Annotated in this window: 48 protein-coding genes and 1 pseudogene (1 of these 49 running past the window's edge); 13 read left to right on the top strand and 36 right to left on the bottom strand. The window is 40.7% G+C overall.

Annotated features, from left to right (window positions below):
• On the bottom strand, positions 1 to 143 hold the 5' end (the start) of the coding sequence (locus LQ216_RS05745) for a hypothetical protein (RefSeq protein ID WP_230127631.1). Its footprint begins 178 nt before the window's first position; the window shows 143 of its 321 coding nt (coding positions 1–143); the start codon lies at positions 141 to 143; its stop codon lies beyond the left edge, outside the window.
• 444 nt (positions 144 to 587) lie between these two features.
• On the opposite strand from LQ216_RS05745, the gene rluF reads away from it, so the two are divergent.
• Positions 588 to 1,295: a 23S rRNA pseudouridine(2604) synthase RluF gene (gene rluF, locus LQ216_RS05740; RefSeq protein ID WP_230128232.1), complete on the top strand. Its 708-nt coding sequence runs from the start codon at positions 588 to 590 to the stop codon at positions 1,293 to 1,295.
• Between the two features lie 191 nt (positions 1,296 to 1,486).
• Here the strand turns inward: rluF and LQ216_RS05735 are convergent, their stop codons facing one another.
• Complete coding sequence (locus tag LQ216_RS05735; RefSeq protein WP_230127628.1) at positions 1,487 to 2,332, bottom strand: abortive infection family protein; 846 nt, start codon at positions 2,330 to 2,332, stop codon at positions 1,487 to 1,489.
• A gap of 143 nt (positions 2,333 to 2,475) precedes the next feature.
• Between LQ216_RS05735 and LQ216_RS20470 the strand changes: the two are divergent.
• A pseudogene (locus LQ216_RS20470) lies at positions 2,476 to 2,568 on the top strand (hypothetical protein); the annotation flags it as partial.
• Between the two features lie 242 nt (positions 2,569 to 2,810).
• Here LQ216_RS20470 and LQ216_RS05730 read toward each other — a convergent pair.
• Genes LQ216_RS05730 through LQ216_RS05715 form a run of 4 tightly spaced genes read right to left on the bottom strand, consistent with a single transcriptional unit; the run spans position 2,811 to position 12,018 of the window.
• Positions 2,811 to 5,528, bottom strand: coding sequence for a phospholipase D-like domain-containing anti-phage protein (locus LQ216_RS05730; protein WP_230127625.1), 2,718 nt, complete (start codon positions 5,526 to 5,528; stop codon positions 2,811 to 2,813).
• Between the two features lie 3 nt (positions 5,529 to 5,531).
• Positions 5,532 to 8,363, bottom strand: coding sequence for an anti-phage-associated DUF1156 domain-containing protein (locus LQ216_RS05725; RefSeq protein ID WP_230127622.1), 2,832 nt, complete (start codon positions 8,361 to 8,363; stop codon positions 5,532 to 5,534).
• On the bottom strand, positions 8,363 to 8,953 hold the full coding sequence (locus LQ216_RS05720; protein WP_230127619.1) for an anti-phage-associated DUF3780 domain-containing protein: 591 nt from the start codon (positions 8,951 to 8,953) through the stop codon (positions 8,363 to 8,365). The genes LQ216_RS05725 and LQ216_RS05720 overlap by 1 nt, the downstream gene beginning before the upstream one ends.
• Positions 8,950 to 12,018 (bottom strand): anti-phage-associated DUF499 domain-containing protein, encoded by a 3,069-nt coding sequence (locus LQ216_RS05715; protein ID WP_230127616.1) that lies wholly within the window; start codon positions 12,016 to 12,018, stop codon positions 8,950 to 8,952. Before LQ216_RS05715 ends, LQ216_RS05720 begins: the two co-directional genes overlap by 4 nt.
• A gap of 596 nt (positions 12,019 to 12,614) precedes the next feature.
• Here LQ216_RS05715 and LQ216_RS05710 point away from each other — a divergent pair.
• Both LQ216_RS05710 and LQ216_RS05705 read left to right on the top strand, forming a co-directional pair.
• On the top strand, positions 12,615 to 13,367 hold the full coding sequence (locus LQ216_RS05710; RefSeq protein WP_230127613.1) for a hypothetical protein: 753 nt from the start codon (positions 12,615 to 12,617) through the stop codon (positions 13,365 to 13,367).
• Positions 13,368 to 13,403: 36 nt separating this feature from the next.
• The gene (locus LQ216_RS05705; RefSeq protein WP_230127610.1) at positions 13,404 to 14,612 is read left to right on the top strand and encodes an XRE family transcriptional regulator; all 1,209 of its coding nucleotides are present in this window, start codon (positions 13,404 to 13,406) and stop codon (positions 14,610 to 14,612) included.
• Positions 14,613 to 14,698: 86 nt separating this feature from the next.
• Here the strand turns inward: LQ216_RS05705 and rlmH are convergent, their stop codons facing one another.
• From rlmH to LQ216_RS05610, 19 genes are all read right to left on the bottom strand, one after another.
• A complete protein-coding gene (gene rlmH / locus LQ216_RS05700) occupies positions 14,699 to 15,178 on the bottom strand; it encodes a 23S rRNA (pseudouridine(1915)-N(3))-methyltransferase RlmH (protein ID WP_230127608.1) in 480 nt (159 codons plus the stop codon).
• Positions 15,179 to 15,283: 105 nt separating this feature from the next.
• Complete coding sequence (locus LQ216_RS05695; RefSeq protein WP_230127605.1) at positions 15,284 to 15,442, bottom strand: CxxH/CxxC protein; 159 nt, start codon at positions 15,440 to 15,442, stop codon at positions 15,284 to 15,286.
• A gap of 151 nt (positions 15,443 to 15,593) precedes the next feature.
• Positions 15,594 to 16,823, bottom strand: coding sequence for a trypsin-like peptidase domain-containing protein (locus LQ216_RS05690; RefSeq protein WP_230127602.1), 1,230 nt, complete (start codon positions 16,821 to 16,823; stop codon positions 15,594 to 15,596).
• Between the two features lie 205 nt (positions 16,824 to 17,028).
• Positions 17,029 to 17,823, bottom strand: coding sequence for an MBL fold metallo-hydrolase (locus LQ216_RS05685; RefSeq protein WP_230127600.1), 795 nt, complete (start codon positions 17,821 to 17,823; stop codon positions 17,029 to 17,031).
• Positions 17,824 to 17,828: 5 nt separating this feature from the next.
• A complete protein-coding gene (yycI, locus tag LQ216_RS05680; RefSeq protein ID WP_230127597.1) occupies positions 17,829 to 18,629 on the bottom strand; it encodes a two-component system regulatory protein YycI in 801 nt (266 codons plus the stop codon).
• Positions 18,616 to 19,935 carry a two-component system activity regulator YycH gene (gene yycH / locus LQ216_RS05675; RefSeq protein WP_230127594.1) on the bottom strand — a complete coding sequence of 440 codons (1,320 nt, stop codon included), beginning with the start codon at positions 19,933 to 19,935 and terminating at the stop codon, positions 18,616 to 18,618. Before yycH ends, yycI begins: the two co-directional genes overlap by 14 nt.
• Entirely contained in the window at positions 19,932 to 21,779 is a 1,848-nt protein-coding gene (gene walK, locus LQ216_RS05670; RefSeq protein ID WP_230127591.1) for a cell wall metabolism sensor histidine kinase WalK, read from the bottom strand. Before walK ends, yycH begins: the two co-directional genes overlap by 4 nt.
• Before the next feature lie 5 nt (positions 21,780 to 21,784).
• Positions 21,785 to 22,489, bottom strand: coding sequence for a response regulator YycF (yycF, locus tag LQ216_RS05665; protein ID WP_230127588.1), 705 nt, complete (start codon positions 22,487 to 22,489; stop codon positions 21,785 to 21,787).
• Positions 22,490 to 23,150: 661 nt separating this feature from the next.
• Positions 23,151 to 24,443 carry an adenylosuccinate synthase gene (locus LQ216_RS05660; protein ID WP_230127585.1) on the bottom strand — a complete coding sequence of 431 codons (1,293 nt, stop codon included), beginning with the start codon at positions 24,441 to 24,443 and terminating at the stop codon, positions 23,151 to 23,153.
• A 267-nt stretch (positions 24,444 to 24,710) separates the two neighbouring features.
• Positions 24,711 to 26,078, bottom strand: coding sequence for a replicative DNA helicase (gene dnaB / locus LQ216_RS05655; RefSeq protein WP_230127582.1), 1,368 nt, complete (start codon positions 26,076 to 26,078; stop codon positions 24,711 to 24,713).
• A 192-nt stretch (positions 26,079 to 26,270) separates the two neighbouring features.
• Positions 26,271 to 26,720 carry a 50S ribosomal protein L9 gene (gene rplI / locus LQ216_RS05650; RefSeq protein WP_230127580.1) on the bottom strand — a complete coding sequence of 150 codons (450 nt, stop codon included), beginning with the start codon at positions 26,718 to 26,720 and terminating at the stop codon, positions 26,271 to 26,273.
• Positions 26,717 to 28,687, bottom strand: a complete 1,971-nt coding sequence (locus LQ216_RS05645) for a DHH family phosphoesterase (RefSeq protein ID WP_230127577.1) — start codon at positions 28,685 to 28,687, stop codon at positions 26,717 to 26,719. The genes rplI and LQ216_RS05645 overlap by 4 nt, the downstream gene beginning before the upstream one ends.
• A gap of 56 nt (positions 28,688 to 28,743) precedes the next feature.
• On the bottom strand, positions 28,744 to 29,688 hold the full coding sequence (locus LQ216_RS05640; protein WP_230127574.1) for a YybS family protein: 945 nt from the start codon (positions 29,686 to 29,688) through the stop codon (positions 28,744 to 28,746).
• Positions 29,689 to 30,195: 507 nt separating this feature from the next.
• On the bottom strand, positions 30,196 to 30,435 hold the full coding sequence (gene rpsR / locus LQ216_RS05635; protein WP_230127571.1) for a 30S ribosomal protein S18: 240 nt from the start codon (positions 30,433 to 30,435) through the stop codon (positions 30,196 to 30,198).
• Between the two features lie 41 nt (positions 30,436 to 30,476).
• On the bottom strand, positions 30,477 to 30,983 hold the full coding sequence (gene ssb, locus LQ216_RS05630) for a single-stranded DNA-binding protein (RefSeq protein WP_230127569.1): 507 nt from the start codon (positions 30,981 to 30,983) through the stop codon (positions 30,477 to 30,479).
• A 59-nt stretch (positions 30,984 to 31,042) separates the two neighbouring features.
• On the bottom strand, positions 31,043 to 31,330 hold the full coding sequence (gene rpsF, locus LQ216_RS05625; RefSeq protein ID WP_230127566.1) for a 30S ribosomal protein S6: 288 nt from the start codon (positions 31,328 to 31,330) through the stop codon (positions 31,043 to 31,045).
• 175 nt (positions 31,331 to 31,505) lie between these two features.
• Positions 31,506 to 32,606, bottom strand: a complete 1,101-nt coding sequence (gene ychF / locus LQ216_RS05620; RefSeq protein ID WP_230127563.1) for a redox-regulated ATPase YchF — start codon at positions 32,604 to 32,606, stop codon at positions 31,506 to 31,508.
• A 635-nt stretch (positions 32,607 to 33,241) separates the two neighbouring features.
• Entirely contained in the window at positions 33,242 to 33,439 is a 198-nt protein-coding gene (locus LQ216_RS05615; protein ID WP_230127561.1) for a DUF951 domain-containing protein, read from the bottom strand.
• 15 nt (positions 33,440 to 33,454) lie between these two features.
• Complete coding sequence (locus tag LQ216_RS05610; protein WP_230127558.1) at positions 33,455 to 34,342, bottom strand: mechanosensitive ion channel family protein; 888 nt, start codon at positions 34,340 to 34,342, stop codon at positions 33,455 to 33,457.
• A 234-nt stretch (positions 34,343 to 34,576) separates the two neighbouring features.
• Between LQ216_RS05610 and yyaC the strand changes: the two genes are divergently transcribed.
• Complete coding sequence (yyaC, locus tag LQ216_RS05605; protein WP_230127555.1) at positions 34,577 to 35,200, top strand: spore protease YyaC; 624 nt, start codon at positions 34,577 to 34,579, stop codon at positions 35,198 to 35,200.
• Positions 35,201 to 35,210: 10 nt separating this feature from the next.
• Here yyaC and LQ216_RS05600 read toward each other — a convergent pair whose 3' ends face one another.
• The 11 genes from LQ216_RS05600 to rpmH all read right to left on the bottom strand — a co-directional run bounded on the left by LQ216_RS05600 (position 35,211) and on the right by rpmH (position 45,332).
• Positions 35,211 to 35,924 carry a DUF554 domain-containing protein gene (locus LQ216_RS05600; RefSeq protein WP_230127553.1) on the bottom strand — a complete coding sequence of 238 codons (714 nt, stop codon included), beginning with the start codon at positions 35,922 to 35,924 and terminating at the stop codon, positions 35,211 to 35,213.
• 59 nt (positions 35,925 to 35,983) lie between these two features.
• Positions 35,984 to 36,844, bottom strand: a complete 861-nt coding sequence (locus LQ216_RS05595; RefSeq protein WP_230127550.1) for a ParB/RepB/Spo0J family partition protein — start codon at positions 36,842 to 36,844, stop codon at positions 35,984 to 35,986.
• Entirely contained in the window at positions 36,837 to 37,598 is a 762-nt protein-coding gene (locus LQ216_RS05590) for an AAA family ATPase (protein WP_117306987.1), read from the bottom strand. The genes LQ216_RS05595 and LQ216_RS05590 overlap by 8 nt, the downstream gene beginning before the upstream one ends.
• 177 nt (positions 37,599 to 37,775) lie before the next feature.
• Positions 37,776 to 38,639 (bottom strand): nucleoid occlusion protein, encoded by an 864-nt coding sequence (gene noc / locus LQ216_RS05585; protein WP_230127547.1) that lies wholly within the window; start codon positions 38,637 to 38,639, stop codon positions 37,776 to 37,778.
• 164 nt (positions 38,640 to 38,803) lie between these two features.
• On the bottom strand, positions 38,804 to 39,526 hold the full coding sequence (gene rsmG, locus LQ216_RS05580; protein ID WP_230127544.1) for a 16S rRNA (guanine(527)-N(7))-methyltransferase RsmG: 723 nt from the start codon (positions 39,524 to 39,526) through the stop codon (positions 38,804 to 38,806).
• 51 nt (positions 39,527 to 39,577) lie between these two features.
• The gene (gene mnmG / locus LQ216_RS05575; RefSeq protein WP_230127541.1) at positions 39,578 to 41,458 is read right to left on the bottom strand and encodes a tRNA uridine-5-carboxymethylaminomethyl(34) synthesis enzyme MnmG; all 1,881 of its coding nucleotides are present in this window, start codon (positions 41,456 to 41,458) and stop codon (positions 39,578 to 39,580) included.
• Between the two features lie 18 nt (positions 41,459 to 41,476).
• Positions 41,477 to 42,862, bottom strand: a complete 1,386-nt coding sequence (gene mnmE, locus LQ216_RS05570; RefSeq protein ID WP_230127538.1) for a tRNA uridine-5-carboxymethylaminomethyl(34) synthesis GTPase MnmE — start codon at positions 42,860 to 42,862, stop codon at positions 41,477 to 41,479.
• 362 nt (positions 42,863 to 43,224) lie between these two features.
• Positions 43,225 to 43,845, bottom strand: a complete 621-nt coding sequence (jag, locus tag LQ216_RS05565) for an RNA-binding cell elongation regulator Jag/EloR (RefSeq protein ID WP_230127535.1) — start codon at positions 43,843 to 43,845, stop codon at positions 43,225 to 43,227.
• Positions 43,842 to 44,627, bottom strand: a complete 786-nt coding sequence (gene spoIIIJ, locus LQ216_RS05560) for a YidC family membrane integrase SpoIIIJ (protein WP_230127533.1) — start codon at positions 44,625 to 44,627, stop codon at positions 43,842 to 43,844. Before spoIIIJ ends, jag begins: the two co-directional genes overlap by 4 nt.
• Positions 44,628 to 44,737: 110 nt before the next feature.
• On the bottom strand, positions 44,738 to 45,106 hold the full coding sequence (gene rnpA / locus LQ216_RS05555; protein WP_230127530.1) for a ribonuclease P protein component: 369 nt from the start codon (positions 45,104 to 45,106) through the stop codon (positions 44,738 to 44,740).
• A 91-nt stretch (positions 45,107 to 45,197) separates the two neighbouring features.
• Positions 45,198 to 45,332 carry a 50S ribosomal protein L34 gene (gene rpmH / locus LQ216_RS05550; RefSeq protein ID WP_230127528.1) on the bottom strand — a complete coding sequence of 45 codons (135 nt, stop codon included), beginning with the start codon at positions 45,330 to 45,332 and terminating at the stop codon, positions 45,198 to 45,200.
• A 963-nt stretch (positions 45,333 to 46,295) separates the two neighbouring features.
• On the opposite strand from rpmH, the gene dnaA reads away from it, so the two are divergent.
• From dnaA to LQ216_RS05510, 8 genes are all read left to right on the top strand, one after another.
• The gene (gene dnaA, locus LQ216_RS05545; RefSeq protein ID WP_230127525.1) at positions 46,296 to 47,645 is read left to right on the top strand and encodes a chromosomal replication initiator protein DnaA; all 1,350 of its coding nucleotides are present in this window, start codon (positions 46,296 to 46,298) and stop codon (positions 47,643 to 47,645) included.
• Between the two features lie 201 nt (positions 47,646 to 47,846).
• The gene (gene dnaN, locus LQ216_RS05540; RefSeq protein ID WP_230127523.1) at positions 47,847 to 48,983 is read left to right on the top strand and encodes a DNA polymerase III subunit beta; all 1,137 of its coding nucleotides are present in this window, start codon (positions 47,847 to 47,849) and stop codon (positions 48,981 to 48,983) included.
• A 386-nt stretch (positions 48,984 to 49,369) separates the two neighbouring features.
• The gene (yaaA, locus tag LQ216_RS05535; protein WP_230127521.1) at positions 49,370 to 49,582 is read left to right on the top strand and encodes a S4 domain-containing protein YaaA; all 213 of its coding nucleotides are present in this window, start codon (positions 49,370 to 49,372) and stop codon (positions 49,580 to 49,582) included.
• Between the two features lie 18 nt (positions 49,583 to 49,600).
• Positions 49,601 to 50,719: a DNA replication/repair protein RecF gene (recF, locus tag LQ216_RS05530; protein ID WP_230127519.1), complete on the top strand. Its 1,119-nt coding sequence runs from the start codon at positions 49,601 to 49,603 to the stop codon at positions 50,717 to 50,719.
• A 12-nt stretch (positions 50,720 to 50,731) separates the two neighbouring features.
• Positions 50,732 to 50,983, top strand: a complete 252-nt coding sequence (remB, locus tag LQ216_RS05525; RefSeq protein WP_117306971.1) for an extracellular matrix regulator RemB — start codon at positions 50,732 to 50,734, stop codon at positions 50,981 to 50,983.
• 180 nt (positions 50,984 to 51,163) lie between these two features.
• Positions 51,164 to 53,089, top strand: coding sequence for a DNA topoisomerase (ATP-hydrolyzing) subunit B (gene gyrB, locus LQ216_RS05520; RefSeq protein WP_230127517.1), 1,926 nt, complete (start codon positions 51,164 to 51,166; stop codon positions 53,087 to 53,089).
• Between the two features lie 82 nt (positions 53,090 to 53,171).
• Positions 53,172 to 55,760, top strand: a complete 2,589-nt coding sequence (gyrA, locus tag LQ216_RS05515; RefSeq protein ID WP_230127515.1) for a DNA gyrase subunit A — start codon at positions 53,172 to 53,174, stop codon at positions 55,758 to 55,760.
• Between the two features lie 412 nt (positions 55,761 to 56,172).
• On the top strand, positions 56,173 to 57,258 hold the full coding sequence (locus LQ216_RS05510; protein WP_354958504.1) for an HD-GYP domain-containing protein: 1,086 nt from the start codon (positions 56,173 to 56,175) through the stop codon (positions 57,256 to 57,258).
• Positions 57,259 to 57,671: the final 413 nt, after the last annotated feature.

The following is a 57,671-nucleotide window of genomic DNA, read 5'->3' as shown; positions in this document are numbered from 1 at the left end:
GCTGACGTTTTAATTGTCATCTGACCCATCGCTCTTCCTGCAAACAATCCTTTCATCGCACTTTTTCCGCCTGTTCTTTCTATGACCATTTTACTCTCATCAACCATAACTGTAGTTCCCGATTTTAATTCAAACGTCTTCATCCATTTAGCCCCCTATAACAATTTAACTTTTTCCACATTCTTTTTTTGTTATTTTCCCAAAAGCTTTGGTTTATTGCATATTACTTCTGTGTTAATTGTACCCCAACCCTGTCTCCATGGCTCATTTACTTATGATAAGGCTCACCGTTACTAATTTAAATGAGGTCTTGATAAGTCTTAAAAATCTAGAACGCATTCATTCCAATCTATTCTACATTTTTGCAATTTACTGACTCCCTTGGGATAAGTGATTTCAGAGATATTGCCAGCAAGTATTTATATATTGTATTGTAAGAGAAGTAGTAATTAAAAACAGACGTCTGCCCCTATCACGTCATATTTTTTACGTGTTAAAGAGGCTGATAACAATCATCTTCATCTTTGTTGCTTAAAAACAAAGTGTTAATTGGATTGTCTTAAATATTCTATAAGGGTGGGATTTACCTGCGAATTAATAAATATATTAGCGAGTCTGGAAAAACATCTAGGCGCGGAGCAGATAAACTAATTAGTGATGGAAGAGTAACGATAAACGGTTCCATTGCAAAAATAGGTAGCCAGGTAAAGCCCGGGGATGATGTGCGAGTAAGTGGAGACCCTATTAGGGTTGCAAGAAACAATGTTTATATCGCCTTAAATAAACCCGTGGGCATTACTAGCACGACGGAAAAAAAGGTAAAAGGTAATATTATTGATTTAGTCAATCACCCATTGCGTATTCATCATATTGGGCGACTTGATAAAGATTCAGAAGGTTTGATTCTCCTTACGAATGATGGAGATATTGTAAACGAAATTTTGCGTGCCGAAAATAAGCATGAAAAAGAATATATCGTTTCAGTAGATAAACCAATCACACCTTCATTCTTGAAGCAGATGGCAGAAGGAGTAAAAATTCTTGATACAAAAACGCTTCCTTGTGAAGTTATACAGCTATCAAAGTTTGTTTTTCAAATCACATTGACCCAAGGTTTAAATCGTCAAATTCGCCGTATGTGTACAGCGCTTGGATACGAAGTTTATAGACTTCAGCGAACTCGAATCATGAATATTCATTTGAACAATCTACCCGTTGGACAATGGAGAGACTTAACAAAGAAAGAACGCAATCGACTATTCGCAGATCTAAACTACGAACCAAAGGAATGGTAAAAGTAGGATGAGTCAAAACATATAAACTGTTTTGGTTCATTCTTATTTTTATTTAGGATTCTGAGTGGCACAGTGCAGCTCAAAACTTTTTAATAAACTTTTACTTTTAGAATTTTCGTTAGTTACCTCATTTACTTATGATAAGGTTCACCGTGACAAATCAAACGGTAAACCTTTAACATATTAATCTTTTAGAATGGCAAGTCATCCCAATCGATATTCGCTGATTTATCATCATTTTTATCATTTGCATCCATATTCCTTCTTCGTTCTAGTGAATCTATGAACGCTATTGTACTTGTTACATTTTTAAAAATAAGCATACTCTCATCATAATTTAAAACCTTGTTATCATGTGCAAAGCTTTGATTATTTCTAACGCCATTGAAGGCATCCAAAATAGAAATAGAAGATTTTAGAATTCTTTCAGTCATTTCTGATTCAAATAGATCATTACTTCTTAAAAATTTTACATATTCACCAAAAATACTTTGTAAAGGTTTATCTCTGTCAGATTCAATTCCATACTTATCACACAGATTCCGAATAAATTTCACTGCATATGTATGTAGTCTATCTAAAGCTACCTGTGGTTGATTTTGTTCTATATTATCTCTAATTGTATTAGTTAGAAGTTCAAAGTCGGAATCATCAGAAGCTGGTTGTAAAATATCCTCTAAATGTTCAGAAACCGAACTTTGTTTTAACCTTTCTGCTATTTGTAAACAATCTTTAAATAAAACCTGCTCTTTCTGATCTAAGATTATTTCTCTAAGCTGATTATTCAAGTTCCAATATTCTAATAAGGCAGAAGTAAGTTTTGAAACAATGTAATTTGTTTCTATAATCCAAAAGGCTCGAAGTCTGTTTGCTTTAGAATCACCTTTAAATGCGTACTTATCCTCATAGATATCTCTATTAACATGCTCAAGAATAAAATCTTGAAATGTCCGATTTGAAAAATCGAGAACATAACCGCCGCCCATTCCTAGTATATTTTCTAGTTTTATTCTATCTATTCCAGTTAGTTCTGACACAACTTTTCACCTTCTTTAACTTTTAATCTAATTTTACTACAAACCGTTCCATATATTGTTTCCTATCTGCATTACAAAACCAAAAAAACACCTCCAACCCAATAAAAAAATAGTTTGGATAGGCTACACTTAACTGGCTTAACAGTGGAGAAATAAAAGGATTTAGAGTCGGGAGATCTTGCAGAATTCCCCGAACATCGATAGAAGAATTTGTAATTAGGAATTGTAAAAGCTAGAACCCACTTAGTTCTAAGTGGGTTCTTTTTTGTGATCCTCTATGTTCCTGCCTCTCATGAGGATTGCCTATCAGCATAGGCATCATTTCTATAATATATATATTATTAATCTAATATTACTTTTATCAATTTGCATTTGTAAGATTCTTAGTAAGCCAACCCAAAAACATGCCATCTTTCAATCTCATAAGGTATCCCTCAACCCCATCGCCGAAGCATAGGATGTGCGGGTGAGGTTCTTATTACCAAGGCTCGCTAAGTTTTCTTACAATGTCACTACGAGATAAAACAGACGCACATCGTTCCCATAATTGTGCTTCAGGATCTATGGTCCCACGATACTTCACAGTAAAAGCATCCTGAGCCTTTTTCCTTTCGTGAATGTATTCATTCATTCGGTCTTTAAGCTCTACTTCGTCATTTATCCAATCGTCATCAATTGTGTCAGGGAGGCTGCCGAAAATGTCATAGGTGCCACGCAGGCGTTCTGACAATACGTTGTACACTTTCTCATCTTGAGTTTCACTGTAGACAAGATTGAGCATATCAACAAACTTACGAGATTGGCCAAACCGTTTAATTCTACCCAATCGCTGTTCAAGCCGGGACGGGTTCCAAGGGAGGTCAATGTTAATCAAGGTGCCTAAGGTTTGAAGGTTCAACCCTTCGCAAGCTGCATCAGTTGCTACTACAAGCCTAATCTCACGGGTTCTAACAGAAGCTTTGATAACTTCACGTTCAACATTATTAAACTGCATATCTCGAAAAAGCCCACTTTTTCCAACACCAGCGTAAACTGCCACAACTTCACCTTTAATAGATTTAGCCAGTTCCTTGGCAATCCATTCGGCAGTGTCATAATATTGGCTGAAAATAATACAGCCGTGCTCAAGCCACGTTTTCCCATCAGTCCTAAATTCAGTTAAGAACCACTTCAATGTATTAAGTTTAGAATCTACCGCTTCAGGTCGTGAAAGCTGTCTTTCTATTTCTTTGAGGCAGGTGACTTCTGCGGAAGTCATTTCAGAAAGTATGTGTTCTACTTCTTCAATGCGGTCCTCATCCTCGTTTGAAATAGAGTGCTTTAGCATCTTCTGTGCAGTTTTTAAACCGGATGCGAAACTTGAACAAATACGCTGTAGCATTAACGATTTCATAAAACCGCCAGCTTTGGTTCTAGATTGAAGTAGCTGGCTAAACTCTTCTGCTTTTTCATACGCAACCTGAAAGGGTGTATTGGTTGGAATCCCCAAGCCAACAAAACGAGACTGATACTGGGCAAGGTTTCGGCTTAGCGGGTGTGTATTAACCCCCACTTTTTCTAACAGACCATCGTCTTCAAGCTGCTTTCTCTTTCTTAAAACCGTATGGCGTAAGACCGGATTATTTTCTTTGAAGAATTTCAGATCCAGACATTGAGAAAGCCACATGTTCTTAATCATGTAGTCCAAGTCTTCAAACCGATGTCCGCAAAAGAAAGACTGGGAGTCAATTGACAAATAATCACGAATCTGTTGGACAATATGATGTTCATTTGCCGGTGGTAGTGGATTGCTTAACCATCGCCATGCCTCTTGCTCGGAAGTGATTTGACTTTTTCCAGTCACAAGTGGAATGGCTTGCTCATGATCTCGCCAAGGTGATAATGAATCCCCAAGAACAAACTCTGCCCCGCTATTTAGGATTCCTAAGAGGTCCCAAAGTTCCCTGACGTCCGTCTGGATGGGAGTCGCAGTACCCAATATTATATGCCGAGTACGCTTTCCAATTTGCTGCATAAATGCAAGAAGATTGTTTGGTCCAGATGCTTTATTACCAAGTCCGCCTCTTAATCGTGCTTTGTGCGCCTCATCCAGGATGACTGTTCCATATCGTTTTTTAAGGAGCATTCCTGCTTCTTTGATAAATTCAGATTTATCCCGCTGGTGCATAATCAATCCAGTTGAAATAATGGCAATTTTGTATGGACACTTTTTTATAGAGGTTGCGTCTCCACGTGGTGATAAAATCTGACCTTCTACACCAATCCACACCTTTTTTTGAGAAGACCATACAGCTACGGGAATCCCCAGCTTATCCATCATCTCAATTTGCCATTGAATTGTTAACGTGGACGGAGCAAGGATAAGAACCGGTCCATCTTCAAGAAGAGCGCTCACTAGAGCGCTGGTCGCCATTGATAATGTTTTACCAACCCCGACCTCGTCGGCCAAGAGTAAGCGGGCTTTGCCATAGGTTTCCCGGTGTTCTAGAAACATGGTTACAAAGGAACGTTGCCATGGCTGCAATTGTTCTCCTCCCCGGTAAATTGGAGATTCCGCCATGGCTGCAGCTGGAACCTCTTCAGGTTTCAATACTTCTACCGTGACCTCCCTACGATTAGCCACACGACTAATCTCTGCCAAAATGGCTTCCGGTAGAGGGATACCATCGTTCCACAAGGCCCAGAACTCATTCTCTACCCAATCAGCGCTTTCCTCATCGTCATCCTGCCATATAAGTTCATAGTTGTGGGAAAAAGCACTTTTCGACTCGTTAACAGATCCAATAAACGACTTCCGGCCGCCATCTGGATAGTGTATAGATCCAGCCTTGCCGTGTAGAAACAGGCGCTCCCTTGGTACAACGCGAATTTCCACATTTCCAGACTGTAATAACTGATCTAGGAGCTGATAACGTTCCTTTTTTAAGAGCGCTTCTGCTTCTATATCCACTTCATTCCAGCGTTCCTTAAGGGCTGAATTCCTACCAGTGGCCACATGAAAGTCTGCCAAATCCAGTTCCGAATTACAAATAATCTTTACTTCAGGAATTTTAGAGATTTCCTCTCCAACCAACTCAAATATAGAACTTCTGAAATAGCCCGCAATACGGAAATACTTTGAAGCACCTTTCAGAGTTTTAGCCAAAAACTCAGTATCCAATCTTTCTGTTCGAGAAGAAAAACGCTTTAACGTCATACCTTATAACCTCTGATTTCTTATGGATTCCGCGAGTACGCGTGCGCAGCTCGCTTCCTCGTCAGGTTTAAAGTTGTTCGTGCCTAAAGTACCACCCCGTTTTTCTGCAAGGTATTCCGCCATTTTGGCCAACAATGATTTGTTGGGTAGATAGTTGGGGCAGTTTTCCATCAAGTGCAGCAACACATCATCCACTTCCACCCCTTTGGAGAGTTCAAAGAGAGCGTAGAGTAAGGCTCGCAGAGGTGTCCCCGTAATTTCAGATTCTCCGGACATCATTGCACCTTTGAACTCAATAGATAGCTTTAATCGTGCAGAATTGGCTTTGGAACTGTTGCTCATCAACTGGTCATAGTGATAGACTTTAAAGGCTTTGGCAAAGTTCTGGTAGTTATCTAGTGTCTTGGCACCCTGATGCTCCATCTCAGCCATTTTAAGGTAAAATCGTTCTACAGCCTGCAGTTTCTGCCAATCTCCTTTTTCAAATCCCACAGGGACTAGAAACTGGACGGCGGTCTGGACTGCAAATTCGATGAGTTCATCAACGAAGGTCTTTTTACCTTTTTGGCGAGGGGCTTCTGCCTCTGTCACCATGTCCTTACCGTCAATGCGGGAGTAGGCTGTCAAGACTTTCAGCGCAGCTGCATAGCCCGCCATTTGCAAGTCAGCATCAGTGTAGAGCCCTTCGGAACCTTGAGCTCGTACACTTTTATCAAGTCCCATCAACGATTCCACCTGTTCTTTCACTGCTTCTTCTATTTCCCAACCCAAATCATCACGGAATGTTTCTAGCTCCTGGCGTCGCTTGCGGAGAATTAAGATAATGGTTCCCTTAACATTTGCTCCCTGACGCAAAGCTGAATCAGTTTCCGTTACCACATACCAAGCCGCCGTCACTTGCAAGCCGCTCGCCCAGATAATATTTGCCATGTCTGCCCAGATAGCCCCACTTTGATGGGTAAACATCAATACCTGAATTCCGTTTTCTGGCATTTTTTGAGTCATCTTACGGTAGGCGGCCACCATGCCTTGGCGGAAGCCCTCATCCTCACCTTTAATAGATAAAGAACGACGACTGTCCCAGGTCCAGTGCGCAAATTCCTTAGGAGGATTCTTTCGCAGCCAAGCAATAAAGAACTCGGTGATTTCTTCATATTTTACAGCATCACCATAAGGCGGGTCAGTTACGTAGATATCGTTAGTAACTTCAAGATCTTGTGCAGGGTGATTGTTTACAGTAACAATAGATGAAAGAGGGTAATTTTGATATTTTTGATTAAACTGCCCTGTTGAATTTGCCATACTTCTCGTAGCATAATTATAGAGTGTATTTAATGCTTGATTATCGAACACATTAATTACACAACCACCTCCACCACCGACAGGGTTCCATCTACAAAGCCTGCTGTTATATTGGGTGAGTTGTAGGAACCCAAAAGCAGTATGAGCATCAATTCTTTTAGAGAGTAGCCCTAACGTCAGAAGTTGCCTTGGATTAAATAGATGATGCCAGTGCGTCCAGCCGCGTTCGCGAATTGGTTGGTCAGTGTTATATCCTTTTTCAATAACCATATCCGGGATATATCCCTTTTCCTGCCACTCGTATAAATGTCTTCTCACATAATCGATAACTTTTTCTTCTCGTCTCAGATCTTCTTTGGTTACGGGACGGAATTCATAATCAAATTGTGTTCCCTTTGGTTTCCTTCTCATCCATTGAACACAATAGAGACGTTCCTGAAAGATATCATCAGGACTTGGCGTGAAATCGGTTTTACTCCACAATCGTAAACGGTTCTTATTTTCTTTGCCGTCTTTGTAATCGCCCCGGATCGTCTTAATATTCACACGATATTGAGTTATTCCATCTGGAGAGTGAACTACTTCCCCTCCTTGAATAGTACCGGTCTTGTAATTTTCTAACTCCGCATCACTTTTTGCATAAACAACGTCAATATCATACATCATTAATTCTGTATTTGGTCTTAAGGTGAGATATACTTTGAATCCTTTTGATATGATTTGTGTTGGCAATAATGGTACTTTCCAGCCCGTTTCTGGACATTTTATTTCTACACAATAAAGATAAACTTTCGCAGTCCAACCTTCTCCGTCTGTTTCTATTTCAAGTTGATTAACATCACTAAGTACGTTATCAATTATTTTTTTCTGTTTTAAATCGATTTCTGATTGAATTTTCTTCTCTGCTCCAACTACATTTACCCCTCCCCAGGTAAGCATAGAGGCAATAGGATTCAAGTCAGTTGCATAAACGTCACAGCCTAACCGAGCAGCTTCAAAAGGAATTTGACCAGAGCCAGAAAAGGTATCTGCCACTTTTGGGCGACGGCCGAACCGGGCAATACCCATCTGTTCAACCAACTCTGGGAATGAAGTAGCGGATGTTCCCAGATGAGTGTTCACCTTAGACCATATATGGGAGTAAAGTGAGTTATTCATCTCCTCAGGACGTTTGGCATTTCTCACCTGCTCATTGTATGGAAGAACCAGAAATTCACCCACGGAACCTCTTTTTGAGACAGGCAGTTTCTCTTCAATCCTCTTCTGCATAGACTGAGGGTCCATTGCCATCAGGAGTTCAAAGATTTCCAAATCTCTAAGCCGATCCTCTGTAACAGGGAGCAATGTTCCTAGTATACAGGCTTTATTAAGTATAAGTGGTTTTCTCCCTTTCCAATAGCTGCCCATTGTAGCAAGCGTTTTTGCAGCACTTGGCATCTGTTCTTTAAAACTTTCAGCTGATAATTTCTGAACCGGGAACAGATATTCAATCAGTGCCGGTTTGTCTTTCCATTCAAAAGGTGCTAGTGACATCAGATATCCCCTTTTTCTATAAAATCAAATAGAGACGGTGCCTCTTGTTGTTCTTGTTTCTTATTTTTTGTCTTGGTGTTTTTCTTAAGTTCCAGCTTTATGTTAGTTCCGTCAGACAAGGCACAGTAGAGTGCCTTACGCCAGCCTCGATCGGACTGATTGTCAAGCCCGGCCTCCGATGCAGTTTTACTGTAAAGCCACCAGCGCTCTTCGGGCCGCAATGCCAGCCACTTTTGGCTTATTACAAGGCATTCTTCAGGGGAGGCATGCTCCGCTGCCCAGCCTAGGACGCATAATTCTCTTCCGAGAAATCGGTCCAGTTTTACTTTTCCGGTTGTCCAACTGCCAGTGCTTTGCTTATTCTTTTTCAACCGTTCATTAAAATCTCGTCTGGCGTCATCTCGAATCTTAGTCCAAAGTTCACGAGCCAAAACTAGTCTACATTCAACCGTTTCACGGCGAGCTTCATCGCCGTCAAAACCGAAATCTTCAAAAATACCGATAGCATCCCGTGGAGATGCTGGAATTTCCACGTAATAATGATGTATACCGAATTCTGTTGGCGCTCCAAAATCTGTAGTTCTACTCATTTTTGTTCTACCTCTCCATTGCCTATTTCAATACCGAGTTGCTTGGAAAATTGCTCTAAATCATAACCGGTAGGTGTAAAGGCTTTTTTAAATGTCATAATAACAGGTGCATCCGGATTAAGGAGAGTTTGGAGATTTTTCAACTCCTTTTCAATAAACTCAGCACTGATTTTTATTTCACCAAGGGAAAGATTGATTGCCTTTGGTGCAGATCCCACCATCAACATAACCTGCTCAAATTCTATGTTTTTCTCCTTAGCGACCTTCAACCCTTCATACGTTTTCGTGGAACTATCCAAACGTTTAGGTGACTGGCTGACTAAAATAGCTGGCGCTTCTTTAATAATGGGAACTTCCGTGGAGCCTGACTTGGCAAAGGTAAAGTTCCGCTTATCTTCAATACCGTCAGACTCGGCAAAGACATAAACAGTCGTTTCTTCATATCCTAATTGAATGGGGCCTGTATAATCTATTCCGTTTCGGGCTTCTGACCCATCCAAGGTATACTTAATAGAACCTCTCGGTGCGACAAACAACTCTACTGTTCGGGAAGCTTCGTTAAATCTATTTCGCAGTGTCAGACGATTTTCCCATGTTTTAGGAGCGCCAGTCAGGTTTTTCCCAGTAGGATCCACGGCCAGGAACTGAACACGAAGCGCTTTGGTTACCAATGTATTTTCTTTCATTACCGGGCTACTTTCGGAAACATCACCGTCTTCTGCATAGTAGATTCGTGGACTTTTACCTGCATTCACTACATCAATTTTCAAACGCACTGTACCTGAATCATCTGGAGAAGTGTCTTCGCTAAAAATGACTTCAGTTGTTTTGGTTTTAGGTGTTTTCGTGATGTATCCATTCCCCAAATCTTCCCATACACCACGCTGGTACGCTTCAATAGCGAGCTGGTCAAATCCTCTGTTTGGAAGCCATGGCATCTGAGTCTTCTGCTTCATTTTGTCCATCAAGTCAGTCTTCCGCACCTCCTCCAGAGGACCGAAAAGCAACGATTCTGCTCTGGCGCGAAGGGCATCGAAGTTTTCAGTAACCTGGGTATACAATTTAATAGGATCAGAAGTTAGCGTTTTCACAACCTGCCGTTCACCATTGTAAGGTTCATTTGATGGATACGTACTGTCGAGTGCTTTCGGTCGAAGCACATCTTCTCCTCGATTGTTTCCCGGAAAGAGAAGTTTATCGAAGACAGAAAGAACGGTGATTTGAAAATCCTGTTCATATTGAGCTTTCTTTTCATCTAGTTCTTTTCGCTGCGGGTGTGAATCTAAAATTTCAATATCCGCTTTTGTTACTGCATAGACATGGCGAGCGGCTTTTTCGATACTGGCAATAGATGACTTGTCTCCAGTCAAAACCAGTACATTATTTTTGTTAACCATTTCCTTAAAAAATTTGGAAACTACACCAGGTGGGGTCTTCCCGTCTGGACTGATAACCAGAAGTGCTCGTCCAGTCTTAAGAACAGCCTTTGCTTCATCCATTTCAGGGAGAGGTAACACTTTTTCATACGCTTCTTTGGTTACTGGTTTGTACATTTCTTCAAGTCGATGACGTATTAGTTCATCCACCTTGTTTTGTGGTGCTTTATCCGCATACCCTTGGAGCTTTTTCGTTAAATTTTCCTGACGACTAAAATAGTTACGTCCTTCCTGTGTCTGATGTAAATACCAGGCGGACTTTTGAAATTCACTGAATGCAGCCCTGTAATCACTTCCTTGGCGAATAGGGTCAATCAAGCATTCAAACATTTCACTTTCAGTAAGTCCTCTTACAGAATTGACAGCAGTTGAAAGACTGGCTGTCAACAAAAGGGTTCCAACCTGTCTTGCATAATCATTCCCTCTATCGATGTCAATAACCTGCGCATGAGCGCTGTAAGTTGAATCCCAGAGGTCTCTTGCAATTACATCTCGCATTTCGGAGATTTCGGTCAACTTTTCACGAACATCGTGGAGGGAAAGATCAAAATGCTGAGCACCAATCAAATACACATCTTCTTTGCTTTCCCATACTGATTTCAAAAGACGTGAAACTAATTCCATTAAACCACGTGTTTGTTTGAACTTTTCATTATTCTTAAAAAGGGCAATAATACTCTTGAAGCTTGGATGGAAGGGATAGGTTGATTCAATATCGTTAGACAAAGCCTCAGCGCTTCTTTCAACTGTTTTTGCCCTTGCTGCTTCTGCAAGCCTTGACGCATAGACTGAGGCAAGTTCTGCTATCTCTTTTTTATCTGGCAAAGAAAGAAAGAGACGTTTGCGAAGTATTTCATAGATTTCATTAGATTCTAGATTAACCGGAGTGATAGAAACTTCCGCACGCCCCAGCTCCTGTGTAGCATCATCAAGTGCACGTTGGATAAGTTTCCCACCAGTATCGTAGGCTGCCTCCAAGTCAGACACAACAATACAGACATTTTTCTTTTTTTGAGCTGCAGTCAGCATATTGGAAAATGCTCTGGTAATTACGTCTGCAATCGTTCCATGCCCTAAAACCTGAGTGCTGTAATAATGAAAATATGGTGGCATCTCATCCAAGAGGATTAGAATAGGTTCTTCACCATCAAATAGATTTACCCATGACTGTTCATCCGGAGCCTTTGCACCGGATTCCCAATATTCTCTGAAGACACTCTCTTTCCCTAATTGACGAGCAATTTCTCCCCAGAAATAAGTGTGAGGGTTGTTACGTCCATTAAAAGCAGCTATCTTTGCCGTATCAAAATTTGACTGATATGGCATGGAACCTATTTGTATCTCTCTAAGGGTCGAATCTTTTGCCAGTAGTCCAAATCCCACCATCAAGTGAGTTTTACCTCCACCCATAGCTTGTTTAAGATGGAATACGGTATCGTTTGACTTTCCGGCGAGACGAGCCATACCTTTAGAAAGAAGAGTCTTCATTCCATCTGTTATAAAAGTTTTCTTAAAGTATTCTTGCCCATTGGTTTCATGAATAATCTGGTCTAGTTGTTCAATCTGATCACCAACATTTATATCAAGGGCCTTAGGTTGTAATTGACATGCCGATTTGATTGTTTTCATTCTATGTTCCTCCCCTTTTCATACCCCAGCAAATAAGTGGAGATTTTATTTTTCCACTTTTATATTTATATAGTATATTTTATCGCTTTGAAGTGGTATTGCATAGCGTTGCTCTTGTATTCGTTGGATTTTTTCTGGAAATCGTTCATTTTCGACTCTTTCTCTTTGTTTTAGCCTTTGGTTATATGCTGATTAGATTTCATTTTGAGCTTTCTTTTATAAGTCGAGGAATATAATGTTCTGCACCTGTTTGTGTTTCATTGTAATCCTTTAAAGAATGATTTATCTTCCGTTTTTCCAATAAGAATGGAGGATAGTGTCGAATTTTAATAGTGCTTAAGATTCATAAAAACAATTCCAAAATAAGCTTCTCTTTTTTCTCTTTTATTGACCTAATTTGACTACTATTTTTACCTATTATAGATTGACACGATAAGTGTAATAAGAATAATATATATAATTCAACCCTATACTATAATAATCACACAAATATTTCATGAAACTTTAAAGAAAAAAGAAAAAATCATTCCCCGCCGCCCCATTATCGTTTAAAATAGATTTAGATGTTTAATTCATGAATTGGAGTGATGGTGGAGATGGATCAATACAAATTTAGTTCAGAACACAACAAAATGATTGTCGAGGCTATAGTTGAAGGTTATCGCGAATATATTGAGCATCGAAAAGACCGAAGAGATAAGATGAAAATTAGCTCTGCCTTTGCATGGACTAAAGGGAATTTTATTGAAAGCAAAGTGGCAGAAGAGTGTATTGACCACGGTTTCACATACAAGAAGTCTAAAGCAGGACTTACATGGGACTATCTCCAATTTATCCATGGAGATTCTAAAATTCTCTTTCTGATAAAAAATGCTGCATATTTTAACGAAGAGTGCTTCTCGCAGGCAATACTACCTACTAATGGCGGTAGGAGCGGGCGCCGTCGAACTTACCTTCATGAATTATCTAAAATTAATAAAGACGTATTATTTTCTTCCCATCATCGACAATCAGAAGAAATGTCTTCTGAACACTTTGAACAACTTTCGTTTCTAGTTCCAGAAAAGCAAGTAAAAGAAGAACTAGACCACTTCAAATCATCTTATAATGAATTTCATATCCTCACGTATGCTCTTGATGAGGCATATCAGATATCTGAAATTATACATTATCTACCGAACCCAGAAGATAATGTAGCTTACCAAGTGGAAAATCTCTCAAGTTTTATTTCTGGAGCAGATTTGACAGAAGAGGATCGGGAAGTAATTGCACCAGAAGCAAATGATGATCTCTTGGATCCAGCAGCATTCGACATTGGAATCCTTGAAGAAGAACAACAAAATGAATAAATGAGAAATAATTGATTTAGTTAAGGAGGGAGCGGCATGTTTATTGGTGAAAATCTAACCAATCTTCGTATCATGCATGGATATTCGAGAAAACAGCTCTCTGATATGATAGGCGTAACAGAACAGGCAGTTTGGCAATACGAAAACAATTACACATCACCAAAAATGCAAGTTATTAACGAATTAAAACAGATATTCAATGTGAAAAATAAGTATTTTTACACTAATGACATTCTGAAGAAAAAGATGAAACCAGACAATGTCAATGTAATGAACATCGCTTACCGTTCAAAGGTTGTGAATGTCATCTCAAAAACACAGGCGGAAGCCAAGCATTTAGAATATTTAGATACGTTCGTTGACTATTTAACGGCTAAAGTAAGATATCCCACTATGAAAATTATTCAGTTAAGAGATGAAGTAATTAAATACTTAAATACTTCAGATGACAGTAGATTGGTTCAAATTAATAAAGTAGCTGAACTAGCTCGAACAAAACTTGGTTTTAGGAATGACACCAACGAGGATTTGATGTTTCTCGTTGAGAAAAGTGGAGTGTTTGTTTTCGAAAAGGCAATCGGTGAAGAAATTGATGCATATAGCTTATGGACCATTAATGAACGTCCTTATGTCATATTAGGAAATATGAAGCGTTCAGCTGTTCGAAGAAACTTTGATATTGCACATGAGCTAGGTCATTTACTACTTCACTACCGTCTTGAATTCACTAGTCTGGATCGTAAGGAGCATAAAATCATAGAAAATGAGGCAAATATTTTTGCAGGTACATTCCTATTGCCTGAGGATGAGTTCAAAAATGACATGAAAGACATGCTCTATATTACTAATCCAGATGCTTACATCGATCTAAAAAAGAAATGGAGTGCCTCGCTACAAGTATTAGGATACAGGGCAGCCAAACTGGGAATTATTGAACCAAAAAATCATCGGAACTTTTATGCTGCACTTCATCGAAAGGGTTATTTAAAAAAAGAACCTCTAGATGACTTAATACCTCTGCAGAAACCGATGAAGGTAAAATCAATAATTGATTTAGTTTCAAAAAAAGGGCTTTTAGATATTCGTCACATGATTGAAAACGATTGGAAAGTAGATGTTTCCTTTTTTCATCGGATGACAGGAATTGATCCAAACTTCTTTAGTAAATATTTAATTAGTAAACAAGATTTCGGACTTGAGAATGTTACAGATTTACCGATACGTATTTCTGGAAAAGATAAGTAAGTCTAATGAAAAAAAGAAAGGTAAACTTCGACTTCGTTGTTTACCTTTCTTTTTAATAATTCTATTATTTTTATTAGAGTTTACCGTTATTTATGGTACGGTTCCCCCCGATTAATCCGAAACGCCCGATAAACCTGCTCAACCAATATCAGCCGCATAAGCTGGTGTGGAAAGGTCATTCTTGAAAAAGAAAGAGCTTCGTCCGCCCGATGCATCACTGCTTCGCTCAACCCCAAAGATCCTCCGATCACAAACGTCACTTTGCTCTTTCCATAAGTAGCAAGCTTGTCGAGGTTGTCTGCAAGTTCCTCAGAGGATTTCATTTTCCCTTCTATCGCCAATGCTATAGCATAGGCATCCGGGCTGATCCTGCTTAGGATCCGCTCTCCTTCTTTCTCTTTAATTTGCTGCATTTCTACTTCACTTAAGGTTTCAGGTGCTTTTTCATCGGGTAATTCAATTATGTCGAATTTTGCGTATGAAGATAACCGTTTTACATATTCGTCGATTCCTTGCTTCAAATATTTCTCTTTTAGCTTTCCTATCGTTACAATTGTGATATTCATTCTTAACCCTCACTTTACACACAGGTTACAAACAGTTTACAAACACGTTATCCACAGCACTTATCCACATGTCCACAATTTCTATCCACATATTGTAGGCGAATATTAGTTCCCTACTACATATATTGCCATATTTCGACAATATTCACAGCTTGTTGATAATTGTTTTTCTTCTGGAACTTTATCTAAAACCGGGTAAGTTTCATGCTCGTCTACGATTACATCCAGTGCTAATTCCACGTGTTCCTGACAACAGTAAATCATCTATATTCTCCTTTTTTCTTTTGCATAATACGTTTTCATCTACTACGATTTCCACAGCAATCAGTTTTTCTTTCGTTTTTCCTTGTCACTATGTATCGTAACAAAAAAACAGGAAAAAGAAAAAGCAGGAAGCTAAGCCTCCTGCCCATTTCTACATCGTCTCTGCTGTTAATTTGAGCGTTGCATTCTGTTTTTTCCCGTTTCTATAATAGGTAATTTTAACATTGTCGCCGACTTTCTTTTCGGTATACAAAAACTTCCTTAAGGCCACAACATCCTTAATCGTTTCTCCATCCATTTCGACAATCACATCAAATTCCTTTAATCCCGCTTTTGATGCCGGAGAAGTAGGCTCTACACCTGTGATGGCCACACCTGATGTCACATTTTTAGGCAGCTTTAATGTATTTTGCTGATGGTACTGAGAAATTTCCTCCACCGAACCGAGGTTAACTCCCATATAAGGCCGTCTTACTTCTCCGTACCGCTCAATATCGTTAATAATCGGAATCACAGAGTCAATGGGAATTGAGAGACCGATTCCTTCTACGGCTTCCTGGGCAATTTTCATCGAGTTGATACCAATCACCTGGCCGCTAAGATTGACTAAGGCGCCACCGCTGTTTCCTGGGTTGATGGCTGCATCTGTTTGGAGGACTTCTGCATTCCAGTCAATTTCTCCATCCTGGTTTATATCAATCTCGATTGTACGCTCTAAACCAGAGATAATTCCCTGCGTAATCGATCCTGAAAATTGCAATCCTAACGGGTTACCGATTGCAATTACCGGCTCACCTAGTTTAAGGGCGTCTGAATCACCGAATTCCGCTACCGTTTTTACTTTGTCGCTATTAACCTCAATGACGGCTAAGTCTGTCCACCGATCGCTTCCTCTTATTTCAGCCGGTATCTTTGTCCCATCGTTTAATGTGACTTCAATTTCGTTTGCCCCTTCAATAACATGGCTATTGGTAACGATCCAAGCTTTTCCGCCCTCTTTTTTATAGACTACCCCCGACCCGGTACCCGCTTCGCCATCTTCACTTTGACCCTGGCCTTGCCCTTGACCCCAAAACCCGGACTGCTGAATATTTGTAACGCCGACAACAGCATCACTGGCTTTATCAACCGCTTCTGTTACGGCCGTATCGACATCCAAGGAAACATTCTGTATGGTCCCGTTTGTTGACGAATTGCCTCCTGAAGAATTCTCTGTAATTGTAGATTGATCCGTACCAGTACCGATTCCCAGTCTTGGAAATGCTACCATAACCAGGAGAGCTCCGATAATAACCCCGGCTAATGCGGTAAGAAAGTAGCCCTTACGGCTCCCCTTGTTGCGTTGGTTTCTATCTGGATAATCTTGATCATAATATCCCATTTATGCTCAACCCTCTCTGTTTATATCATAATTATTGCAACCACTAGTGTTTGTTTATACCCTTAATTATACTCATCCTACTTAAAAATCCTAAAAAAAAGTACTTTTTCTGGATATTAAGTCATTTCATGAGAGTGTATCCGTGAAATGCGGTTTTGTTTAAAAAAATGAAAAAAGAATGAAAAAGCCGATGCTTTTTCATTCTTTATAATGCTACTAGTCCAGTAGGTTTCTTAGGGTCGGTATCATATAACGAAAATTGCTCGCCAATCAGAATCCCTTTAGTTTGCAGCGTTTGTTCAACCGACATTCTTGCCAGGTCCTTCATATTGTTATCGAGGCTCAAATGCGCAAGGTAGATTCGCTTCGTTTTATCTCCCGCGACTTCACTCATTGCGATGGCTGCGTCTTCGTTTGAAACGTGACCCATATCGCTCAGAATTCGCCGTTTTACGCTCCAAGGATATCTCCCCATCCGAAGCATGCTGACGTCATGGTTACTCTCAAAGATGTAGGCATCGGCATTTGAAATGATTCCTTTCATCCGGTCGCTGACATAGCCCGTATCCGTAATTAGGACAAGCTTCTTGCCACCCTGATGAAACACATAGAACATCGGCTCAGCCGCGTCATGTGATACCCCAAAAGATTCAATATCAAGGCTGCCAAAGGTCGATACCTGCTCCATATTGAATACAAACTTTTGATCTAGTGAAATCTCTCCGATGGATCGTTCCATAGCCTGCCAGGTTTTTTCATTCGCATAGATTGGAAGCTTATGCTTTCTAGCAATGATTCCGAGGCCTTTAATATGATCACTGTGTTCATGGGTGACGAGAATCCCTGACAGCTTGGACATATCCCGTCCGATGCCGCTGAATAGTGCTTCCATTTGCTTGCCGCTCAAGCCTGCGTCCACGAGAAATGCCTGATCCTCCGTTTCTACATAAAAGGCATTTCCCGTACTCCCGCTGGCGAGAACACTAAAATGCATGGTCATGCAACTCACTCCAGTAATATTTTTTCTTCTGTATTCAATTCGATGACTTCCCCATCAAATGCTTTTACAAACATATCCTTGCCGTTTACTTTCACCCACCAAGTCGGCGTCAGTAAATAGGAAGCTGATGATGATTTCAGCAAGTTATAATATCCAAGCTCTACGTCATCTTTTGATATTTCGCTTTTTTCGGGTAAATGCCCTTTATTGAACAAGTTGGCGATTGCCTGGTTGGCAGAAATCACCGACTCTTTTTTATTCATCGGTTTAATATCTTCCAAGTAAGTTTGTTCATAAGAAACGATTTCTCGATTTTCATTCAACCGCAATGTTAATTTTGCATTCGTATTATTATAAAAGGTTTTGTTACCGAAGCTTTGATAATAAATGATTGAATTGCTGGATTCTTCATAAGACCAGAACTTATAACGTTCTCCTTGATAAATATTCTCTTTCAGAAATTCAGCCAATTCACCCGGTTTAAACTCTTCATTTACAATAATCGACTTTTCAAACGTTCCAACGAGCGTGGTTTCATCGTTGATGGACACCTGCTGGTTTTCCAGTTTCTTACTATCATCCTTTGAAAATTCTTTTCTTTTTGCTATTAGAATATTTTCTTGTTTTTCTTCATTTGGTAAGGAAGGAAATTTGATTCCATCCTCTTTCATTTGTTCTTCTACAGATGCTTCAGTAATAGGATCTATCTGTGTAGAATCCTTCTTATCTAAGAATTGATAGAGCAGAAAGATATCCAACACTAGAAACACCATGATAAATATTGTTTTCGTCCTACTCCAATCCACTCTTTTCGCCCCCCGGTTCATTAAGTGGCACAACAGTCCAAGTACCGCCATATCGGTAATACCAGGCAGGCTCCAAATGGATAACAGGCTCGGTCGGATCTTTGGATAATTTATATCCAACCCTTACCTCTTCCACATCAGCCAACTCGAAATTTCTCGTTAACCGTTCTATAACCTGCTGTCCGGAAAGAAGGGTTACTTTATTTTGATTGTTAGGAAAGGGAGGAGAAATCAATGTAAAATAAGGGCGCTCGTATCGATAAATTTCTTCATTGCCCCATTCATGTTTTATTTCAGACATACCCTGCCCATTAAAAACAGGATACCTGCCAATACCGTCAATATCGTCAATATATAAGCGAAATGAAACCATCCGCTCTGCTTCGCTTATATCGGCATATTGATAATAATCATCCCATCCAGGCTGGCTGTTTATAAAATTAAGGCTATTTCGAATCAGACTGCCGGTAGTGCCATCCATATCACTTCGTTGGCCTGGATTTACAAATTCAACAACCGAAGAATCCTTAAATACAGTCAGTAGACTTGAACCATCGGTATATTCGTTTCCAACACTGACATTTTCTCGCTTTACTTTATCGGGGTCATTAAATAGTTCATTTTTGAAATCCTTATTAATATCGAGATAGTCAATATAATAGGTGAGCGGATTTAATTGGACAGAGTTTTTCGGCAGAAAAAGCGTGCGGCTTGAACTGACCTCTTTTGAAATATATTCAGGGTATTCATGCGCCCCTGAAGCAAAATTCTGAGTGAAGTTATTAATTTGAGCGGTTTGAACTTGTGCTTGAAATATCTTTTTATTTTTATAGTTAATAAAATAAACCTCGGTTTCATTGCTCCCCATATTTTCCGTGTTAAACACAATCCGGTCAAAGTACACCTTCGGAAGCTCCTGGTCATCTATCTTCAATTCCGATTTATATAAGTCAAGCGGGACAGTACTTGGAAAAATCATTTCCGCATTCCCGTTCGCATGGATAAAAGATGTAAATTCCTTCGCGAGATGTGATGCATCTTTAAAATTGTAAAAATCCCAAGTGAAAAGCTCATCTTGAATTCGTTTTATTTCACTTTTATCCTGTGTCTGAAAATGTTGACCCTCGTGATGAAAAAGCACCTGACCTGGTTTGATTACATTTGCAAGTTCTTGTACATCACTCTCAACATAATCACTTTCACTTTTCTTTAAATCTGGCTGATACGTCCAGATATTCCAAGTTAAGATTACACTTGCGACGACTAAAAATGTCAGAATGATATTTTTCGCGACTTCAAAATTCATGACCACTCATCCTCTTGTTCTTGCTCATAAGGAAGTGTAAAGAAAATAGTCGTCCCTTTTCCTTCCTTGCTTTCAGCCCAGATTTTCCCTTCGTGTGCGACCACCATCTCCTTGGCAATCGCCAGACCAAGGCCCGTGCCCCCTAAATTTCTCGTGCGCGCCTTGTCCACACGATAAAATCTTTCAAAGACTTTATCGATCGTGCTTTTGGGGATTCCCACTCCCTGATCACTGATGCTGATTACGATTCTTTCCGACTCTTCTTTAATACGAAATGTAATTTGTCCTCCCTCGGGAGAATATTTAATCGCGTTTGAAATGATATTATAAAGCACCTGGGTTATTTTATCTTCATCAATATCGACTAAAATGGATTTGGAAGGAATGTCGCGTTTAAAAGTGATATGCTCCGTTATTGTCATTTCGAATCTATCGATAATTTGGTTGAAGAACTTGGTGAAGTTCACCCATCCTTTAGAAAGTAAATAATCTTTATTGTCCATTTTAGATAATTGCAGCAAGTCATTCACTAGCCGTATCATCCGCTCGGTTTCATTTTGGGTCACATTTAAGAACGAAGGCGCTAGCGTTTCATCCTTCCATGCTCCATCAGCCAATGCTTCCAAATAGCTTCGCATTGTCGTCAGCGGTGTTCTCAATTCGTGGGAAACATTTGCCACGAACTCCCGGCGCTCTTCATCAATTTTCTCCTGTTCTGTGATATCATGCAGGACTGTTATCAGACCATTGATAAACCCTGTCTCCTTTTGAATGACAGAAAAATTGGCCCGTAATATATATGGCTCTTTTTTCGTACTGTAATCAAGGATAACTGATTCTCTTTCTTCAAGAAGGTCATCATAGCTATATTTCCCCTCTAATCCAAGCAGGTCAATAATGGGTTGCGATAATACTGTTTCACGTGAAACATCCAATAATTTAGCAGCGGGTTCATTGATCAAAATGACTTTTCCCCTGCGGTCTGTTGCAATCACTCCATCAGTCATGTAGGCAAGAACCGAAGATAGCTTGCGTCTTTCACCTTCAGTCGTCGACTGTGCTTCCTGCAAATCCTTAGTCAGATTATTGAATGTATAGGCCAGCTGTCCGATTTCATCATTACCGTATATTTTTACTTTTCTCGAATAATTCCCTTTGGCAAGTGCCAAGGCTTGCTTACGCATATCAGACATGGGCCGGGTAATCGTTTGGGCCAGAAGAATGCCGAGAATTGCCGTAATGCCCAGCGCGATTGCCGTTCCTGTGATGAAAATTCGATTGATTTGCTCCATCAATTCATACACATTTTCCATTTCAGCAATGGAATACACGATACCGATTACTTTATTACCTTGATCCTTGATCGGTGTCGCCAGAATCCATATGCGCTCCCCTGTTGCTTTGTCGTGCGTCGTCACTTCCTGCTGGATCCCCAATACATGGGCTTGCTTTACTAATCTCTCGGTTATTTTCTTCCCGACAATATCCTGATTATCATTATCCGAGGTCGCAATTATCTTTCTGCTACTGTCAATGACGCTTACCTCAGAGATATTATTATCGGACGAGTTATCTTCAAGAATCATCCGGATGTCATCCCCGAGAGTAGAGTTCTCGACATCTGTTGAATCATCATTTTCCATATGATTTGTCATTTCTTCACTAAGACTGTAAGTAAGAAGGTCAATATTTCCTAAAATCGATTTTTGGAAGTTTTCAACCAATTTTTCTTCAAGTTTGTCTACAAAATATACACCGATGATCTGCATCGCTACCAAGATAAGCAACACATAGATGAGAACAAATTTTATGTGTATAGAACGGAAAAAACCAACCTTTTTCATGTATCTTACTCCTGTTCAGGGTTGCGGAGGTAATAACCTACCCCTCTTCTAGTTACAATCCAGCCGGGATGGCTTGGATTATCCTCAATTTTTTCACGAAGACGACGCACCGTAACATCGACTGTCCTCACATCACCAAAATAATCATATCCCCATACAGTTTGCAACAAATGCTCACGAGTCATAACCTGGCCGATATGCTTAGATAAATAATGCAGCAATTCAAACTCCCGATGGGTCAATTCAATCGTAACGCCTCTTTTTGAGACTACATAGGCATCAGGATGAATCACGAGTGTACCGATTGCAATTTCCTTCATTTCTTCTGGTTCAGGTGTGGCAACCACCTGCTGTCGGCGCAGATTAGCCTTGACCCGTGCAATGATTTCCCGTGTGCTAAAAGGCTTAGTCACGTAATCATCCGCACCAAGCTCAAGCCCCAGCACTTTATCTATTTCAGAGTCCTTTGCAGTAAGCATGATAATCGGAATATCGTGCTTCTTTCGAACTTCACGGCAGACTTCCATCCCATCGCGTCCAGGTAGCATGATGTCCAGCAAAATAAGATCAGGCTGAATCTCTTCAACTATTCTGATAGCTTCATTGCCATCATAAGCACACGTAACCTCAAAGCCTTCTTTTTTCAAGTTGAACTGTAATATATCTGCAATTGGTTTTTCGTCATCTACAACAAGTATCTTCTTTTCCATGGATTGTTCTCCTTCATTAATAATCTGCTATCCTTCAGTTAAGATAGCTTAAAACGCCCATATTGTGGAGGTGATTTTGCTTAATTTCAAAATAGAACATTATCTTTACGACAAAGACATATGTTCTCTATTCTACTTTATCATTTTATGACTATTAATTCACCTCTTAGATTAAATCGTGTGTATAGAATATTTACCATATTAAGAGATATAGAGTTACTAAAGGGTTCTTCACCAAAAGAAGTGGTTTAAGCTTTTGATTATCCGTTGATTTCCACTCCAGGCGCTCGCTTTCCGCGGGCAGTCCGGGAGCCTCCTGGCATAGGGCACGCCTCCGGGACTTACACAGGATGTGTTGGCGTCGACGTAAGACATAAGGACGTGGCAGATCTTAGTCGACGTTCCGTTAACTGGCCTGCTTTTCCCGCAGGACGTTGAATCATCATCCATGAATAGGCACCGCACGAGAAAATGCGTATGCATTTTCGAGAAGTCTCGCATATCCTCGCCAATCAACTTTGTTGCACAATTAACTGAGATATTACGTTAATCAATATTAAACCACCAGTTATGGTGAAGAGCCTACTAAAGGAGTCATTATTAATGTTTTTCCATGTTGAAGGCATGAGAAAAGGAACTGCCAATAAGCAGTTCCTTCATTTTAAACTTGACGCCAAGGGCTTCTGACTACGTTTGTTTGCGTACGATCAGGACCTACCGAGAAGATTGACAATGGAATCTCTGTTAGCTGGGAGACCCGCTCCAGGTAGTGGCGTGCATTTTCAGGCAGTTCGCCGAGCGATTTGCAGCCTGTTATATCCTCAGTCCAGCCTGCCAGTTCTTCATAAACAGGTTCACATTCAGCAAGCACCTTTAAGCTTGCCGGGAACTCCTCAATGATTTCCCCTCGATATTTATAGGCTACACAGATTTTGAGTGTTTCAATCCCTGTCAGTACATCAATTGAATTTAAAGATAAATCAGTGATTCCGCTCACGCGTCGTGCATGGCGTACTACGACAGAGTCAAACCAGCCGACACGTCGCGCACGCCCGGTAGTTGTTCCGTACTCACGGCCGACCTCGCGAATCTGATGGCCGATTTCATTATCTAACTCGGTCGGGAAAGGACCGTCACCTACACGGGTTGTATACGCCTTGCAAACCCCGACTACATGATTGATTTTTGTCGGTCCTACGCCTGAACCAATCGTAACCCCGCCTGCTACAGGGTTGGATGAGGTAACAAATGGATATGTTCCCTGGTCGATATCAAGCATAACGCCTTGTGCTCCCTCAAATAAAACACGACGGCCTTCGTCGAGCGCATCGTTTAAGACGACAGAAGTATCGCACACATACTTTTTCACAAGCTGTCCGTACTCAAAATATTCGTCCAGAATATCCTCCAGCTTAAATCCTTCAGTCTCATAGAAACGCTCCAGAAGGCGGTTCTTTTCTTGCAGGTTATGGGCCAGCTTTTCTTCAAAAATTTCACGGTCCAGAAGATCCGCTATCCGGATTCCGTTTCTTGCTGCTTTATCCATATAAGCAGGGCCGATTCCTTTTTTGGTTGTACCAATTTTATTCGCGCCTTTGCGTTCTTCCTCCACTTCGTCAAGCCTTAAATGATAGGGAAGGATGACATGGGCTCTATTACTGATTCGGAGATTATCCGTCTTCACACCGTGACTGTGCAGATACTCCAATTCTTCCACCAATGCTTTTGGATCTACAACCATGCCGTTTCCTATCACGCAAATTTTATCGCTATAAAAAATTCCTGATGGAATAAGATGCAGTTTATACGTTTCGCCATCAAATTTTATCGTGTGGCCTGCATTATTGCCCCCCTGATAACGGGCAATCGCTTCCGCATTTTCTGATAAAAAGTCAGTAATCTTCCCTTTTCCTTCGTCTCCCCATTGTGTCCCCACTACTACCACTGATGACATCTTAGAGCACCTCCACAGATTCACGTAATACCGGCAACATAATCGCCCGGTTCTTATCAAACAAACTAATTTTATCAGCAATCCATGAAAAAAGTCAATGAAAAACCGAACATTATATATATGTATTTAGTAATTTGTTCGTGGTTTTAATTGCCTAGTTATTTATTATGACCCAATTTATGAAAAAGCTGCATTTCTATTATCCTACAGACATAATGACTTCCATACATAAAAAACCACCCTTTCAAAGAAAGGATGGCAGTTTCATCAAGCACCAGGCGGCATGGATGATGAATCATCAAAGCGCCGTTCAAGATTAACGAACTTATTATATTCCTTAACAAACGCAAGCGATACCGTGCCAACGGGACCATTACGCTGCTTGGCAATAATAATTTCAATAATATTTTGATTTTCGGTTTCTTTATCATAGTAATCATCACGATACAGGAAAGCAACAATATCAGCATCCTGCTCGATACTTCCTGATTCACGGATATCGGACATCATCGGGCGTTTATCCTGTCTTTGTTCAACACCACGTGATAGCTGGGAAAGGGCAATAACCGGAACCTGCAGCTCCCGTGCGAGCGCTTTTAAGGAACGCGAGATTTCGGAAACCTCCTGCTGGCGGTTCTCACCTGATTGTCCGTTCCCTTGGATCAGCTGAAGGTAATCGATCAGAATCATTCCGAGACCCTGTTCTTGCTTCAAACGACGGCACTTGGAGCGTATCTCACCGATACGGACTCCCGGAGTATCATCAATATAAATACCGGCATTCGAGAGGCTTCCCATCGCCATCGTCAGCTTGCGCCAATCTTCATCAGTCAGCGAGCCGGTACGAAGGTTCTGGGCGTTGATATTGCCCTCTGCGCAAAGCATACGCATGACAAGCTGCTCAGCACCCATCTCCAAACTGAAGATGGCTACATTTTCTTCTGTCTTTGTCGCCACATTTTGGGCAATGTTCAAAGCGAAAGCTGTTTTACCGACAGAAGGACGGGCTCCGACAATGATCAAATCGTTGCGCTGAAAACCCGCAGTCATTCGGTCAAGCTCGGCAAAACCTGTTGGTATTCCCGTAATATCATCTTTTCGGTTCGTAAGCACTTCGATATTATCATACGTTTTAACTAATACGTCTTTGATATTCTGGAAAGCCCCTGCATTTTTTCGCTGGGCTACTTCCATAATATTTTTCTCAGCTTCCCCAAGTAAGCTCTCTACTTCATCTTCTCTACTGTATCCTTCTTGGGCTATATTGGTAGCCGTGCGGATTAGCCTGCGCAAAAGTGATTTTTCTTCAACGATGCGGGCGTAGTATTCAATATTGGCAGCAGTAGGAACCGATCCTGCCAGTTCACTTAAATAAGATATACCGCCGACTTCTTCAAGGTTTTTGGAGGCAGCTAGATCTTCTGTTACCGTAATTAAGTCGACCGCTTTTCCGCTATCGTTCAGCTTGATCATCACATTGAAGATCTTTTGGTGCGAACTTCGGTAAAAATCCTCTGGAATCAGGATTTCAGAAGTAAGTGTAAGCGAAGAAGGCTCTAAAAAGATCGCCCCTAATACAGCCTGTTCCGCTTCCACATTTTGCGGCGGAATCCGGTCTTGGAATAATTCATTCATACCCTGTAACCTCCTTTTCTCAGAAGGGCTCTATCTTCATGTAAAACTAGTAAACAATTTTATAATAAAGCTTATTTGAGTTTTCCATAGATGGATACCTACAAGAAAAAAATGTGATGGGACAAAATGCCCGATCACATTTTTCTCTCCTTCTATTCTATCTGCTTTCCTACCGAGAAGAAAGGACTAAAATTAGTTAATTTCTTTTACATGTACGGTTAAGATCGCTGTTACTTCCGGGTGTAATTTCACAGGAACTTTTGTATGGCCGAGTGCGCGGATGCCTTCATTAAGATCCATCTTACGCTTATCAATCTTAATAGTATGTTTCTTGTTCAGCTCATCTGCAATTTGTTTGGTTGTGATGGAACCAAACAGACGGCCCCCTTCGCCTGCTTTAGCCTGAAGCTCGACCGTCAGCTGTTCTACTTTTTCCTTTAAGTCCTTAGCCTGCTGCAGCTCTTGGGCCGCAAGACTTTGCTCTTTATTTTTCTGAGCTTCCAGTGCTTTCGTGTTGGCATTGGACGCTTCTACCGCCAAGCCTTGTTTTAGAAGGAAGTTATGTGCATAGCCGTCTGCTACGTTTTTAATTTCGCCTTTTTTTCCTTTACCTTTAACATCTTTCAAAAAAATTACCTTCATTCGGTTTGTCCTCCTTCTAAAAATTCATCTATTGCTTTTTTCAATTGCTCTTCCGCTTCATCGATGGACATATAAAGCTGAGTGGCCGCATTTGTTAAGTGTCCCCCACCGTCAAGGGTTTCCATAATAATCTGGACATTGATATCGCCAAGCGAGCGGGCGCTAATACTAACCATTTCTTCATTACGTTTGGATATGACAAAGGAAGCAGACACCTCATCCATCGTCAACAAGGTATCGGCCGCTTGAGCGATTAGTACCTGTCCATGAAACTCGTTCGGTTTGCCCTTTGCGATCGCAATCCCATCTTTGTAAAAAGAAACGGTCTCAATTAATTTCGAACGTTCAATATACGTATCAACATCATCTTTGAGAAATTTTTGTACTAGAATCGTATCTGCTCCGTGAGACTTTAAATAAGAAGCCGCATCAAAAGTCCTTGAACCCGTCCTGAGCGTAAAGCTCTTTGTATCAACGATGATGCCCGCCAAAAGCGCGGTCGACTCGAGCATATCTATTTTGCCCCGCTTCGGTTGATATTCCAGGAGTTCGGTGACGAGTTCGGCTGTTGAGGAAGCGTAAGGCTCCATATAAACAAGAAGCGCATTGTTAATAAACTCTTCGCCTCGTCTATGGTGATCGATGACAACTACTTTATCGATACGGTTTAATAGACGCTCTTCAATAAGCATCGACGGTTTATGCGTATCGACAATGACGAGAAGGGTCTCATCTGTAATCATTTCATACGCATCTTCCGGTGGAATGAACTGGGTGAATAGCTCCGGCTTGGTTTTTATTTCGTCCATTAACCGGCGTACCCCGGTATCAATCTCTTGTTCATTTATGACAATATAGGCTTCTCGCTCGTTCATTTGGGCTACTTTAGCTATCCCGATAGCAGAGCCTATCGCGTCCATATCCGGTTGTTTATGTCCCATGATAATCACTTTATCACTGTCAACGACGATATCCTTCAAAGCATGCGAAATAACACGAGCACGCACTCTTGTCCGTTTTTCCATTGGATTGGTTTTCCCGCCGAAAAATTTCACTTTACCGTTTGTTAATTTGATGGCAACCTGATCTCCACCACGTCCTAAAGCTAGATCAAGGCTTGATTGTGCAAGCGTTCCTAATTCCGGAAGCGAAGAAACTCCTGAACCGACCCCGATACTTAATGTGAGCGGTACATTCTGTTTCACTGTCGCCTCCCTGATTTCATCAAGAATCGTGAATTTCCCTCTTTCAAGCTGCTGAAGGATACTTTCATTGAAGACGGCAATAAACCGGTCAGACGAAGTACGTTTTAAAAATACCCCGTTATCCTTGGCCCATTGATCCAGCAGTGAAGTAACCAAGCTGTTCAGACTACTTTTCAGCTGATCGTCCATGCCCTGAGTGAGATCATCATAGTTATCAAGAAAAATGAACGCCATCGCTGTCCGTTCATCCTCATACAATTTTTCAATTTCAACCTGTTCGGTCACATCGAAGAAATATAACAATCGTTCTTCTCTTTTATGGATCACTTTAAATTTCCGCTCATAAAGCGTGATCGTATCCGATTCCAATTCCTGTTTAATTAACGGAACAATGGATTCAGCTACGTCATATAACGACCTTCCAGCCAATGAATCCTCATTGAAGCAAGAAGCTAAATAGGGATTTGTCCATTCAATATGATAATCATCGTTGATGAGCATAATACCAATCGGCATCTCGAGCAAGGCTTCCTCGCCTACTTTTTTGAGGCGGTAAGACAATGTCGAGATATACTCTTCCGTTTCACGCTTATTGCGAAGGTCAATTCGTAAAATCATATAAAATAGTCCGGATAGAAGCACAAGTCCTATTAGCGCGATCCACCAGGAATAATAAGCAACAACACCTAAAAGCAACACTGTTGCAGCCAGCAATCCATAGAACGGATACTTAATAGACTGCCTTTGTAAAAAAGATGGCATATTTTCAGCTCCTAAAAGCATGATGTTAAAACGATATATTATTTAAAAACGTACATTCATTCTTTCTTTTTTTGAAGAATTTCCCTAAGAGGAAATCCTAAATCGATAATACCTAAAATACGAATAAAGGTTTGAAATAAAGGGAGGACAAGGGAAAGAACCAGAATCGTTACCGGAATTGCCTTTACCCATCCCTGCAGATGGCTGAAGAAAAATAATAGAGAATAACCTTGAAGCATCATTAACAACTGCAAAATGACATAAAGGTTGACTAGAACCATATAGAGAGAACCGCTTTCTTCTTGGTTCAGAAACAACATGACTATCATCGTAATTAAATAATACCATAAAAGGCTTTTGGGCAGTTGAAGTTCTCTTAAAGGAGGCCATGATAGCTGTTTCTCGCTGAATCTTTTTAAAATGGGTCTGGCAGCGACGAACATAAGCGCAACTAGTACCATGGAGGTAATGACTAACAGGGTTGGCAAAAGGGTATCGAACATGTCAATCATATCAAATAGTCTTTTTTGCTCAACTTCCGAGGGCTCCAGCCCAAATGCTTTCATCGTATCGATGGTTCTATTTACAGATGCCTCAAACACTTTTATTAATTCCTGTAGATAATTAATCTCAAGGAACCAAATGAATATGGCGTACATCACTAATGTTCCTGCCAGGAACGTAAGAAAGGCACTAATATAAATGATAAACGGTGGTTTATTTCTTTTTAAGAGATCACCGATTATTATTCCCAACAGTCCTGCTATCAACACTATCGGAATCGACAGGATCGTGCCAAACAGGACGGAAAGCACGCATGCCACAAACAAAAACCCGATTGACCATCCCAGCTTCTGCTTGACAGCCGTCAATATAAACGGAATAGGCAGAAAGAAAACAGAAACTAATCCCAAAACAGGAATCTGCATCGTTATGAATAATAAAATACTATAAAGTGCTAAAAGTGCTCCACCTTCAGCAATCTTCTTTCCGTTGTTCAAACTTACACAACCTTTTTATATGTAATAAGTACTCTATATGTATTGTAGCCATTTCTATCGGCTTTTTCCATTGAACACTCTTTTATAAAAGAATGGACCTTTTTCTATAGATGAGGTTTTACAAGAGGACGGACGGGTATATAAATAATCCAAGGATAAGACCATACCAACAGAAAGGGACTGATAGACATGCAACGTTTAGCAGCGACTTCCAGTGAAGTATTGGGCTCCTTGTATGGGGAATTTGCCTATAGGGCGAAAGGAACTACGGTGTTGAACCGATATACACAGCGTTAGGATCTTTTCCAGGCAATTCCACATATATCCACAGTATTGTGGAACGAAAAAAGGCGTGTGCCAACTGGCCGCGCTTTTTTTCGTGAGTGCTATTCATAAAACTTAGAGAGAGTAAAAGAATGATTTAAGCGAAAGTCCTTGTTATCGCATCCCTCATATAAAAAAGCCCTGCTATGCTTTTACATACATACAGGGCTTTTGCTATTACTATTATTCCCCAGATACATATGGTAATAATGCCATAGTACGGGAACGCTTGATAGCAACCGTTAATTTACGTTGATATTTAGCGCTTGTGCCGGTTACACGACGTGGTAAAATCTTACCGCGTTCAGAGATGAACTTCTTAAGAAGATCCACATCTTTGTAATCGATTTTAGTGATTCCGTTTGCTGTGAAATAACAAACCTTGCGACGTTTTGCACGTCCTTTACGTCCACCCATTGCCATGTGATTTCCCTCCTCATGTTTTTATTTAAAATATCAATTGTTTAAAATGGAAGATCGTCATCTGAAATGTCAATGGTCTTGCCGTCATTTGCAAATGGATCATCATCTACACGAGTGTAGTTGTTATTGTTGTTGCGTTGATTCTGATTTCGTTCATTCTGATCATCATTGCTATTTCTTTGATCACCATAAGAACCGCCTTCATTTCTTTCACCCGCTGAACTGCTGCCTCGTGGTTCAAGAAATTGAACGCTTTCGGCCAGAATCTCTGTTACATATACCCGTTTGCCATCTTGTCCTTCATAGTTACGTGTTTGAACTCGTCCATCCACGCCCGCCAAACTACCTTTTTTCAAGTAATTTGCCACATTTTCTGCAGGTTTACGCCAAACTACGCAGTTAATGAAGTCTGCTTCACGTTCACCTTGCTGATTCGTAAATGCTCGGTTCACAGCAAGTGTAAAGGTGGCCACAGGTACTCCATTCGGTGTATATCGCAATTCAGGATCTTTCGTTAAGCGTCCTACTAAAATTACGCGGTTCATCATCAGAATCAACCCCCAAACTTTCCATTTTAATTGGAAATGTTTATATATCTTTTATCGGCTTATTCTTCTTCTTTAGTTGCCATATGGCGGATAATATCTTCACTGATTTTCGCTAAACGGTCGAATTCCTGAATAGCTTCAGCTCCACTATTAATCTTAAGAAGCATGTAATAACCGTCACGGAAATCATTGATTTCGTAAGCAAGACGGCGCTTACCCCATTCTTTCGCTTCTGTAAGTTCCGCACCATTATCAGTAAGGATTGTGTTGAAACGTTCAACTAGTGCTTTTTTAGCGTCTTCCTCAATGTTTGGACGGATGATATACATAATTTCGTATTTTCTCATCACTGTCACCTCCTTTTGGTCTAAACGGCCCGATACGGGCAAGGAGCAATTATTATTTAATTACTCACAAGTTGAAAGTATATCATATTTTTTTTGGTTTTGCAATTTCACTTATCTTTTAATAGAAAAATGTTTGAAGAAGACTACAGAGCTATCTGCAGAATTTTTTTATATATTACACGTTAAAGCGGAAATGGATAACATCGCCGTCCTGGACGACATATTCTTTTCCTTCGAGGCGAACTTTACCAGCTTCCTTAGCGGCAGTATGGCTCCCTGCTGCAAGAAGGTCATCATAGGCCACCGTTTCTGCCCGGATAAATCCACGCTCAAAGTCAGTGTGAATGATGCCGGCACATTGCGGAGCTTTCATGCCTTTACGGAAAGTCCAGGCACGGACTTCCTGAACGCCAGCAGTAAAATAAGTAGCCAGCCCTAGCAAATGGTAAGAAGCACGAATCAATTGATCAAGGCCCGACTCTTGGATGCCCAGCTCGGATAAGAACATTTCTTTTTCTTCTCCTTCAAGCTCAGCAATTTCTTCTTCAATCTTAGCACAGATAACAATGACTTCTGCATTTTCTTTGGTTGCATAGTCTCGGACTTTTTGGACGTATTCATTGTCGGTTGGATTTGCTACCTCTTCTTCGCTAACATTAGCCACAAAGAGCATAGGTTTAATGGTCAGCAGGTGTAAGCCTTTTGCCACTTTCATTTGTTCTTCAGTAAATTCAACCGTCCGGGCAGACTTTTCCGCTTCAAATGCTTCCTTAAGCTTTGTTAAAATCTCATGCTCAAACACGGCATCCTTATCTTTCTGCTTCGCCATTTTACCGACACGTTCGATTCGTTTATCAACGGATTCCAGATCAGCAAGGATCAATTCAAGGTTAATGACTTCAATATCATCAATCGGATCAACCTTCCCGGAAACATGCGTGATATTGTCATCCGCAAAGCAACGGACAACATGGCAGATTGCATCTACTTGACGGATATGGGAAAGAAACTTGTTTCCAAGGCCTTCCCCTTTACTTGCTCCTTTAACGATACCCGCAATATCAGTGAATTCAAATGCGGTCGGCACCGTTTTTTTCGGTTGGACAAGCTCGGTTAGTTTTTCTAAACGATAATCAGGGACTTCAACAATCCCTACGTTCGGGTCAATGGTGGCAAACGGATAATTGGCTGCCTCAGCGCCAGCCTGTGTAATTGCGTTAAACAAAGTCGACTTGCCCACGTTTGGCAATCCAACAATACCTGCTGTTAAAGCCATAAATAATTCCACTCCTCTTTAGATAATACCTTATCTATATAGAAAAATTCATTTCAATATAAAGGAAAATTGAGACATAAACCTTTCACAATTATAGGTTTTGCTTTAGGAAAAGACAAGTATATGGAGAAATATCTTTGAACCTGATGATAAAAATGGAAACTGATAATAAAATCGGTTCTTCACCAAAAGAAGTGGTTTAAGCTTTTGATTATCCGTTGATTTCCGCTCCAGGCGCTCGCTTTCCGCGGGCAGTCCGGGAGCCTCCTCGGCCAAGGACACGCCTCCGGGACTTACACAGGATGTGTTGGCGTCGACGTAAGACATAAGGACGTGGCAGATCTTAGTCGACGTTCCGTTAACTGGCCTGCTTTTCCCGCAGGACGTTGAAGCATCATCCATGAATAGGCACCGCACGAGAAAATGCGTATGCATTTTCGAGGAGTCTCGCACATCCTCGCCAATCAACTTTATTGCAAAATTAACTGAGATATTATGTTAATCAATGTTAAACCACCAGTTATGGTGAAGATCCATAAAATCGTTAACTTGATAATAAATTCCGAAAGTCATCCGCAAACTGATAATCACCCGGAACTCGCTACATAAAAAAAGGCAAAAATAAAAAAGCATGCTTACTGCTCATGCTTTTCTAATATCTTCTTCATTTTTCTTGTGAATTCTCTTCTTGGCAGCATTACGCTATGGCCGCAGCCTTCGCATTTAATTCGGATATCCATCCCCAGTCGAATGATTTTCCAGCGGTTTACTCCGCATGGGTGAGATTTCTTCATTTCAACTACATCATGCAGGGAAAATTCCTTTTCTTCCATTCCTCTCCCTCTCCTTTATTCCGCTTGTTTTTGTTTCTGGGTTTTGCTGCCTTTATCATACATCACCATTTGCGGTATAGGGCTTTCAATTCCGTTTTCATCGAGGACAGCCCTTATTTCTTTTCTCAGGATTCTGCCGATATACCAATGACGTGTAGGCTGGGTTTCTGCAAGGACTCGCAGAACGATTTCTGTGGGACTTAACGTTTGAATTCCCAGTAGCTCTGGGATCTTTACCAAATCCTCATACCGCTCAGGCATTTCTTCAAGCAGTTCTGAGATAACCCTTTCTGCCAGCTCCACATCACTGTCATATGGAATGCTTACATCCACAACAGCTACACTATTTAAAATGGAGAAATTTGTAACTTCCATAATACTTCCATTTGGCAGCACATGCAATTCCCCGGTAGCACTTTTGATTTTCGTTGTCCTCAGTCCTATTTCAAGCACTTCCCCTTCAAATTCATTGATTCGAATATAATCCCCGACAGAAAATTGATCTTCAAGAATAATGAAGAAACCGGTAATAATATCCTTCACAAGGCTTTGTGCTCCAAATCCGACAGCAAGGCCGACGATTCCCGCTCCAGCCAGAAGCCCTTTGACATCAAATCTTAATATTTCAAGAATCATGATAAAAGTAATGAAATAGATCACGTACGTTAGAACATTTTCAGCCAGCCTTAATATTGTCGCTTCCCGGCGCTCGGAAACCCGTAATGGACTCCTTTCTCTTAAGACAAAAAACTTTTTAATAAGCTTCTTCCCGATTTTAATGACAAAACCCGAGATGGCGACAATAAGAATTATTTTCAGAAGCCCTTCTCCGAGATTGAGCCATGTCTCTTCATTTAAAAATTGTTTTGATAATTCATTTCGAATTTTTTCATAGGAACTCACATTTACACCTTCTTTTTAGGCAAATTACTTTAAAGAATATTGTAACAACAAATTAGAGGTTTTTATATAAAAAAACTATGGGTATATAGATAAAACTACTTACTTAAAATGCAACCTTCTAATTTAGTATCCCAATCTTATTTCAACTGAATGATATGATTTTCTTTTTACTTACGTATACAATTCCCTGTATTTCCGTATACTGTTAATACTATTATCAGAGGAGTGGTACCGATGAACCTGAAGCCGAGTTTTTTAAATAATACCAATAGACTGAGCCGGATTTTGCATGAAGATTTCGATGCATCACGGAAAATATCACAAGAACTACTCGCATTGCTACCTGAAAACCAAACTCAGCCTATTGTTATTGTTTGTATCGGTACAGACCGGTCTACCGGCGATTCACTTGGACCGCTTGTCGGAACCTTTCTTCAAGAGAAAGCAGCTTCTCAGTTCTTTGTGTACGGAACCCTGGATGATCCGATTCATGCGATGAACATGGAGGAAAAACTCTCCGAAATAAACACAATTCATATGAATCCTTTCATTATTGGAATCGACGCTTGTTTAGGCCGATTAAAGAGCGTTGGCATCGTTCAGGTCGGTGAAGGGCCTGTTAAGCCTGGTGCCGGGGTAAATAAAGAGCTTCCCTGCGTTGGGGAAGCACATATCACGGGCATAGTAAATGTCAGCGGCTTCATGGAGTTCATGGTGCTGCAGAACACCCGTTTGAATCTTGTTCTTAAAATGGCGAGAACGATTGCCAACGGCGTTTATTTTGCGGGCAGCCAGCATTATAGAAAAAGCAGCATTACTCATTTAAACTGGGCATTTGAGCAAGAAAAAACACCCTGACAGCATTCCATTATAAAGGGATATCAAAAAAATAAACCATCCAGGAAAGCACTGCTGTAACCAAAATCCCGGGAAGCAAATTAGCGACCCGGATTTTGGTGATTCCCATTAAATTTAGGCCAATTGCGAAAATCATGATTCCGCCAGTTGCCGTCATTTCCAAAATGAATGAATCCATTAACGCTTTGGGTACGATTTGATTTATTTGAGTCGCAAACAGGGCGATGGTCCCTTGATAAACCATTACTGGAATGGCTGAAAGAATAACCCCAATCCCTAAAGTCGTAGCTAAAATGATCGACGTAAATCCATCAATGATTGCTTTCGTGTATAAAACATCATGATCTTGCCTGATGCCGCTGTCCAATGCGCCGATGATGCCCATGGCACCAATGACAAAGATCAGCGTTGCTGTAACAAATCCTTGCGATATCGTATTGCCTTCCTTTGCCCCAAGCTTTTTTTCTAGCCATCTTCCTAAAGAATTCAATTTCGCATCCAAATCGATTCCTTCTCCAATTACCGCCCCGATTACAAGGCTTAAGATGACAATCAAAAATTGCTGGCTTTTAAAGCCCATTTGAAGGCCTAAAACAACAACAGCCAATCCAATCGCATACATTACCGTATCCTTCATTTTTTCGGGAATCCGATGAAAAAATCTGCCAAGCAATGTCCCGATAATGATCAATGCTCCATTGACAATTGTTCCTAATAACACCATTTCATTTCACCTTTATCGTTATATTGTTTAAAAAAATAAACCATCCTATCGCAGATGGTTTAAGACGAAAGATTTTCCGCATCAATAATTTCCAGGATTCTTTCTAAATCTTCATTAGAGAAAAATTCAATCTCAATTTTCCCTTTTTTCTTGCTTTGTTTAATCGTAACCGGTGTACCAAAACGTTCACGAAGGCTATTTTCCCGTTCTTTAATAAAAATATCTTTCTTAGGTTTCGGAGCGGGTGTCGTTTCACGTGAAACATTTTCATTTAAATGAGTGATATATTGTTCAAGCTGACGTACATTCATGCCATCTTTAAGAATTTTATCAACAACATCGTTCAGCATACTTTTTTTCTTTAAGCCTAACAGTGTGCGTCCATGCCCCATGGAAATCTGGCCATCGGTGATATGCGTTTGGATTTCTTTTGGCAGGGTCAACAATCGTATATGGTTTGCTATATGGGGACGGCTTTTTCCCAATCTTTTTGCCATTTCTTCCTGTGTAAGATTAAGTCTTTCTATCAATGTTTGATAGGCAACAGCTTCTTCGATAGGATTAAGGTCCTCTCGCTGCAGGTTTTCCAGGATGGCAAGCTCCATCATTTGTTGTTCTGTCAGTTCCCTCACGACAACCGGAACTGTTGTCAAGCCGGCTTCCTTCGCGGCCCGAAACCTTCTTTCTCCTACGACGATCTCATAGCCTTTTATGCTTTTCCTTGCAATGATCGGCTGGAGTATTCCATGCTGGATAATCGATTGTTTTAACTCTTCAATCGCTTCAGGAGCAAATACTTTTCGCGGTTGATATGGATTTGGTCTCAATTCGTTTAATGAAATTTCTTGTACAGCATCATCTTTTCCGGCTTCCAAGTTTGTAAACAGGGCATTAATTCCCTTTCCAAGTCCTCTAGCCATTTGACACCACTTCCTTTGCCAAGTCTAAGTAAACCTCTGCACCTCTTGATTTTGGATCATAAATAATGATTGGCTCTCCATGGCTGGGTGCTTCGCTTAAACGGACATTTCTCGGGATAATCGTTTTATAAACTTTATCCTGAAAATATTTTTTCACTTCTTCAATTACTTGTAAACCTAGATTTGTACGCGCATCAAGCATCGTCAGGAGTACTCCTTCAATTCTTAAATCCTGATTTAAATGCTTTTGAACGAGACGGACCGTGTTCAGCAGCTGGCTCAATCCTTCTAACGCATAATATTCACACTGTACCGGTATTAAAACGGCGTCTGAAGCAGTCAAGGCATTTAGCGTGAGCAGCCCTAAAGATGGCGGACAATCTATGATAATATAATCATACTTATCCTTCACTTCCTCCAGTGCCCTTTTTAAGCGCACTTCTCTGGAGATTGTTGGAACCAGCTCAATTTCCGCACCGGCAAGCTGGATAGTCGCAGGAATCATATAAAGGTTTTCAACCTTTGTGGCTTTAATGACTTTTTCTGCCTCCACATCTTCTACTAATACATCATAGATGCATTGATTGACATCCGCTTTATCTATGCCTGCGCCACTCGTTGCATTTCCTTGCGGGTCAACATCGACTAATAACACTTTCTTCCCTATATATGCTAAACAGGCACCGAGATTGACGGAAGTCGTCGTTTTCCCGACGCCGCCTTTTTGATTCGCGATGGCGATAATCTTTCCCACGATGTCACCTACTTTCAAAAACATAATTCCTTTTTGCTTAACTTATGAAACTATTACATACTTTTTCTATTTTATCATGAAAAAAACAAAGTTTAAGTTTATTTCTTAATATTTTCTGGCAACAAAGAAAAAAGCTTGGCAATCATCAGCTGCCAAGCGGGTTAAGAATAACGGATATTAAGCTTTTTTCTTTGGAATCTTGATGGTAAATTGATAATATTCCTCGAATTCTTCTTCTTCCGTATCCAGATTTATACCGTTATCGGTAACCATGTTTACTGATTGCCTTATCGTATTAACGGCTATTCTCATATCCTTGCTGAATGCTTTTCTTTTTGGTTTCGGTTTATTCTCGGAACTTTCGAGCAGCTTTACAACCCGCTCTTCTGTCTGCTTTACATTCAAATTCTTATCGATTATATCCTGCAACAATCTTATTTGCTTTGCCGGATCTTTTAACGGAATTAAAGAGCGGGCATGGCGCTCCGTGATTTGCTTTTGCAGCACTGCATCCTGTGCTTCTTGCGGAAGCTTAAGGAGTCTCAGTTTGTTGGCTACGGTGGATTGCCCGATACCGAGCCTTTGTGCCAACGCTTCCTGAGTAAGGCTGTGAAGCTCTAACAGCTTTCCGTAGGCCATAGCCTCCTCAATCGGCGTCAGTTCTTCACGCTGCAAATTTTCTATAAGGGCCACAGAGGCCGTTTCTGTGTCGTTGAAATTTTTAACTATAGCCGGTGCCGTTTCCCAGCCTAATGATTGCATCGCCCGAAAACGGCGCTCACCGGCAATAATTTCATATTTATCCTTTTCATACTCCCTAACTACAATTGGCTGGATGATGCCATGCGTATGAATAGTTTTTGCTAATTCAGCAATTTTTTCGTCATTGAATACCGTTCTGGGCTGATACCGATTCGGCACAATATTGGAGATGGAAATTTTCACGATTTCTTCATTCTTGCTCGGTGCTTCCATTTCCACTTCCAATTGCTGCTCTTCTTTTTCGGCTAAACCAAAGAATCGCGAAAAAGGATGCTTCATCTCCCTACACCACCTTTAAAAAACTCCCACATTACATATTCTCTTATTAAAGTAAAAAGTCCTGCTTTATGATTACTATAAAACATTGCACCTTTAATAGTAAAAGAAAAACGAAACCAGCGCTACTAGAATTTGAAATTCCCACTGGTTATTCTCTTTCAATTTCATGATGATTCGATTGGCATCCTACTCGGAGTTCCCGGTTTTCTTGGATATTTGTTAGGAGTTTGCTTCACCTTATCGATAATAATGATGTTTCTTTCACTGTTTTCCATAGGCAAAAGGAAATGGTGAATTTGCTTTACTTTCCCCCCCAGGATCCCAATCGCTTTTTTTCCGGTATCCAATTCCTCATTGGTACTGGATGCTTTCATCGCGACGAATGTTCCATTTTTCTTAACAAGCGGAAGGCAAAGCTCGCTCAGGACTGACATTCTTGCAACCGCTCTGGCTGTTACAAGGTCATATGACTCGCGATGTTCAGCCTTTTGTCCGAATGTCTCAGCGCGGTCATGATAAAAAGAGACATGACCAAGCTTCAGGGATTTAGCAAGATGTTCTAAGAACGATATTCTTTTATTAAGAGAGTCTACGATCGAAATGTGGAGATTCGGAAAGCAAATTTTCAAAGGAATGCTCGGAAAGCCGGCTCCTGCTCCAACATCGCAGAGCTTTAAAGGCTTTGAAAGATCGAAATAGAAGGCGGCACTGATTGAATCATAGAAATGCTTAAGATATACTTCTTCTTTATCCGTAATCGCCGTTAGGTTCATTTTTTCATTCCACTCAACGAGCAGTTGATAATAGGTCTCGAATTGTTCAAGCTGGAAGGTAGAAAGCTCAATCCCTTTCTCCCTTAACAGCTCTTGAAATTGATTTTCATTCATAAGGCGTTTCAATCCTTTTTTTGAATATCTGGTTTTTGCGAAATTCCATTGCTAAATTCTGGCAACCTTACCTTGCTCTAAATGAACGAGCAAGATGGAAACGTCAGCTGGATTTACCCCTGAAATCCTTGAGGCTTGCGCAACCGAGAGAGGACGCACTTCTTTCAATTTTTGGCGCGCTTCGTTCGCAAGGCTGTTTATGGCATCATAATCAATGTTTTCGGGGATCTTTTTATTCTCCATTTTTTTAAGGCGTTCTACCTGTTGTAGCGATTTTTCAATATATCCTTCATATTTAATTTGAATTTCAACCTGTTCCGAAACTTCCCTGTCAAGCTCAGCTTCGGAAGGTGCGAGCAGCTCAATATGCGAATAATTCATTTCCGGGCGCTTCAATAAATCAGATGCCCGGATGCCATCCTTTAATTCAGTGCCTCCACTTTGCTTAATAAGCTCTTGTGTCTGTTCATTCGGCTTGATGATGACGGATTGCAGTCTGGCCTTTTCGGCTTCTACGGCTTCTTGTTTCACTAGGAATTTTTGATAGCGTTCTTCCTTGATCATTCCGATTTGATGGCCAATTTCCGTTAAACGAAGGTCTGCATTATCATGGCGCAACAGCAAGCGATATTCCGCTCGAGATGTTAACAGACGATAAGGCTCGTTTGTCCCCTTTGTGACAAGGTCGTCAATTAAAACACCGATATACGCATCCGAGCGGCTTAAAATCACTTCTTCTTTACTTAACGCATTCAAGCCGGCATTCATTCCTGCCATAAGCCCCTGGCCCGCTGCTTCTTCATATCCAGAAGTTCCGTTAATTTGCCCTGCGGTATACAGGTTTTTCACCTTTTTCGTTTCTAAGGTCGGCCACAGCTGAGTAGGCACGATCGCATCATATTCTATCGCATAGCCGGCACGCATCATTTGGACATTTTCGAGTCCAGGGATAGTTGCCAGTATTCGCCTTTGGACATCCTCCGGCAGACTCGTTGATAACCCCTGGACATAGACTTCCTGAGTATTGCGGCCTTCAGGCTCTAGGAAGATTTGATGGCGTGGCTTATCATTGAAACGAACGACCTTATCTTCAATAGATGGACAATACCTTGGACCCGTCCCTTTGATCATCCCGGAATACATCGGCGAACGATGAAGATTGTCATCAATGATCTGATGCGTTTCGAGACTTGTATAAGTAAGCCAGCAAGGAAGCTGGTCGGTTATGAACTTAGTTGTTTCATAAGAGAAGGCTCTTGGCTCTTCGTCGCCAGGCTGGATTTCCGTTTTGCTGTAATCAATTGTATGGCTGTTGACACGGGGAGGCGTGCCTGTTTTAAAACGGACCAAATCAAAGCCTAACTCTTCCAAATGCTCCGAAAGCCTGATGGATGGCTGCTGATTATTAGGACCGCTGGAATATTTAAGCTCCCCTAAAATAATTTCCCCTCTTAAAAAAGTTCCTGTTGTAATGACAACCGTTTTTGCTTTATAAGCGGCACCTGTTTGCGTAACCACGCCCGTACATACACCATCTTCTACAAGTAAATGTTCGACCATTCCTTGCATCAATGTCAGATTAGGTTCGTTTTCAATCGTTTTTTTCATTTCCTGTTGGTATAAAAATTTATCCGCCTGTGCTCTTAATGCACGTACAGCTGGTCCTTTTCCAGTATTAAGCATCCTCATTTGAATATGCGTTTTATCAATATTCTTGCCCATCTCTCCGCCGAGGGCATCAATTTCCCTTACGACGATTCCCTTTGCAGGACCTCCTACGGATGGATTGCAAGGCATGAAAGCTACCATATCCAAGTTTATCGTTAACATCAGGGTTTTTGCGCCAACCCGCGCAGCAGCAAGTCCAGCTTCACTTCCGGCATGCCCGGCCCCTATTACGATAACATCATAGCTACCTGCTTCGTATTGCATCTTTACCCCTCCTTACTGTTATTTTCCTAAACAAAATTGCGAGAACAATTGATCAATCAAACTTTCATGAACACTGTCTCCAATTATTTCGCCGAGCAATTCCCATGCTCTTGTAAAATCAATTTGTACTAAATCAACCGGAGTTCCTGACTCAATCGCTGAAATGGCATCTTCGATGGCTTGTAAAGCTTGACCCAACAAGGCAATGTGGCGGGAATTGGACACATACGTCATATCCCCTGCCTCTAGATTGCCCTCAAAGAACAGGGCAGCAATTGCTTCTTCCAACTCATCGACTCCCTTATCTTCCAATAAAGAAGTGGTCACGACTCTAAGAGTTTCCGAAAGAACACCCAGGCGCTCCATATCAATCTTCCTTGGTAAATCTGTCTTGTTGACAATCACGATGACGTCCATGCCTTTAACAGCTTTAAAAAGATTTTCGTCTTCCAGCGTCAGCTCATCGGAGTAGTTCAATACAAGCAAGATCAAATCGGCTTCTTTTAGAACGGCCCTTGAACGCTCCACGCCGATTCTTTCGACAATATCCTCTGTTTCCCGAATGCCCGCCGTGTCAACCAGTTTGAGCGGTACACCTCTGACATTCACGTATTCTTCTATCACATCACGGGTTGTCCCGGGAATATCAGTTACGATTGCTTTATTTTCATGTACCAGACTATTTAACAATGAAGATTTGCCGACATTCGGGCGGCCAATGATCACCGTTGATAGCCCTTCGCGTAAAATTTTGCCCTGCTGTGAGGTTTGAAGCAGCATGTTAATTTCCTTTTGAACGAACTTCGCCTTTTCCATAAACAAACGATGTGTCATTTCTTCTACATCGTCATATTCGGGATAGTCGATATTCACCTCTACCTGTGCAAGTGTTTCCAATATCTCCTGGCGCAGTTTGCGAATCAACTTGGATAATCGTCCTTCCATCTGTCCAAGCGCTACATTCATTGCCCTGTCCGTTTTAGCGCGAATTAAGTCCATGACAGCCTCTGCCTGTGACAAATCGATTCGTCCATTTAGAAATGCTCTTTTCGTGAATTCACCTGGCTCCGCAAGACGGGCCCCCTGAGAAAGAATAAGCTGTAAAACCCGATTGACAGAAACCATTCCTCCGTGACAGTTGATTTCGACCACATCTTCGCGGGTAAAGGTTTTTGGTCCCTTCATGATTGAAACCATGACCTCTTCGACTAGTTCAGACGTTTTCGGATCGATCAAATGACCATAATGGATGGTATGGGAATGAACTTCCTTGAGGCTCTTTCCCGTTGGCCCCTTAAAGATTCGATCAGCCATGCTTATCGCTTCATCTCCGCTTATACGGACAATCGCTATCGCTCCCTCACCCATGGGAGTCGAAATCGCCGTTATCGTATCATATTCCATTTGTTTCACCTCTCTTCTGCACATACTATTTATATAAAAGTTCTTATTAAGCTTTTTTATCGTCGACTTCCTACATTAACTATTAACATAAGTACTCTTAGAACATAGCTTTCGAAGTTATCCACATGAGGAAAAGTATTTTTTTACGCACCGTTTATTTTAACTTATCCACATGTGAATAACAACAAAGCCGTCCACATGTTTTTTTATCCAGCTATTTTTTTTATTTTTTTATAAAAAATTCGACCATTGCCAGGTGTTTTTCGGGTGAAGAAAAAGGGAATTTAGTATATTTGCAGATAGGAACCTCTTATTTCACGCAAGAAACCCCCCTGTGATCAATCACAGAGGGGCTTAATAACTTATTTAGTTGGCGTTATTACCAAATGGCGGTATGGCTCATTTCCATTAGATGTTGTTTCAATCTCCGGGTGATCCATTAAAGCGGTATGAATGACCTTGCGCTCGTATGAGGGCATGGGTTCCAAGGAAACCTCTTTTCTGGTTCGAACAGCTTTGTCAGCCATCCTTTCCGCCAGCTGAATGAGGGTAGCATTCCGGCGTGTACGGTAATCCTCGGCATCTACTATAACATTCAAATATTGCTTGGAGAAACGATTGGTCACAAGCTGAGTCAAATACTGTACTGAATTCAATGTTTGTCCTCTCTTACCAATCAAGAGCGCAATTTTTTCACCTGATAGCTGAAAAGTGACATTTTTCCCTTCGCGGCTTACATCCACCTGAACGGATACTCCCATCTTTTCGCTTACATTTGTAAGAAAATTGGTGGCTTCTTCGATGGCATCAGGCTGCAACGTGACCTTGACGATAGCCTGCCTGCCCCCGAACAAACCTAGAAATCTTTTTTTTCCTTCATCAACTATTTCAATTTCCGTGCGGTCCCGAGAAGTATTTAGTTGAGCTAAAGCTGATTCGACTGCTTCTTCGACAGATTGTCCTGTAGCAGTTATCTGTTTCACTTTTTCTTTGCTCCTCCCGCGTTTCCGGCAGCTGCTTTTCTCAGATCCGGACCTTTAATGAAATATGTTTGAATGATCATGAATATGTTACCGACTACCCAATAAAGAGAAAGGGCAGCAGGGAAGTTAATAGCGAAAACTACGATCATAACAGGCATGATATACAACATCATTGTCATCTGCGCAGCCATCTGAGGATTGGAATCCATTCCGACCATCGTGATCTTCTGCTGGATGAATGTTGTGATACCAGCAACTATCGGCAAGATATAATATGGATCCTTATCGCCAAGGTCGAACCATAAAAAGCTATGGTTTGCGATCTCCCTCGTACGGGTGATCGCATGGTAAAAACCAATCAGTATCGGCATTTGAACTATTAAAGGAAAACAGCCTGCTAGTGGATTGACACCGTATTTTTGGAATAATGCCATCGTTTCCTGCTGCAGTTTTTGTTGTGTGGCAGCATCTTTTGAGCTGTATTTGTCACGCAGCTCCTTCATTTCCGGCTGGATTGCCTGCATCGCCTTAGAGCTTTTCGTTTGCTTAATCATTAATGGCAAAATCGCGAGACGAATCAAGATCGTGACAACGATAATCCCGAAACCGTAGTCCCCTAAAAAATTGGAAACTTCGATGATTAATACAGAAAGCGGGTAAACTATATATTCATTCCAAATTCCAGTACTCTCCGAAGTAATCGGTTTGTTTACCTCCGTACATCCCGCCAATAAAAGCATCATGGAGACAAGTCCGATAATGAGTAATATTCGTCTTTTCAACCGTGTTTTCCTCCTGTCTACAAACTAATTCCTTAATAAGATTATAATTAAACTTTTCATTCCATTTAGAACATTACATTTACATTGGTAGGCTATCAAATTTTTATACTTTATATGGATCCATTACTTTTATTTGTTTTAAACGACAAAGACTTCGAGCGTTTCAAGACATGGATAAGACTATTTTTCACTTGAAAAAAATCCATTTCAGCCGCCGGCTTCCTGGCGATCACCACATAGTCTTGACCGCTTTTAACTTCATCCATTAATTCTAGAAAAGATTGCCTTATGTATCTTTTTATTTGGTTCCTAACAACAGCATTCCCAATTTTTTTACTAACGGAAAGACCAATTCGAAAATACTCCTGATTTGGTTTTTCAAGGACATAGACAACAAATTGTCTGTTAGCGAATGACTCCCCTTTTTGAAACACATTCTGGAATTCATCATTCTTTTTTATCCTTAGCTTCTTTTTCATCCTTACACCTTCAATAAAGTAAATTGGGTATGCCAACACGTGCTGCATCTTAATCCATTATGGAAAAAAAGACCACTGACTTTTCAGTGGTCTACGCAGATAATACTTTTCTGCCCTTACGACGGCGTGCAGCTAATACTCTACGTCCGTTTGTTGTGCTCATGCGGCTACGAAAACCGTGAACCTTACTATGCTTACGCTTATTTGGTTGATAAGTTCTTTTCATTTATGACACCTCCCTGAGGATAACAGTTACAGACAGTCTCTATGATTATATAGAGGATGTTTGAAAAAATCAACCTCTTCAAAAAAATTGTTCCTCCTTTCAATAGAAATATCAAAAGCGCAAGCGTTCTGCCAGTCCTAGCTATATAAGTTGAATTAATGATTTAATTTTGGCTCATTCATGTGAAACCAGAGTTTCACATGAATGAGCCAAAAATTTATTAATGCGTAATCTTTAGTTCAACTTATATAGACATCTTTCAAATTTTTAAAATGGATACTTCTTTTTATAGAAAACTCACTGATCGATGAACTGTAAGTCAAAAAAATTGGTAGTAGTTCACTTATATGAACGAAACTGTCAAGGTCCCCCCACTTTCTTTCAAAAATCTTAAAGAAGGGAAAAAGGATTTATCTTTAAATTTTATCAACAGAAATCCATTTGAAACTCTCCAAATGTCACTGTGGATAATTTTTCGACAAAATTCTCGATATCCACAGTCCAAATTGACAAGTTTTACACATAGAAAATGCCTGTGGAAAAGATTTTGCGCAGGTTGAGTGTCTTGTGGATAAACTTTTTAAAGTCATTGCAAGCAAGGTAAATATCTGATATTATATTTGTGTTTTCACTCTTAATAATTTTATCAACAGAAATCTTTATCCACAGAATGTTAATAACTTGTGGATAGCTTATCCAGGAGTTGTAGATGATTTTGTCCACAAATGGTGGATATTGTCGAAAAGTCGTTTTTCTTCTTATTATATATTTTTTCCACATATCTGTTGATGAATAATTATACAAATCGATCATCTCAACCTGTACACTCGTTTTATTACACTCATTTATTCAATCTTACTAAAGAACGAATCTTATATTTTTCTTTAAGGCTAAGCTTTATTTAGCCGCGTTTTGATATGGGATTTTCATTTTAGAGGACATTTCAGAAAAGGAGGGACTAAATTGGAGAATATCGACGCTTTATGGAACCAGGCGCTTGGGAAAATAGAGAAAAAAATCAGTAAACCAAGCTTTGAAACTTGGTTAAAATCCACTAAAGCACATACGCTGCAGGGAGATAACCTCACAGTTACGGCTCCCAATGAGTTTGCGCGTGATTGGCTGGAAGAGAGATACTCTCATCTGATTTCCGGTGTATTGTTAGAATTAACCGGGGAAGAGCTTGAAGTGAAATTTATCATTCCTCCAAACCAGGGAGAAGATGATTTTGGCTTCTCGACTCCTGCAAAAAAACCAAAAAAACATGTGGACGACCAGAATGATTTTCCCCAGCATATGTTAAATACAAGAAACACTTTTGACACGTTTGTTATTGGATCGGGCAACCGTTTTGCCCATGCCGCATCTCTTGCTGTGGCCGAAGCCCCTGCAAAAGCATACAATCCACTGTTCATTTATGGAGGCGTAGGCCTTGGGAAAACTCATTTAATGCATGCGATCGGTCACTATGTTTTGGAACATAATCCGGCTGCCAAGGTTGTTTATTTATCTTCAGAGAAATTTACGAATGAATTCATTAACTCTATTCGTGATAATAACGCGGAAGCCTTCCGAAATAAGTATAGAAGTGTTGACGTTCTTCTTATTGATGATATTCAATTTTTAGCTGGGAAAGAACAAACCCAGGAAGAGTTCTTCCATACCTTTAATACACTTCATGAGGAAAGCAAGCAAATCGTTATTTCCAGTGACAGGCCTCCAAAGGAAATTCCAACACTTGAAGACCGACTCCGTTCACGTTTTGAATGGGGTTTGATTACAGATATCACGCCACCTGATTTAGAAACAAGGATTGCGATTTTGCGCAAAAAAGCTAGAGCAGAAGGACTGGATATTCCTAATGAAGTCATGCTGTATATTGCCAATCAGATTGATTCAAACATCCGCGAACTCGAAGGTGCTTTAATCCGAGTTGTCGCTTATTCATCCTTAATTAACAAGGACATAAATGCCGATCTCGCTGCAGAGGCACTTAAAGATATCATTCCCAGTTCAAAGTCGAAAATCGTTACGATTCTCGACATCCAAAGAACGGTCGGAGAGCACTACAGCGTGAAGCTTGAGGATTTTAAAGCAAGGAAAAGAACGAAGACAGTGGCCTTTCCCAGGCAGATTGCTATGTATCTATCAAGAGAATTGACAGATTTCTCGCTTCCAAAAATAGGCGATGAATTTGGTGGGCGTGACCATACGACAGTTATTCACGCACATGATAAGATTTCAAAGCTTCTGCAAACTGATCCTCAGCTACAGAGACAAGTAAAAGATATCCAAGATCAATTAAGGGTCTAACAAGGGGAATAATGTTAATAACCAGCTCCTAGTTACACACAGTCTGTCCACATGGGGATAGACTGTTTTTCCATAGCATTTTCTGGGTTATCCACATACTAACAGGCCCTATTACTACTATTACTATTTTTTTAAAAGAATAATAACTAAATAAACTATGCAATCAAGCAAGCAAATATTACTCAATTGGGGGAAATGAAAATGCGATTTATTATTCAGCGCGATCGTTTAGTACAAAGTGTGCAAGAGGTAATGAAAGCTGTCACATCCAGAACTACGATTCCAATATTAACCGGAATCAAAATCACCGTTACAAAAGAAGGAGTTACATTAACAGGAAGTGACTCTGATATTTCCATTGAATCCTTCATACCTGCTGAGGAATCAGGAAATGAAATCATTGAAATCAAGGAAGTTGGCAGAATTGTACTGAATGCCCGCTTTTTCAGCGAAATTGTAAAGAAATTGCCAATGGATACGGTAGACATAGAATTACTAAATAATTTTCAAACCGTCATTCGTTCTGGTAAAGCTGAATTTAACCTGAATGGACTAGACGCTGAGGAGTATCCACATCTGCCTGTTATTGAGGAAGAAAATATCTTCAAAATTCCTGCAGATTTATTAAAAACCTTAATCCGCCAAACCGTCTTCGCAGTGTCCACCTCAGAAACACGCCCGATCTTGACAGGTGTAAACATAAAGGTTGAAAACGGGGAAATGACCTGTATTGCAACAGATAGCCATCGTTTAGCAATGAGGAAAGCCCAACTTGAAACCACAGTGAACGGAAGTTATAACGTAGTCATTCCAGGAAAAAGCCTAAATGAATTAAGTAAAATTCTGGATGATACAAACGATCTACTTGAAATAGTCATTACTGAAAATCAGGTGCTGTTTAAAGCGAAAAACTTATTGTTCTTCTCAAGACTTCTAGAAGGAAATTATCCGGACACCTCCAGACTGATTCCGACAGACAGCAAAACGGAAGTATCGATTCGTGTAAAAGACTTCTTACAGGCGATCGATCGCGCTTCTTTATTGGCAAGAGAGGGAAGAAACAATGTCGTAAAGCTGGCAACTCTTGAAGGAGGCCTAATTGAAATCTCCTCAAACACTCCCGAAATCGGAAAAGTCATTGAAGAAGTACAAGCCGAGTCAATTGAAGGAGAGGAATTAAAGATTTCCTTCAGTGCCAAGTTTGTTATGGATGCTTTAAAAGCATTGGAAGGTACTGATATAAAAGTCAGCTTCACTGGAGCGATGCGTCCTTTCGTCATCCGCTCACTTCACGATGACACGATGCTCCAATTAATACTGCCGGTAAGAACATACTAAACAATAGGTTGCTGGTTTTAGCTGGCAGCCTTTTTCTTTTTGGCTCTGTTAAACGATAATGTTGTTTTTGGGAAGGGAATCTGCGAGACTCCTCGAAAATGCATACGCATTTTCTCGTGCGGTGTCTATTCAAGGATGATGAATCAACGTCCTGCGGAAAAACGGGCTGGCAAGACCCCGCAGCGAGGTACGAGTGAGGAGGCTTGACAGTTCGTCCGCGGAAAGCGAGTAGATTCCATGACCATTTGAAAATCAACAATGGAATTTAACAGAGCCTTCTTTTTAAAAATCCTTTATTTCTTGAGTGAAAATGCTGCCTTTGTGTTAATCTCAAATATTTAGTAAAATAAACTATTAGAGACTACTTAGAAAAGAGTGAGATGCGAATGAATGAAATTCAAATTGATACGGAGTACATTACGCTTGGTCAATTTTTGAAAGTTGCAGACATCATTCAAAGCGGCGGCATGGCAAAATGGTTTTTAAGCGAACATGAGGTTTTTGTTAATGATGATCTAGACGTGCGAAGAGGAAGGAAGCTTAGAGAAGGAGACAGGGTATTTATTCCGAAGGTCGGTACCTTTGTGATCACGCTTTAAGATAAAGGATAACCTATCATGCATATAGAAAATATTAAATTAAAGAATTATCGAAATTACACGGATCTCGATGTTAGCTTTGAAAATAAAGTGAATGTGATCCTCGGAGAAAATGCGCAGGGAAAGACCAATGTGATGGAATCAATCTTTGTTTTAGCGATGGCAAAGTCTCACCGGACGTCCAACGATAAAGATCTTATTCGCTGGGACGAAGAATATGCTAAAATAGAAGGTAGAGTAATAAAAAGAAATACGTCCATCCCCTTAGAATTAATCATTTCCAAAAAAGGGAAAAAGGCGAAAAGCAATCATATTGAACAGCAAAAGTTGAGCCAATACGTCGGGAATATGAATGTAGTGATGTTTGCACCTGAGGATCTTCACCTGGTAAAAGGCAGCCCTCAGGTTAGAAGACGTTTCATTGATATGGAGATTGGCCAGGTTTCGCCCGTTTACCTTCACGAGATGAGTCAATTCCAAAAAATACTACAACAAAGAAATCATTATTTAAAGCTTCTTCAAATCCGCAAGCAAACGGATATGGCGATGCTAGATGTGTTAACGGAACAATTCGTTCAATTTGCTGCTAAAATTATTGAAAAAAGATATCAATTTCTTTCATTGCTTCAAGGATGGGCGGAACCAATCCACTCTGGAATTTCAAGGAACCTGGAAGTATTGAAAATCCAATATAAACCATCGCTTGATGTATCAGAATCTATGGATTTGACGAAAATGGTAGAGGAATTCCAAGAAAAATTTGTTAAAATAAGAACAAGGGAAATTGAAAGGGGCATAACGCTCATAGGTCCTCATCGTGATGACCTCGTTTTTTTTGTGAATGGGCGCGATGTTCAAACATTCGGCTCACAGGGACAGCAGCGCACGACGGCCCTTTCTTTGAAACTTGCTGAAATAGAATTAATTCAAGCAGAAGTAGGAGAATATCCTATTTTGCTCCTGGACGATGTACTGTCGGAATTGGATGATTACCGTCAGTCTCATTTATTAAATACGATTCAGGGAAAAGTTCAAACCTTTGTAACTACGACGTCTGTAGAAGGTATAAATCATCAAACTCTTCATGATGCCTCAACCTTCTATGTGACTCAGGGAAATCTATCAAAGGTCAAATGACGGGGTGATTCAATGTATCTCCATATAGGAGAAGATATACTTGTAAAAACGAATGAAGTTATAGCCATTTTAGATAAACAACTTCTCCAGTCATCTCCATTGATCCTGGAATTCCTAAAAGAAAAAGAAGAAGTGACCCTCAATTTATCAAAAGGGTCAATTAAATCAATCGTAGTTACGGATGAACATATATATTATTCTCCTCTATCATCCGGGACTCTAAAAAAACGTTCATTACAAAAAGCGATTTTAATCGATGAATAATAGATTTCAATAAACTGGATTTTTAAAGAATTTCACAAAGAAAATCCGCCGATGGCAAGCCTTTAAAGGCAACGATTAGGCGACATAGTTACACTTATGTGGATAGGAAACCTGGTTTATACTTTCCTATCTACCAACGAAAAAAACGCTTAAAGAAAAGTGTAGGTGATTCATGTGGCAATGGAACAAAAAGAAGTTCAAGGTCAAGAGTATGATGAAAACCAGATACAGGTGTTGGAAGGATTAGAGGCCGTTCGTAAACGTCCCGGAATGTATATCGGGTCGACATCTGCCAGAGGTCTTCACCATTTAGTCTGGGAAATCGTCGATAATAGTATTGACGAAGCGTTGGCTGGATTTTGCGATGAAATCAAAATAATGATTGAGAATGATAACAGTATCACTGTTGTTGATAATGGACGGGGAATTCCGGTTGGGATTCATGAGAAAATGGGACGCCCGGCTGTGGAGGTCATTATGACTGTATTGCATGCGGGCGGAAAATTCGGGGGCGGCGGATACAAGGTTTCGGGTGGTCTGCATGGTGTAGGCGCGTCTGTTGTTAATGCCCTTTCCACTGAATTAGAGGTCTTCGTTCATCGTGATGGCAATATTTATTATCAAAAATTCGAACGCGGAGTACCACACGCCGACTTGAAAATCATTGGTGAAACAGACCATACCGGTACCACCACCCACTTCACTCCCGATGGAGAGATATTTACGGAAACGCTTGAATACGATTATGAAACGCTTGCTACCCGGTTAAGAGAATTAGCATTCTTAAACAGAGGGCTCAAGATTATTATTGAAGATAAGCGCGAAGGCAAAGAGCGTTCTAATGAATATTACTACGAAGGCGGTATTAAGTCTTATGTAGAGCACTTGAACCGTACAAAAGAAGTTCTCCACGAAGAACCAATCTACATTGAAGGGGAAAAAGATGGCATTTCAGTTGAAATCGCCCTTCAATATAATGATGGCTATGCAAGTAATTTATATTCTTTCGCGAATAATATCAACACATATGAAGGCGGAACCCATGAGTCGGGCTTTAAAACAGCTTTGACTCGGGTCATCAATGACTACGCCAGAAAAAACAATATCTTTAAAGACAATGATGCAAACCTTTCAGGTGAAGATGTTCGTGAAGGATTAACAGCGATTGTTTCGATCAAACATCCGGACCCTCAATTCGAGGGGCAGACGAAGACAAAGCTTGGAAACTCAGAAGCGAGTACCATCACGAATTCTGTGTTGGGCGAAAAATTAGATTCATTTATGCTTGAGAATCCTGCGGTTGCCAGAAAAATCGTCGATAAAGGCTTAATGGCCGCAAGAGCACGTTTAGCAGCCAAAAAAGCCCGTGAATTGACAAGAAGAAAGAGTGCTCTGGAAGTATCAAGCTTACCAGGTAAGCTTGCCGATTGCTCTTCTAAAGATCCGGCGATCAGCGAAATATATATCGTTGAAGGTGATTCCGCCGGTGGATCTGCTAAACAAGGCCGTAGCCGGCACAACCAGGCGATTCTTCCACTCCGGGGTAAAATCCTTAATGTTGAAAAAGCAAGATTGGATAAAATCCTTTCGAGCCAGGAGATCCGTACGATTATCACTGCACTTGGTACAGGAATCGGAGAAGAATTTGATATTGCAAAAGCAAGATACCATAAAATCATCATCATGACTGACGCCGATGTGGATGGTGCGCACATCAGAACTTTATTATTAACCTTTTTGTTCCGGTATATGAGACCGATTATTGATGCGGGCTATATTTATATCGCTCAGCCTCCTTTATACAAAATACAGCAGGGCAAGAGGATTGAATATGCTTATAATGACCGTCAGCTTGACGAGATCATTGCGCAGCTTCCTAGTCAGCCTAAGCCTGGACTTCAGCGTTATAAGGGGTTAGGTGAAATGAATCCAGAACAGCTATGGGAAACGACCATGAACCCGGAAAGCAGAACGCTCCTTCAAGTAAAACTGGAGGATGCCATTGAAGCCGATGCTACCTTCGACATGCTCATGGGAGATAAGGTAGAGCCCCGGCGTGACTTTATTGAGGAAAACGCGATATATGTGAAAAACTTAGATATCTAATCTGGATCAGGATAGATGAAATACGGTCTATCCTGTCTTTTAAATAGTGCAAAAAGAGGCACTACTAATAGGAGGTTGCTCCATGTCTGAAATAGAAAAATCAAATGTTCAAGAAATCAATCTTAGCCAGGAAATGCGTACTTCGTTTTTAGATTACGCGATGAGTGTTATTGTTTCCCGTGCGCTTCCTGATGTAAGAGATGGATTGAAACCCGTTCACCGCCGGATTTTATATGCGATGAATGATTTAGGGATGACGTCCGATAAGGCTTATAAGAAATCAGCTCGTATTGTCGGGGAAGTTATTGGAAAATACCATCCGCACGGCGACTCTGCTGTGTATGAAACGATGGTTCGTATGGCTCAAGACTTTAGCTATCGCTATATGCTCGTTGATGGCCATGGTAACTTCGGATCAGTCGACGGAGACCCCGCTGCAGCGATGCGTTATACAGAAGCAAGAATGTCTAAAATCTCCATGGAATTAATCCGGGATATAAATAAAGACACGATTGATTACAAAGAAAACTATGATGGATCTGAAAAAGAACCGGCCGTCCTCCCTGCCCGTTTCCCGAACCTTTTAGTGAATGGTTCTTCCGGAATCGCGGTAGGGATGGCTACGAACATTCCTCCTCACCAATTAGGGGAAGTAATAGACGGAGTATTAGCTTTCAGTAAAAATCCTGAGGTAACAATCGCGGAATTAATGGAAATTATCCCGGGCCCTGATTTCCCGACTGCGGCAATGATTTTAGGCCGCAGCGGAATCAGGCGGGCTTATGAAACGGGAAGAGGCTCCATCACCCTTCGCGCTAAAGTGGAGATTGAAGAGAAATCTAACGGAAAACAGGTAATCATCGTTACTGAACTTCCTTATCAAGTGAATAAAGCAAGACTGATTGAAAAAATCGCAGAATTGGTTCGAGACAAGCGTATCGATGGCATCACAGATCTGCGTGATGAATCGGATAGAAACGGTATGCGTATTGTCATCGAAGTCCGCAGAGATGCAAATGCCAATGTTTTGCTGAATAACCTTTATAAACAGACAGCGATGCAGTCAAGCTTTGGTATTAATTTGCTGGCGCTTGTGGAAGGGCAGCCGAAGGTATTGAACTTAAAGCAATGCCTGCAGTATTATCTTGAGCATCAACAGGTCGTCATTAGACGCAGAACAGAATTTGAACTGCGTAAAGCGGAAGCTCGAGCTCATATTTTGGAAGGCTTGCGTATCGCTCTCGATCAGTTAGATGAGGTTATTAACTTAATCAGAAGCTCACAAACAGCTGACATTGCCCGCGAGGGGTTAATTACTCAATTTAACCTTTCGGATAAGCAGGCTCAAGCAATCCTAGATATGCGCCTTCAGAGGTTGACAGGATTGGAACGTGAAAAAATCGAGGAGGAATACCAATCGCTTGTCGCCTTGATTTCGGAATTGCGTGGCATTCTTTCAGACGAAGAAAAGGTATTGGAGATCATTCGTGAGGAGCTTATCGAAATCAAAGAACGCTTCAACGATAAACGCCGTACCGAGATCGTCGTGAGCGGCCTCGAAAACATTGAAGACGAAGATCTGATACCAGTTGAAAATATTGTGGTTACATTAACTCATAACGGGTATGTTAAGCGATTGCCTGTCAACACCTACCGCAGTCAAAGACGTGGTGGTAGAGGGATTCAGGGCATGGGAACGAATGAAGATGACTTTGTGGAACACCTGCTTACTACTTCGACGCATGATACCCTTTTATTTTTTACAAATAAAGGAAAGGTATACCGCGCTAAGGGGTATGAGATCCCTGAATATGGCAGAACAGCTAAGGGCCTGCCGATTATCAATCTTCTTGAAGTTGACAAAGGAGAATGGGTAAATGCCATTATTCCGGTTAAGAAATTTGCCGATGATTGGTTCTTGTTCTTTACGACTAAAGAAGGCATTTCAAAACGGTCTCCGTTATCATCCTTTGCCAATATCCGTAACAACGGCTTAATTGCCTTAGGACTCCGTGAAGGGGACGAATTAATCTCTGTTCGTTTAACGAATGGCAAGAAACATATGATTATCGGAACAAAAAATGGCATGCTGATCCGATTCCCTGAAACCGATGTCCGCTCGATGGGACGTACAGCCACCGGTGTAAAAGGAATTACTTTGCGGAATAATGATGAAGTTGTCGGCATGGAAATCCTGGAAGAAGATTCAGAAGTGCTGATCGTTACGGTTAATGGGTTCGGAAAGCGTACCCCAGCCGGAGAATACCGCATTCAAAGCCGTGGAGGAAAAGGGATCAAAACCTGCAATGTAACCGAGAAAAATGGTCCGCTGATTGCAGTGAAGACAGTGACCGGAGAAGAAGATCTAATGTTAATCACAGCGGGCGGCGTTTTAATTCGAATGGATGTAGACACCATCTCAAGGACTGGCCGTAACACACAAGGTGTTAAACTGATCCGTCTTGAAACAAGTGATAATGAATATGTGTCTACAGTTGCAATGGTTGAAAAAGAGGATGAAAAAGAGATCATGGAAGAAGAAGTTGATGAAACACAGCCGGTGGAAGCTTTTAAAGATGAAATAGCTGACAGCGAAGAAACAGCCTCTGAAACCGAAAGCAATGACAGCGAAGAAACAACCTCTGAAACCGAAAGCAATGACGAAGAATAATTTATTTTTTAAAAGATTAAGAAAGTAAAAATTTTCAACATGTATTGATGTCTAGCGTAAGCAGCCATGCCCCGACGTACAGGACGTGCTAGTGCCGACGAAGACATAAGGACGCGGCGATTTTAGTCGGCCTCGAGGTCATAAGAGGCAGGTGTTCTTCCTGCCCCACTTCGGTCTTCCACAGGATGTGGTGACGTCAGCGTTCGTCACAGGACGTGACGGATTTTAGCTGATGGTCCATACTTGGCCCTCCTACGAGGTGCGCCCTATGCTGGTTGGGGCTGAACAGGGCGCTTGCGCCATTCTTAATTGGAAGCATCCTAATGGGTGCTTCCTTTTAATCTTTTAACTAGAATTTGTTGGGAAAGTGCAGTAATATTATGGTAATCATGAAAAATGCTGTTACAGGAGTGTGGACAGTTTGCGTGTTAAAACGGATTATTTAGTAGAAGGTGCTATTCTCTCTCAGGACATAATTGGCTTGACCAAACGTCCGATTATGACCAGCAAAACAATCTTAAATAAACCCCATTTAGAAGTATTAAAGGCATTTTTGGTTAGTGAAGTTAATGTTGAGAAAACATTGATCAACGGCATGCCTTTTAAGCCAAAAGAATCTATTGATTCCAAAGGAAAAGGAAAAGAAACAGATGGGTCGAGCTTCATCACGGATTATTTAAAAGTGGTTCAAAGCTACAAAAAATTATTTAAGAATTGGCAGGCTGAAAGTACAATTGATGTATCGAAGGTCCGGGATTTAATCGTTCCTTTATTTAATAAGGTCATGAAAAAGCCGTCTGAGCTTTTCTTGCTGCACCATTACAGTACAAAAGAAGATTACTTATATCATCATGCCATTGCAGTCGGTTTGTTAAGCGGGTATCTCATAAAGAAATTAAATTACAAACAGACCGATGTGTCCCAAATAGTCATCGCGGGCTCACTTGTAGACTGCGGCATGGCAAAAATTCCTTCAAGAATTCTAGAAAAGAAAACAAGCTTGACTTCTCATGAGTTTAACGAAATTAAAAAACATCCGATATATAGCGTCCAAATGATTCAAGACAGCTCCATCTTAAGTGATGCAATGAAACATGCGATTCTTCAGCATCACGAAAGATTAGACGGCAGCGGCTATCCTGCGGGAAAAAGAGGACAATCACCAAGTGAATTTTCAAGGATTGTAGCGGTGGCCGATGTATATCATGCTATGACGTCCGAAAGAAATTACCGTAGTAAGCAATCACCTTTTAAAGTGATGGAAATGATATTACATGATGATTTTGGAAAGTTTGATATAGGCGTGGTTAAAACATTACTTTCCGGTATTGCAACCTTATCAATCGGTAGCAAGGTTAAGCTTTCCAATGGATATATTGCCGAAATTATTTTCATTGAACCCAATACTCCGACAAGGCCCATGGTCAAAGTCCAGGAAGACGGAGAAATCATCCATCTAGGTAAAAACAGAGAAATATTTATTGAAGCGATCTTATAAACCATTGATTTCGAGTCTGTTGTTTTTCAGCAGGCTTTTTATTTTGGGCTTTTCCCGATAATTCAATATTATGAATTTATCTTTAAAGCTTGATTTAAAAAAACAAACTAGATATAATAACTAAGGCAACAAAGAGAAAAAATAAACACTTGACTTTACGTTAGCAGAAATGGTATATTAATAAAGTTGCTTCTGAGAAGAATGACAACGGAATTGCTCTTTGAAAACTGAACAAAACAAAGCGCCAACGTTAATTTTTAAGTGAGCACACACTTTAAAAGCAAATGGAACATCGACTAAGTTCGTCACGTCCTGTGACAACGTCGATGCCAGCACATCCATGTGCAAGTGAGCAAGTCAAACATTCTTCGGAGAGTTTGATCCTGGCTCAGGACGAACGCTGGCGGCGTGCC

Origin of the sequence: Bacillus sp. CECT 9360 (assembly GCF_918741275.1) — a bacterium.
Lineage (GTDB): Bacteria > Bacillota > Bacilli > Bacillales > DSM-1321 > Peribacillus.
This window is presented reverse-complemented; position numbering and strand designations above follow the sequence as displayed.

Coding starts and splice junctions, on each gene's coding strand:
- LQ216_RS05730 (WP_230127625.1), bottom strand. CDS start 5,528: ATGACGTTAAAGCGTTTTTCTTCTCGAACAGAAAGATTGGATACTGAG.
- LQ216_RS05725 (WP_230127622.1), bottom strand. CDS start 8,363: ATGTCACTAGCACCTTTTGAATGGAAAGACAAACCGGCACTGATTGAA.
- LQ216_RS05720 (WP_230127619.1), bottom strand. CDS start 8,953: ATGAGTAGAACTACAGATTTTGGAGCGCCAACAGAATTCGGTATACAT.
- LQ216_RS05715 (WP_230127616.1), bottom strand. CDS start 12,018: ATGAAAACAATCAAATCGGCATGTCAATTACAACCTAAGGCCCTTGAT.
- LQ216_RS05710 (WP_230127613.1), top strand. CDS start 12,615: ATGGATCAATACAAATTTAGTTCAGAACACAACAAAATGATTGTCGAG.
- LQ216_RS05705 (WP_230127610.1), top strand. CDS start 13,404: ATGTTTATTGGTGAAAATCTAACCAATCTTCGTATCATGCATGGATAT.
- rlmH (WP_230127608.1), bottom strand. CDS start 15,178: ATGAATATCACAATTGTAACGATAGGAAAGCTAAAAGAGAAATATTTG.
- LQ216_RS05695 (WP_230127605.1), bottom strand. CDS start 15,442: ATGATTTACTGTTGTCAGGAACACGTGGAATTAGCACTGGATGTAATC.
- LQ216_RS05690 (WP_230127602.1), bottom strand. CDS start 16,823: ATGGGATATTATGATCAAGATTATCCAGATAGAAACCAACGCAACAAG.
- LQ216_RS05685 (WP_230127600.1), bottom strand. CDS start 17,823: ATGACCATGCATTTTAGTGTTCTCGCCAGCGGGAGTACGGGAAATGCC.
- yycH (WP_230127594.1), bottom strand. CDS start 19,935: ATGAATTTTGAAGTCGCGAAAAATATCATTCTGACATTTTTAGTCGTC.
- walK (WP_230127591.1), bottom strand. CDS start 21,779: ATGAAAAAGGTTGGTTTTTTCCGTTCTATACACATAAAATTTGTTCTC.
- yycF (WP_230127588.1), bottom strand. CDS start 22,489: ATGGAAAAGAAGATACTTGTTGTAGATGACGAAAAACCAATTGCAGAT.
- LQ216_RS05660 (WP_230127585.1), bottom strand. CDS start 24,443: ATGTCATCAGTGGTAGTAGTGGGGACACAATGGGGAGACGAAGGAAAA.
- dnaB (WP_230127582.1), bottom strand. CDS start 26,078: ATGAATGAATTATTCCAAGACCGGATTCCGCCGCAAAATGTGGAAGCG.
- rplI (WP_230127580.1), bottom strand. CDS start 26,720: ATGAAGGTAATTTTTTTGAAAGATGTTAAAGGTAAAGGAAAAAAAGGC.
- LQ216_RS05645 (WP_230127577.1), bottom strand. CDS start 28,687: ATGCCATCTTTTTTACAAAGGCAGTCTATTAAGTATCCGTTCTATGGA.
- rpsR (WP_230127571.1), bottom strand. CDS start 30,435: ATGGCAATGGGTGGACGTAAAGGACGTGCAAAACGTCGCAAGGTTTGT.
- ssb (WP_230127569.1), bottom strand. CDS start 30,983: ATGATGAACCGCGTAATTTTAGTAGGACGCTTAACGAAAGATCCTGAA.
- rpsF (WP_230127566.1), bottom strand. CDS start 31,330: ATGAGAAAATACGAAATTATGTATATCATCCGTCCAAACATTGAGGAA.
- ychF (WP_230127563.1), bottom strand. CDS start 32,606: ATGGCTTTAACAGCAGGTATTGTTGGATTGCCAAACGTGGGCAAGTCG.
- LQ216_RS05615 (WP_230127561.1), bottom strand. CDS start 33,439: ATGGAAGAAAAGGAATTTTCCCTGCATGATGTAGTTGAAATGAAGAAA.
- yyaC (WP_230127555.1), top strand. CDS start 34,577: ATGAACCTGAAGCCGAGTTTTTTAAATAATACCAATAGACTGAGCCGG.
- LQ216_RS05600 (WP_230127553.1), bottom strand. CDS start 35,924: ATGGTGTTATTAGGAACAATTGTCAATGGAGCATTGATCATTATCGGG.
- LQ216_RS05595 (WP_230127550.1), bottom strand. CDS start 36,844: ATGGCTAGAGGACTTGGAAAGGGAATTAATGCCCTGTTTACAAACTTG.
- noc (WP_230127547.1), bottom strand. CDS start 38,639: ATGAAGCATCCTTTTTCGCGATTCTTTGGTTTAGCCGAAAAAGAAGAG.
- rsmG (WP_230127544.1), bottom strand. CDS start 39,526: ATGAATGAAAATCAATTTCAAGAGCTGTTAAGGGAGAAAGGGATTGAG.
- mnmG (WP_230127541.1), bottom strand. CDS start 41,458: ATGCAATACGAAGCAGGTAGCTATGATGTTATCGTAATAGGGGCCGGG.
- mnmE (WP_230127538.1), bottom strand. CDS start 42,862: ATGGAATATGATACGATAACGGCGATTTCGACTCCCATGGGTGAGGGA.
- rnpA (WP_230127530.1), bottom strand. CDS start 45,106: ATGAAAAAGAAGCTAAGGATAAAAAAGAATGATGAATTCCAGAATGTG.
- rpmH (WP_230127528.1), bottom strand. CDS start 45,332: ATGAAAAGAACTTATCAACCAAATAAGCGTAAGCATAGTAAGGTTCAC.
- dnaN (WP_230127523.1), top strand. CDS start 47,847: ATGCGATTTATTATTCAGCGCGATCGTTTAGTACAAAGTGTGCAAGAG.
- yaaA (WP_230127521.1), top strand. CDS start 49,370: ATGAATGAAATTCAAATTGATACGGAGTACATTACGCTTGGTCAATTT.
- recF (WP_230127519.1), top strand. CDS start 49,601: ATGCATATAGAAAATATTAAATTAAAGAATTATCGAAATTACACGGAT.
- remB (WP_117306971.1), top strand. CDS start 50,732: ATGTATCTCCATATAGGAGAAGATATACTTGTAAAAACGAATGAAGTT.
- gyrB (WP_230127517.1), top strand. CDS start 51,164: ATGGAACAAAAAGAAGTTCAAGGTCAAGAGTATGATGAAAACCAGATA.
- gyrA (WP_230127515.1), top strand. CDS start 53,172: ATGTCTGAAATAGAAAAATCAAATGTTCAAGAAATCAATCTTAGCCAG.